Origin of the sequence: Amycolatopsis sp. NPDC048633 (assembly GCF_040650695.1) — a bacterium.
GTDB lineage: Bacteria > Actinomycetota > Actinomycetes > Mycobacteriales > Pseudonocardiaceae > Amycolatopsis.
In genome coordinates this window covers 111,865-168,251 of sequence record NZ_JBEZHS010000012.1, presented here as the reverse complement: position 1 = coordinate 168,251, position 56,387 = coordinate 111,865, and the positions used below count along the sequence as shown (strand labels likewise).

General features: G+C 70.1%; 51 protein-coding genes (2 of these 51 only partly in view). 20 read left to right on the top strand and 31 right to left on the bottom strand.

The features are described from left to right. Window positions 1-1,888 carry the 5' portion of an acetolactate synthase large subunit gene (locus AB0C38_RS22900; RefSeq protein ID WP_360676655.1) on the bottom strand. Its footprint begins 5 nt before the window's first position, so 1,888 of the gene's 1,893 nt are visible here — the first part of the coding sequence; it begins with the start codon at window positions 1,886-1,888; its stop codon lies beyond the left edge, outside the window. A gap of 335 nt (window positions 1,889-2,223) precedes the next feature. On the opposite strand from AB0C38_RS22900, the gene AB0C38_RS22895 reads away from it, so the two are divergent. Together AB0C38_RS22895 and ilvD are read left to right on the top strand one after the other, a co-directional pair. Next, entirely contained in the window at window positions 2,224-2,673 is a 450-nt protein-coding gene (locus AB0C38_RS22895; RefSeq protein ID WP_360676652.1) for a PH domain-containing protein, read from the top strand. 148 nt (window positions 2,674-2,821) lie between these two features. Beyond that, window positions 2,822-4,666 (top strand): dihydroxy-acid dehydratase, encoded by a 1,845-nt coding sequence (ilvD, locus tag AB0C38_RS22890; RefSeq protein WP_360676649.1) that lies wholly within the window; start codon window positions 2,822-2,824, stop codon window positions 4,664-4,666. 92 nt (window positions 4,667-4,758) lie between these two features. Here ilvD and AB0C38_RS22885 read toward each other — a convergent pair whose 3' ends face one another. Both AB0C38_RS22885 and AB0C38_RS22880 read right to left on the bottom strand, forming a co-directional pair. Beyond that, window positions 4,759-5,331, bottom strand: a complete 573-nt coding sequence (locus tag AB0C38_RS22885; RefSeq protein ID WP_360676646.1) for a DoxX family membrane protein — start codon at window positions 5,329-5,331, stop codon at window positions 4,759-4,761. Between the two features lie 44 nt (window positions 5,332-5,375). Beyond that, a complete protein-coding gene (locus AB0C38_RS22880; protein ID WP_360676643.1) occupies window positions 5,376-6,284 on the bottom strand; it encodes a 2-hydroxyacid dehydrogenase in 909 nt (302 codons plus the stop codon). 65 nt (window positions 6,285-6,349) lie between these two features. Here AB0C38_RS22880 and AB0C38_RS22875 point away from each other — a divergent pair, with 65 nt between their 5' ends. The 3 genes from AB0C38_RS22875 (at window position 6,350) to AB0C38_RS22865 (ending at window position 12,314) form a co-directional block, all read left to right on the top strand. After that, complete coding sequence (locus AB0C38_RS22875; protein ID WP_360676641.1) at window positions 6,350-7,558, top strand: PQQ-dependent sugar dehydrogenase; 1,209 nt, start codon at window positions 6,350-6,352, stop codon at window positions 7,556-7,558. Window positions 7,559-7,844: 286 nt separating this feature from the next. After that, window positions 7,845-11,786 carry a nucleic acid/nucleotide deaminase domain-containing protein gene (locus tag AB0C38_RS22870; RefSeq protein WP_360676638.1) on the top strand — a complete coding sequence of 1,314 codons (3,942 nt, stop codon included), beginning with the start codon at window positions 7,845-7,847 and terminating at the stop codon, window positions 11,784-11,786. Window positions 11,787-11,861: 75 nt separating this feature from the next. After that, the gene (locus AB0C38_RS22865) at window positions 11,862-12,314 is read left to right on the top strand and encodes a hypothetical protein (protein WP_360676635.1); all 453 of its coding nucleotides are present in this window, start codon (window positions 11,862-11,864) and stop codon (window positions 12,312-12,314) included. A 1-nt stretch (window position 12,315) separates the two neighbouring features. Here AB0C38_RS22865 and AB0C38_RS22860 read toward each other — a convergent pair whose 3' ends face one another. From AB0C38_RS22860 to gatC, 8 genes are all read right to left on the bottom strand, one after another. Next, window positions 12,316-13,458, bottom strand: coding sequence for a Gfo/Idh/MocA family oxidoreductase (locus AB0C38_RS22860; protein ID WP_360676632.1), 1,143 nt, complete (start codon window positions 13,456-13,458; stop codon window positions 12,316-12,318). Beyond that, a complete protein-coding gene (locus AB0C38_RS22855) occupies window positions 13,455-14,207 on the bottom strand; it encodes a cupin domain-containing protein (RefSeq protein ID WP_360676629.1) in 753 nt (250 codons plus the stop codon). Before AB0C38_RS22855 ends, AB0C38_RS22860 begins: the two co-directional genes overlap by 4 nt. Further along, on the bottom strand, window positions 14,204-15,124 hold the full coding sequence (locus tag AB0C38_RS22850; protein WP_360676626.1) for a PmoA family protein: 921 nt from the start codon (window positions 15,122-15,124) through the stop codon (window positions 14,204-14,206). The genes AB0C38_RS22855 and AB0C38_RS22850 overlap by 4 nt, the downstream gene beginning before the upstream one ends. After that, window positions 15,121-16,257, bottom strand: coding sequence for a Gfo/Idh/MocA family oxidoreductase (locus AB0C38_RS22845; protein ID WP_360676623.1), 1,137 nt, complete (start codon window positions 16,255-16,257; stop codon window positions 15,121-15,123). The genes AB0C38_RS22850 and AB0C38_RS22845 overlap by 4 nt, the downstream gene beginning before the upstream one ends. 373 nt (window positions 16,258-16,630) lie before the next feature. Then, complete coding sequence (locus AB0C38_RS22840; protein WP_360676620.1) at window positions 16,631-17,161, bottom strand: hypothetical protein; 531 nt, start codon at window positions 17,159-17,161, stop codon at window positions 16,631-16,633. Window positions 17,162-17,164: 3 nt separating this feature from the next. Continuing rightward, the gene (gene gatB / locus AB0C38_RS22835; protein ID WP_360676617.1) at window positions 17,165-18,670 is read right to left on the bottom strand and encodes an Asp-tRNA(Asn)/Glu-tRNA(Gln) amidotransferase subunit GatB; all 1,506 of its coding nucleotides are present in this window, start codon (window positions 18,668-18,670) and stop codon (window positions 17,165-17,167) included. Then, a complete protein-coding gene (gene gatA, locus AB0C38_RS22830) occupies window positions 18,667-20,184 on the bottom strand; it encodes an Asp-tRNA(Asn)/Glu-tRNA(Gln) amidotransferase subunit GatA (RefSeq protein WP_360676614.1) in 1,518 nt (505 codons plus the stop codon). The genes gatB and gatA overlap by 4 nt, the downstream gene beginning before the upstream one ends. Then, window positions 20,181-20,480 (bottom strand): Asp-tRNA(Asn)/Glu-tRNA(Gln) amidotransferase subunit GatC, encoded by a 300-nt coding sequence (gatC, locus tag AB0C38_RS22825; protein ID WP_360676611.1) that lies wholly within the window; start codon window positions 20,478-20,480, stop codon window positions 20,181-20,183. Before gatC ends, gatA begins: the two co-directional genes overlap by 4 nt. 236 nt (window positions 20,481-20,716) lie before the next feature. Between gatC and AB0C38_RS22820 the strand changes: the two genes are divergently transcribed. Next, window positions 20,717-21,370 carry an amino acid-binding protein gene (locus AB0C38_RS22820; RefSeq protein WP_360676608.1) on the top strand — a complete coding sequence of 218 codons (654 nt, stop codon included), beginning with the start codon at window positions 20,717-20,719 and terminating at the stop codon, window positions 21,368-21,370. Window positions 21,371-21,435: 65 nt separating this feature from the next. On the opposite strand, the gene AB0C38_RS22815 is transcribed toward AB0C38_RS22820, so the two are convergent. The 4 genes from AB0C38_RS22815 to AB0C38_RS22800 all read right to left on the bottom strand — a co-directional run bounded on the left by AB0C38_RS22815 (window position 21,436) and on the right by AB0C38_RS22800 (window position 25,941). Next, complete coding sequence (locus AB0C38_RS22815; protein WP_360676605.1) at window positions 21,436-21,930, bottom strand: GNAT family N-acetyltransferase; 495 nt, start codon at window positions 21,928-21,930, stop codon at window positions 21,436-21,438. After that, window positions 21,923-24,103: an NAD-dependent DNA ligase LigA gene (gene ligA / locus AB0C38_RS22810; RefSeq protein ID WP_360676602.1), complete on the bottom strand. Its 2,181-nt coding sequence runs from the start codon at window positions 24,101-24,103 to the stop codon at window positions 21,923-21,925. Before ligA ends, AB0C38_RS22815 begins: the two co-directional genes overlap by 8 nt. Before the next feature lie 11 nt (window positions 24,104-24,114). Beyond that, window positions 24,115-24,819, bottom strand: coding sequence for a hypothetical protein (locus AB0C38_RS22805; protein ID WP_360676599.1), 705 nt, complete (start codon window positions 24,817-24,819; stop codon window positions 24,115-24,117). An 84-nt stretch (window positions 24,820-24,903) separates the two neighbouring features. Beyond that, window positions 24,904-25,941, bottom strand: coding sequence for a methionine synthase (locus tag AB0C38_RS22800; protein WP_360676596.1), 1,038 nt, complete (start codon window positions 25,939-25,941; stop codon window positions 24,904-24,906). 134 nt (window positions 25,942-26,075) lie between these two features. On the opposite strand from AB0C38_RS22800, the gene AB0C38_RS22795 reads away from it, so the two are divergent. From AB0C38_RS22795 to AB0C38_RS22775, 5 genes are all read left to right on the top strand, one after another. Then, window positions 26,076-26,900, top strand: coding sequence for a phospholipid scramblase-related protein (locus AB0C38_RS22795; protein WP_360676593.1), 825 nt, complete (start codon window positions 26,076-26,078; stop codon window positions 26,898-26,900). Between the two features lie 104 nt (window positions 26,901-27,004). Further along, window positions 27,005-28,048, top strand: a complete 1,044-nt coding sequence (locus tag AB0C38_RS22790) for an MBL fold metallo-hydrolase (RefSeq protein ID WP_360676590.1) — start codon at window positions 27,005-27,007, stop codon at window positions 28,046-28,048. Between the two features lie 79 nt (window positions 28,049-28,127). Beyond that, window positions 28,128-28,529: a GNAT family N-acetyltransferase gene (locus AB0C38_RS22785; protein ID WP_360676587.1), complete on the top strand. Its 402-nt coding sequence runs from the start codon at window positions 28,128-28,130 to the stop codon at window positions 28,527-28,529. A gap of 10 nt (window positions 28,530-28,539) precedes the next feature. After that, entirely contained in the window at window positions 28,540-28,992 is a 453-nt protein-coding gene (locus AB0C38_RS22780) for a GNAT family N-acetyltransferase (RefSeq protein WP_360676584.1), read from the top strand. A gap of 299 nt (window positions 28,993-29,291) precedes the next feature. Beyond that, the gene (locus AB0C38_RS22775) at window positions 29,292-30,497 is read left to right on the top strand and encodes a DUF222 domain-containing protein (RefSeq protein ID WP_360676582.1); all 1,206 of its coding nucleotides are present in this window, start codon (window positions 29,292-29,294) and stop codon (window positions 30,495-30,497) included. Between the two features lie 7 nt (window positions 30,498-30,504). On the opposite strand, the gene mnmA is transcribed toward AB0C38_RS22775, so the two are convergent. The 4 genes from mnmA to AB0C38_RS22755 all read right to left on the bottom strand — a co-directional run bounded on the left by mnmA (window position 30,505) and on the right by AB0C38_RS22755 (window position 35,557). After that, complete coding sequence (gene mnmA / locus AB0C38_RS22770; RefSeq protein ID WP_360676579.1) at window positions 30,505-31,596, bottom strand: tRNA 2-thiouridine(34) synthase MnmA; 1,092 nt, start codon at window positions 31,594-31,596, stop codon at window positions 30,505-30,507. Window positions 31,597-31,600: 4 nt separating this feature from the next. Next, the gene (locus tag AB0C38_RS22765; protein ID WP_360676576.1) at window positions 31,601-32,797 is read right to left on the bottom strand and encodes a cysteine desulfurase family protein; all 1,197 of its coding nucleotides are present in this window, start codon (window positions 32,795-32,797) and stop codon (window positions 31,601-31,603) included. 64 nt (window positions 32,798-32,861) lie between these two features. Continuing rightward, window positions 32,862-34,229 carry an MFS transporter gene (locus tag AB0C38_RS22760; protein ID WP_360676573.1) on the bottom strand — a complete coding sequence of 456 codons (1,368 nt, stop codon included), beginning with the start codon at window positions 34,227-34,229 and terminating at the stop codon, window positions 32,862-32,864. 44 nt (window positions 34,230-34,273) lie between these two features. Then, on the bottom strand, window positions 34,274-35,557 hold the full coding sequence (locus AB0C38_RS22755; protein ID WP_360676570.1) for a LuxR C-terminal-related transcriptional regulator: 1,284 nt from the start codon (window positions 35,555-35,557) through the stop codon (window positions 34,274-34,276). 148 nt (window positions 35,558-35,705) lie between these two features. On the opposite strand from AB0C38_RS22755, the gene AB0C38_RS22750 reads away from it, so the two are divergent. Further along, a complete protein-coding gene (locus AB0C38_RS22750; RefSeq protein WP_360676567.1) occupies window positions 35,706-36,608 on the top strand; it encodes an NADP-dependent oxidoreductase in 903 nt (300 codons plus the stop codon). A 162-nt stretch (window positions 36,609-36,770) separates the two neighbouring features. On the opposite strand, the gene AB0C38_RS22745 is transcribed toward AB0C38_RS22750, so the two are convergent. From AB0C38_RS22745 to AB0C38_RS22730, 4 genes are all read right to left on the bottom strand, one after another. Further along, the gene (locus tag AB0C38_RS22745; protein ID WP_360676564.1) at window positions 36,771-37,655 is read right to left on the bottom strand and encodes a lysophospholipid acyltransferase family protein; all 885 of its coding nucleotides are present in this window, start codon (window positions 37,653-37,655) and stop codon (window positions 36,771-36,773) included. Further along, complete coding sequence (locus AB0C38_RS22740) at window positions 37,652-38,434, bottom strand: GNAT family N-acyltransferase (protein WP_360676561.1); 783 nt, start codon at window positions 38,432-38,434, stop codon at window positions 37,652-37,654. The genes AB0C38_RS22745 and AB0C38_RS22740 overlap by 4 nt, the downstream gene beginning before the upstream one ends. Before the next feature lie 158 nt (window positions 38,435-38,592). After that, window positions 38,593-39,552 carry an electron transfer flavoprotein subunit alpha/FixB family protein gene (locus AB0C38_RS22735; protein WP_360676558.1) on the bottom strand — a complete coding sequence of 320 codons (960 nt, stop codon included), beginning with the start codon at window positions 39,550-39,552 and terminating at the stop codon, window positions 38,593-38,595. 29 nt (window positions 39,553-39,581) lie between these two features. Next, entirely contained in the window at window positions 39,582-40,367 is a 786-nt protein-coding gene (locus AB0C38_RS22730; RefSeq protein WP_360676556.1) for an electron transfer flavoprotein subunit beta/FixA family protein, read from the bottom strand. Window positions 40,368-40,610: 243 nt separating this feature from the next. Here AB0C38_RS22730 and AB0C38_RS22725 point away from each other — a divergent pair, with 243 nt between their 5' ends. After that, window positions 40,611-41,456, top strand: coding sequence for a DegV family protein (locus AB0C38_RS22725; protein WP_360676553.1), 846 nt, complete (start codon window positions 40,611-40,613; stop codon window positions 41,454-41,456). On the opposite strand, the gene AB0C38_RS22720 is transcribed toward AB0C38_RS22725, so the two are convergent. Beyond that, window positions 41,434-41,859, bottom strand: coding sequence for a hypothetical protein (locus AB0C38_RS22720; protein ID WP_360676550.1), 426 nt, complete (start codon window positions 41,857-41,859; stop codon window positions 41,434-41,436). The genes AB0C38_RS22725 and AB0C38_RS22720 overlap by 23 nt on opposite strands. Window positions 41,860-41,911: 52 nt before the next feature. Between AB0C38_RS22720 and AB0C38_RS22715 the strand changes: the two genes are divergently transcribed. From AB0C38_RS22715 to AB0C38_RS22705, 3 genes are read left to right on the top strand one after another with little or no spacing between them, the layout of a single operon-like run. Beyond that, entirely contained in the window at window positions 41,912-42,685 is a 774-nt protein-coding gene (locus tag AB0C38_RS22715; RefSeq protein ID WP_360676547.1) for a methyltransferase domain-containing protein, read from the top strand. Next, entirely contained in the window at window positions 42,682-44,187 is a 1,506-nt protein-coding gene (locus tag AB0C38_RS22710) for a glycoside hydrolase family 57 protein (RefSeq protein WP_360676544.1), read from the top strand. Before AB0C38_RS22715 ends, AB0C38_RS22710 begins: the two co-directional genes overlap by 4 nt. Before the next feature lie 9 nt (window positions 44,188-44,196). Further along, the gene (locus AB0C38_RS22705) at window positions 44,197-44,685 is read left to right on the top strand and encodes a glutathione peroxidase (RefSeq protein WP_360676541.1); all 489 of its coding nucleotides are present in this window, start codon (window positions 44,197-44,199) and stop codon (window positions 44,683-44,685) included. A 43-nt stretch (window positions 44,686-44,728) separates the two neighbouring features. On the opposite strand, the gene AB0C38_RS22700 is transcribed toward AB0C38_RS22705, so the two are convergent. Next, window positions 44,729-45,958 (bottom strand): YbiU family protein, encoded by a 1,230-nt coding sequence (locus AB0C38_RS22700; RefSeq protein WP_360676538.1) that lies wholly within the window; start codon window positions 45,956-45,958, stop codon window positions 44,729-44,731. Between the two features lie 89 nt (window positions 45,959-46,047). On the opposite strand from AB0C38_RS22700, the gene AB0C38_RS22695 reads away from it, so the two are divergent. Next, window positions 46,048-47,163 carry an ROK family transcriptional regulator gene (locus AB0C38_RS22695; RefSeq protein ID WP_360676535.1) on the top strand — a complete coding sequence of 372 codons (1,116 nt, stop codon included), beginning with the start codon at window positions 46,048-46,050 and terminating at the stop codon, window positions 47,161-47,163. 61 nt (window positions 47,164-47,224) lie between these two features. Here AB0C38_RS22695 and AB0C38_RS22690 read toward each other — a convergent pair whose 3' ends face one another. Next, window positions 47,225-48,988, bottom strand: coding sequence for a sugar-binding domain-containing protein (locus AB0C38_RS22690; protein WP_360676532.1), 1,764 nt, complete (start codon window positions 48,986-48,988; stop codon window positions 47,225-47,227). Window positions 48,989-49,113: 125 nt separating this feature from the next. Here AB0C38_RS22690 and AB0C38_RS22685 point away from each other — a divergent pair, with 125 nt between their 5' ends. Continuing rightward, the gene (locus AB0C38_RS22685) at window positions 49,114-50,391 is read left to right on the top strand and encodes a glycosyltransferase family 4 protein (protein WP_360676528.1); all 1,278 of its coding nucleotides are present in this window, start codon (window positions 49,114-49,116) and stop codon (window positions 50,389-50,391) included. Window positions 50,392-50,507: 116 nt separating this feature from the next. Here the strand turns inward: AB0C38_RS22685 and AB0C38_RS22680 are convergent, their stop codons facing one another. From AB0C38_RS22680 to AB0C38_RS22670, 3 genes are all read right to left on the bottom strand, one after another. Then, window positions 50,508-50,636 carry a hypothetical protein gene (locus AB0C38_RS22680; protein WP_360676525.1) on the bottom strand — a complete coding sequence of 43 codons (129 nt, stop codon included), beginning with the start codon at window positions 50,634-50,636 and terminating at the stop codon, window positions 50,508-50,510. A 119-nt stretch (window positions 50,637-50,755) separates the two neighbouring features. Continuing rightward, window positions 50,756-51,535 carry a methyltransferase domain-containing protein gene (locus tag AB0C38_RS22675; RefSeq protein ID WP_360676522.1) on the bottom strand — a complete coding sequence of 260 codons (780 nt, stop codon included), beginning with the start codon at window positions 51,533-51,535 and terminating at the stop codon, window positions 50,756-50,758. Window positions 51,536-51,591: 56 nt separating this feature from the next. Then, the gene (locus AB0C38_RS22670; protein WP_360676519.1) at window positions 51,592-52,050 is read right to left on the bottom strand and encodes a nuclear transport factor 2 family protein; all 459 of its coding nucleotides are present in this window, start codon (window positions 52,048-52,050) and stop codon (window positions 51,592-51,594) included. Between the two features lie 90 nt (window positions 52,051-52,140). Between AB0C38_RS22670 and AB0C38_RS22665 the strand changes: the two genes are divergently transcribed. Next, a complete protein-coding gene (locus AB0C38_RS22665) occupies window positions 52,141-52,674 on the top strand; it encodes a TetR/AcrR family transcriptional regulator (protein ID WP_360676516.1) in 534 nt (177 codons plus the stop codon). A gap of 259 nt (window positions 52,675-52,933) precedes the next feature. Here the strand turns inward: AB0C38_RS22665 and aceB are convergent, their stop codons facing one another. Next, window positions 52,934-54,541, bottom strand: coding sequence for a malate synthase A (aceB, locus tag AB0C38_RS22660; protein WP_360676513.1), 1,608 nt, complete (start codon window positions 54,539-54,541; stop codon window positions 52,934-52,936). Between the two features lie 96 nt (window positions 54,542-54,637). Beyond that, a complete protein-coding gene (gene aceA, locus AB0C38_RS22655) occupies window positions 54,638-55,918 on the bottom strand; it encodes an isocitrate lyase (protein ID WP_360676510.1) in 1,281 nt (426 codons plus the stop codon). A gap of 228 nt (window positions 55,919-56,146) precedes the next feature. Between aceA and AB0C38_RS22650 the strand changes: the two genes are divergently transcribed. Further along, window positions 56,147-56,387: the 5' end (the start) of a short-chain fatty acyl-CoA regulator family protein gene (locus tag AB0C38_RS22650; RefSeq protein ID WP_360676507.1), read on the top strand. 1,184 nt of this gene lie beyond the right edge of the window; only the first 241 of its 1,425 coding nucleotides appear in the window; its start codon is at window positions 56,147-56,149; its stop codon lies beyond the right edge, outside the window.

The window sequence follows — 56,387 nt, the reverse complement described above, 5'->3', positions numbered from 1 at the left end:
GCTCACCTTCCCCAGCGGCTTCCGCAGCTGCTTCGGTCGTCTCCACCGAAACCTCGTCGTCGTCGAACAGCGGCCGGATGCCCCGGACCGCCATGATCTCGTCGTTGCCGGTGCCGGCCGCGACCATCGGCCACACCTGGGCATCCTTCCCCACGACGAAGTCGATCACGACGGGACGGTCGTTGATCTCCATCGCGCGGCGGATGGTGGCGTCGACGTCCTCGCGGGCCTCGCAGCGCAGCCCGGCGCAGCCCAGCGCCTCGGCCAGCAGCACGAAGTCCGGGATGCGGTGCTTGTGCGTGCCGAGGTCGGTGTTGGAGTACCGCTCCGAGTAGAAGAGGTTCTGCCACTGCCGGACCATGCCCAGGTTGCCGTTGTTGATGACGGCGACCTTGATCGGCGCGCCCTCGATGGCGCAGGTGGCCAGCTCCTGGTTGGTCATCTGGAAGCAGCCGTCGCCGTCGATCGCCCACACCTGCGTGCCGGGGACGCCGAACTGCGCGCCCATCGCCGCGGGCACCGCGTAGCCCATGGTGCCGAGGCCGCCGGAGTTGATCCAGGTGCGCGGGTTCTCGTACTTGACGAACTGCGCGGCCCACATCTGGTGCTGCCCGACTCCGGCGGCGTACACCGCGTCCGGGCCGACGAGCTGCCCGATCCGCTCGATGACGTACTGCGGCGACAGCGAACCGTCGTCCGGCCACTCGTAACCGGCCGGGTAGTTGGTGCGCCAGTCGTCGGCCTGCGTCCACCAGTCGGTGAGGTCGGGCTTGTCGCCGTGGTCGAATTCCGACTGCACGGCCGTGATCAGCTCGCCGATGATCTCCTTGCAGTCGCCCACGATCGGGACGTCCGCCTTGCGGTTCTTGGAGATCTCGGCCGGGTCGATGTCGGCGTGCACGATCGCGGCGTCCGGCGCGAACGACGACAGCTGGCCGGTGACGCGGTCGTCGAACCGGGCGCCGAGCGCGATCAGCAGGTCGGCGCGCTGCATCGCGGCGACCGCGGCGACCGTGCCGTGCATGCCCGGCATGCCGAGGTGTTGCGGGTGCGAGTCGGGGAACGCGCCGCGCGCCATCAGCGTGGTGACGACGGGGATGCCGGTCAGCTCGGCGAGCTGCTTCAGCTGCTCGTGCGCCTCCGCCTTGATCACGCCGCCGCCGACGTACAGCACCGGGCGGCGCGACTTCGCGATGAGCTTCGCGGCTTCGCGGACCTGCTTGCCGTGCGGGCGCAGCGTGGGGCGGTAGCCCGGCAGCCGCAGCTCGGTCGGCCAGGAGAACGAGGTCATCTCCTGCAGCACGTCCTTGGGGATGTCCACCAGCACCGGGCCGGGTCGGCCCGTCGACGCCAGGTGGAACGCCTCGGCGATGGTCCGCGGGATGTCCGCCGGATCCGTGACGAGGAAGTTGTGCTTGGTGATCGGCATGGTGATGCCGCAGATGTCGGCTTCCTGGAACGCGTCGGTGCCGATCAGCGCCCGGCTCTGCTGGCCGGTGATGGCCACGACCGGGACGGAGTCCATGTTCGCGTCGGCGAGCGGGGTGACCAGGTTGGTCGCGCCCGGGCCCGAGGTCGCCATGCAGACGCCGACCTTGCCGGTGGCCTGCGCGTAGCCGGTGGCGGCGTGACCCGCGCCCTGCTCGTGGCGGACCAGGATGTGGCGGACCTTCGTCGAGTCCAGCAGCGGGTCGTAGGCCGGCAGGATGGTGCCGCCCGGAATGCCGAAGACCACCTCGGCGCCGACCGCCTCGAGCGAGCGCACGAGCGACTGGGCGCCGGTGACGCGCACCGGGGTTCCCGCCGGTGGCGCCGGCTTCGGACGTGCTCCGGGCGTTCCGGGCGTCGGCCCGGGTTTCGCGTCGCTGCGCGACGTGGCACTGGTCATCGGTTCTGCCTCGAGGGTCTCGGTGTCACTCGTTCGGGTCGGTTTTGTGCGGTGGGGCGGGGAATCGCTTCCCGTGGGCAACAAAAAACCCTCGCCGACCGTAAGGTCGCACGAGGGTTCGCGCGTCGACGCAGCGGAAAGTATTCCCTAAGCGTCGACGCGCTTGGGAAGTACGAGGCCGGTCAGCGGTGTCACGACGCTGACGCTAGTCCGAAGGTCTCTCAGGTGTCAACTCTGCGGGATGGCGAGTCCAGATCGTGGACACCCGAGCGGCGCACGTCACCCGCGTCCGACCCGGGTCCCGGCCGGTCCGCGCGGCGGTGCACCATTTCCGGGTGGCCGAAAAAGAGCAGGACGAAGGCCGGAAGGCCGTCTTCCGGATCCCCCGCACGTCGTTCATGGCGATCGCCCTCCTGACGCTCTGCGTGACGCCGATCGCGCTCGGGGAGATCCCGTACCTGCAGTGGCTCTACATCTTCCCGCTCGCGCTCGCGGTGTTCGTGATCCGGACCCGCACGATCGCGACGCGCGAAGGGCTCGCGACGCGCACGATGTTCGGCCACCGCGACGTCCCGTGGTCGGCGCTGAAGGGCCTGGCGATCACCAAGAAGGCGCGCGTGCAGGCGGTGCTCCAGGACGACACGAAGGTGCCGCTGCCGACTGTCCGGACCCGGCACTTGCCGGTGCTTTCGCTGGTCAGCGAGGGTTTGGTCGCCGACCCGAGCGGGCTGCTGGACGCCGACGACGTCAAGGCCGCCAAGCCGGAGACCTCGCCCAGCGAGTAACCCTTGGCACCCGTGGTCTACCCGGTCCCCGCCCCGCCACCACCCTCAGCGGACGGGCTGCGCCCGACAGCGTAAATTGGTAGGACCAGTTTCGCCGGAGCGTCTCCGACCTCCGCCTGGCCCCACCATTCCGACCTGGGAGTTCGCCGTGCCGCCTCTCCGTTCCCGGACCACCACCCACGGCCGCAACGCGGCGGGCGCGCGCTCGCTCTGGCGCGCCACCGGCATGACCGACAGCGACTTCGGCAAGCCGATCGTGGCGATCGCCAACTCCTACACGCAGTTCGTGCCCGGCCACGTGCACCTCAAGGACCTCGGCGAGATCGTCGCCGGCGCGGTCAAGGAAGCCGGCGGCGTCGCCCGCGAGTTCCACACCATCGCCGTCGACGACGGCATCGCCATGGGCCACTCCGGCATGCTCTACTCGCTGCCCTCGCGCGAGATCATCGCCGACTCGGTCGAGTACATGGTCAACGCGCACCAGGCCGACGCCCTCGTCTGCATCTCCAACTGCGACAAGATCACCCCGGGCATGCTCAACGCCGCGATGCGGCTCAACATCCCGGTCGTGTTCGTCTCCGGCGGCCCGATGGAGGCCGGCAAGGCCGTCGTCGTGGGCGGCGTCGCGCAGGCGCCCACCGACCTGATCACCGCGATCGCCGCGTCGGCGAGCACCGAGGTCGACGAGGACGGGCTCGACATCGTCGAGCGCTCCGCCTGCCCGACCTGCGGCTCCTGCTCCGGCATGTTCACCGCGAACTCGATGAACTGCCTCACCGAGGCGCTGGGCCTTTCGCTGCCGGGCAACGGTTCCACGCTGGCGACGCACGCCGCGCGTCGCGCGCTGTTCGAGAACGCCGGCCGGACGGTCGTCGAGCTGTGCAAGAAGTGGTACGAGCAGGACGACGCCTCGGCCCTGCCGCGCTCGATCGCGACCAAGGCGGCGTTCGAGAACGCGATGGCGCTCGACATGGCCATGGGTGGCTCGACCAACACCGTGCTGCACATCCTCGCCGCCGCCCAGGAGGGCGAGGTCGACTTCACGATCGCCGACATCGACGCGATCGGCCGCCGGGTGCCCTGCCTGTCCAAGGTGGCGCCGAACTCCGACTACCACATGGAAGACGTCCACCGCGCCGGCGGCATCCCCGCGATCCTGGGTGAGCTGTACCGCGGCGGGCTGCTCAACACCGACGTCCACTCGGTGCACTCCCCCGACCTCGAGTCCTGGCTGGGTGCGTGGGACATCCGGGCTTCCGCCCCTTCCGACACCGCGGTGGAGCTCTTCCACGCCGCGCCGGGCGGGGTCCGCACGACCGAGGCGTTCTCGACGGAGAACCGCTGGTCGTCCCTGGACACCGACGCCGCGGACGGCTGCATCCACGACGTCGAGCACGCGTACACGAAGGACGGCGGCCTGGCGATCCTGCGCGGCAACCTCGCCGAGAACGGCGCGGTGATCAAGGCGGCGGGCATCGACGAGGACCTGTGGCACTTCGAGGGCCCGGCACGCGTGCTGGAGAGTCAGGAAGAGGCCGTGTCGGCGATCCTCAAGAAGGAGATCCAGCCGGGCGAGGTGCTGGTGATCCGCTACGAGGGTCCGGCGGGCGGGCCGGGCATGCAGGAGATGCTGCACCCGACGGCGTTCCTCAAGGGATCCGGCCTCGGCAAGAAGTGCGCCCTGATCACCGACGGCCGCTTCTCGGGCGGCTCGTCCGGCATCTCGGTGGGCCACATCTCGCCGGAAGCGGCGGCCGGCGGCCTGATCGCCCTGGTGGAGAACGGCGACCGGATCCTGCTGGACATCCACGAGCGACGCCTCGAGCTGCTGGTCGACCCGGAGGTGCTGGCCGAGCGGCGGTCGAAGATGGAGGCGTCCGAGCGGCCGTGGCAGCCGAAGGAGCGCCAGCGCCCGGTGACGGCGGCGCTGCGGGCCTACGCCCGGATGGCGACCTCGGCCGACACCGGCGCGGTCCGCGACGTGAACAAGTAGGTCCGGCTCGAGCCGCGAGGGGGACCCCCGGTTTCAACGTTACCGGCAGGCACCGACAGTTTCGGGCCGGGAAACCGGGGTTGTCCTCAGCCCTACCGCGTCAGAACGATGACCACCACCGCGGCCGCCACGGCGAGCAGCAGCGACACCAGACCCAGCGGCAACGGCCGCCTCCGCCACGGCGTGTTCCGCTCCAGCGAAATCGGCCCGGATCCGGTGAACAGCAGGCTCAGCGCCGTCGCGCCCAGCAGCAGCTCGAACTCGAAGCCCTGCCCCTGCCCCTCGAAGAACCCGCCGTGGAACTTCGCGTAGACGGCGTTGGCCATGACGCCGAGCAGGCCCGCCGCGGCCAGCGGCGTGAACAGCCCGACGACCACCAGCACGCCGCCGCCGAGCTCGGTGATGCCGGTGATCCACGACAGCAGCGTCGTCTGCTTGTGGTAACCGAACGTCTCCAGCACGCGCGCGAACCCGCCGATGCCCGGCCCGCCGAACAGGCCGAACAGGTGCTGCAGGCCGTGCGCGCCCATGGTCACGCCGAGCGCCAGCCGCAGGATCAGCAGGCCGAGCCCGAGCCCGCCCTGACGCGGCTCGTCGGCGCGGTCGTCCTCGACGTCCGACAGGAGGCTGGTGGGCTGCTGCGAAAAATCGTCTCCACTGCTCACGCGCGAAGGGTAGGGGATCCGCACGGGCCTGGCGAGCCGCCGCGCTAGTACTCCCCGTGCACGAGGTTGTCCGGTAGCTCGCCGCCGGCGTACCGCGCGATCTCGGCCGCGGCGACGGCGTACGACCGGCCCCGCACCCCGCGCACGGCCCCGCCGACGTGCGGGGTCAGCAGCAGGCCCGGCGCCGTCCACAGCGGGTGCCCGGGTGGCAGCGGCTCGGGATCGGTGACGTCGAGCGCGGCGCGCAGCCGGCCCGTGGTCAGTTCGGCGACCAGGGCGTCGGTGACCACGACGGCGCCGCGGGCGACGTTGACCAGGACCGCGCCGTCCCGCATCTCGGCGAGGAACTCCTCGTCGACCATCCCGCGGGTGCGCGAGGTCAGCGGCACCATCAGCACGACGGCGTCGTGCAGGCCGAGCAGCGACGGCAGCTCCCGCACGCCGTGGACGCCGTCCCGCGCGGTCATCCCGACCATCGTGCACCGCGCGTCGAACGGCTCGAGCCGCCGCCGCAGGTGCTGCCCCAGGTCGCCGGCCCCGATGATCAGCACGCGCTTGCCCTGCAGCGTGTCGGTGCTCTGCCGCTCCCAGCGGCCTTCGCGCTGAGCCGCGCCGAAGACGTCCAGCTTCCGGTACAGCGACAGCAGCACCGAGACGACCCACTCGGCGGTGCTCCCGCCGTGCGCGCCCCGGCAGGTGGAGAGCAGGACGCCGTCGGGCACCTTGCCGACCCAGTCCTCGGCGCCGGCGGCCAGCAGCTGGATCAGCCTCAGGTTCGGCAGCGTGCGCCACAGCTCCTCGCCCGGCGGGTGCTTGCCGGGGATGAGCACCTCGGCTTTCGCGGCCTCGGGCGGCACCGGCTCGCCCCACTGGTGGCGCACGGGCAGGACCCGCGGCACCTCGGCGAGCACGGTCATGCCCTCGTCGTCGGGCACCAGCACGGTCAGCGTCATGATCCTCACCGTAATCGAGGAGTACTCACCCATGGTTCACGCACCGGCCCCTAGGCTGGGGGATCATGCGAACCCGGTACCGCTCGGCCCTGCTGGCGATCCTGGCCTGCGGCGTCCTGCTGCCGGCCGGGTGCGCGCGGTTCGACGACACCGCGGCGGGCCAGACCTTCAGCCCCGCGCCCGTGCCCAGCCCCGAATCGCCGCCCGAGGTCCAGGGCCCCGGCGCGGACTCCGGCGGCGACGGCCGCCAGGCGCGGCCCGGCCAGTCGGCCACGCCCGTGCCACCGCCGCAGGGCTGCAAGGACTTCGACCCGTCGGTGATCGCGACCTGCCTGGACACCGTCGCCGCGGTGGCCGGCCTGCCGGGTGACGGCTCGACGCCGAGCGCGCTGGCCGGTGAGCGCAAGAGCGGCCGCGTGTTGCTCGCGACGGCGGGCAAGGACGCCACGGACTTCGCGAAGCTCGACGTCCAAGCGGCCGGGGACGGCGGCCTGACCGGCCTCGCGCTTTCGCCGTCGTACGTCGAGGACCAGCTGGTGTTCGCCTACGTGACGACCGCGACGGACAACCGCGTCGTGCGCTTCGCCAAGGGGCAGGCGGCGAAGCCGGTGCTCACCGGGATCCCGAAGGGCGCGACCGGCAACCGCGGCACCATCAGCGCCGACAACCGCGGCGCGCTGCTGGTCGCCACCGGCGACGCCGGCGACCCGAACGCCGCCGCCGACCCGAACTCCCTCGCCGGGAAGGTGCTGCGGATCGACACGTCCGGCAAGGCCGCGGCGGGCAACCCGAACGGCGCCCTGGCCGTGGCGGCCGGGCTGCACGCGCCGGGCGGGCTGTGCGCGTCCGCCGACGGCGGCCGCGTCTGGGTCACCGACCGGCTCGCCGACAAGGACGCCCTCTACCGGGTGCAGGCCGGGCAGCCGCTGACGACGCCGGCGTGGACGTGGTCGGACAAGCCGGGGGTCGCGGGCTGCGCCGACTTCGTCGACGCGAACGGCTCGGTCTCGGTCGGGATGTCGCTGGCCGGCAACCTGCAGAACCTGCCGGTGACCGCGGAAGGCGCGATCAGCGGCAAGCCGACGGTGAGCCTCGACGGGAAGACCGGCAAGCCGCCGGAGACGTTCGGGCGGCTTGCCGGGATGAGCATGATCAACCCACAGCTCGCGGTGGCCGGCACGGTCAACAAGGACGGCGGCACCCCGGTATCGAGCGACGACCGCGTCGTGCTGATCACGCCGGCGACGTCCGGCGGCGGCAACGGCAAGGACTGACCCGGCCGGACCAGACCACTGCTCCGACAGCGCTTTCCCATGCCTGAGATGTGATGCCGATCACCCCCTTTTGCTCCATGGTTAGGCGATCTTCGCGCTGTTAAGGTCCCTGTTGGGCGGAATCTCACAGTGTTCCGCTGAGGGGGATTTCCGGATGTTCACGTCTCTTTGTGCTGCCCGAACGACGGCCGGCGTTTCCTCGCCGCCGGGCTGACACTTTCCGGCCCTTTCGACACCCCGAGCACCGGACGGTGTGGCGCCGGTGCGCGTCCGCGAAAAGAGAGCCATGAGACCGGTCAAAAGACTCCAGCGGCTCCGGCGCGGCGGCCTGATCGTCGCGCTGGTCGCCGCACTGACCGCACAAACCGTGCAGCAGGCCACCGCGGCACCGGCCGCGGTCCCCCGCGCCGCCGCGACTTCGGCGGCTGCCGAGCTTTCCCCGCGCGCCAAGGTGCTCACCATCTGGCGCAGCGCCGGCTCGCAGGTCAAGACCGAAGCCGAAAAGGCGCTGATCGGCTCCGACGCCGACGTCACGGCGTTCCTGAACGACAAGCTGGGCCGCCTCGCCGCGCTGGACGACCGCCTCTCGGTCAACCAGATCCTCAACGCCGGCGGCACCACCGTGAAATCCGTGGCGCAGCAGGCCCTCGACGCCGCGGACACCGATCCGAACGCGCTGCGGGCCTTCCTCAGCGGCGGCTGGATCTCCGCGTCGGACACCGATCTCCGGGTCCGCGTCAACCAGATCATGGCCGCGGGCGGGGCGGAGGTGAAGAAGGCCGGCCAGGTCGCGCTGGACAACGGGACTTCCGAGGCTTTGCACGAGTTCCTGAACACGACGGCGGCCCGCGCCGAGGCGGTCGACCTCCGCCTGCGCGTCAACCAGATCCTCACCATCAGCGGCCCCGAGGCGAAGGCCGCGGCGCAGGACGCGCTGGACGACGGCACCCCGAACCGGCTGCGGCTGTTCATCGACCGCGACTGGGAGGTCGCGGCCGCTCGCGACCAGGAGACCGCGACCATCCAGCAGCTGGTCGACGCGGCGAAGATCGCCGGCGCCCAGGCCGCGCAGGAGACGCAGGAGGCGAAGGACGCCGCCGACCGCGCGAAGAAGGAAGCCGACCTGGCGCGGCAGGCGAGCGAGCTCGCCGCCAAGGCCGCGGAGGCGGCCAAGGACAACGCCGCGGGCGCGGCCGAGGCGGCCTCCCGGGCCGCGACGGCGGCCGACCGCGCGGCGAGCGCCGCGATCACGGCGATCGGCGCGGCCAACGCGGCGACGTCCGCGGCACGGGTCGCCGCCAACGCCGCGGCACGGGCCGCGGCCGCCGCTTCGAAGGCCGGACGCGCCTCGAGCGCCGCGTGGAACGCGGCAGCCGCCGCCCGGGTCGACCGGGGCAAGGCCGGTGACGCTTCCAAGGCGGCCATCGACGCGGCCGCCGCCTCGACCAGCGCCCAGCAGGCCGTCGACGCGATCGACCAGGCGAAGGTCGCCCTGGACCACGCCCGGGAAGCCATCGACGCGGCGAACTCGGCCGGCACCAACGCTTCCAACTCGGCCGCGGCCGCGCGCGACGCCGTCAAGTGGGCGAAGGCCGCCGGCGCGGACGCCCGGCAAGCCGAAGCCGCGGCGGCGACCGCACAGCGGCAGGCCAACCGCGCGAACCAGGCAGCGGCCTCGGCCCGCGCGTACGCGAACGAAGCGGCGGATGCGGCGGTACAGGCACGTGCGCTGGCCGTCAAGGCCGCAGTGGACGCCGCCCTCGCCGCCTTGGCGGCCCAGGACGCGGCCGACCACGCGGTCAACGCCGACCAGGCGGCCCAGCTCGCCACCGAGCACGCGAACAAGGCGAGCGAAGCCGCGCAGACCGCGGTCGACTCGGCCAACCAGGCGGCCCGGATCTACACCGCCGCCCGCAAGGCCGACGAAGACCGGATCGCGCAGCAGACCGACCAGGCCACCGAAGTCGCGCAGCAGGCGCTCACCGTCCAGGACCAGCTCGGCCTGACCCGCAAGTGGAACGCGGCGCAGGAGCTCCAGCGCGACGCCGAAACCACGCGGCTGCTGGCGGAGGCGAACGCTGCGGGCACCGACCCGAACCTGGTCACGCTCGACGGCCGGAAGATCGCCCTGCGGCTGCTCGCCACCGGCGGCCCGTGGACGAAGTCGGCCGCCGAAGGCGCGCTGTCCGGCGCCGACCGCGAGGTCCAGGAGTTCGTCCACAGCGGCGTCGCCCGCGCGGCGGCCCAGGACGACCGGGAAACCCTGCAGGAGATCGTCGACGACGCGAACCCGGCCAAGAAAGCGGCCGGGCAGCAGGCGCTCGCGGGCAGCGACGCCGACGTCAAGCGGTTCCTCGCTTCGCCCGACTACCCGACCGAAGGCAACGTCCTGCGGCTGCAGGTCAACCAGGTCCAGGCCACCGCGCGTGCCGAGAGCAACGCCATCGTCGTCTCCGAGGCGCAGAAGGCCCTCGACGCCGGCACCGTGGCCGCGTACCGGCAGTTCCTCGACACCGGGCAGAACGTCGCCCGGGAGAAGGACGACCGGCTGGCGCTGAACCAGCTGATCGCCAACACCGCCACCGGGCCCGAAGCCCGGATGCTGGCCCAGGCGGCACTGTCCGGCCCGCCGGACATGGTGCGGATGTACCGGCTCAACGGCCAGTACGTCGCGGCCCGCCACGACCGGGAGTCGGCGGCGCACAACTCGGTCGTCGCCGGGCTGGTCGCCGAGGCCACGTCGGTCGCGGCGACGGCGTCCCAGAACGCCGCGCTGGCGCAGTCGGTCGCGGCCGACGCCCGGCACGACGCCACGAAGGCGCACCAGTACGCCGAGGAGGCCGGCGCCCATGCCACCGACGCCTTCAACTCCGCGAAGGACGCGGCGAAGTCGGCGCAGGACGCCCGGGAGTCGGCGGAGAAGGCCTACCAGTCGGCCGTCACCGCGCAGGACGCGGCGACGCGCGCCTCGCAGGCCGCGGTCCGGGCTTCGCAGTCGGCCATGGCGGCCCGGCACTCGGCCAACCTGGCGGCCCAGTACGCGGAGAGCGCCGTCACGGCGGCGCACCAGGCGTACCAGGACGCGATCGACGCCGGCAAGGACGCCGACGCCGCCGTCACGGCCGCGAACGACGCCCGGGACAAGGCGATCGCCAAGGCGAACGCCGAGATCGACGCCGCCAAGAAGAAGTTCGCCGACGACGTCAACGGGGCCTGCAACTCGGTCCCGGCGGGCCCGGCGCACGACGACTGCGTCGCCCGCGCGACCCGGTTGATCAACGACCCCAAGGGCGAGTCCGAACGCAACGTCGCGGTCTGCAACCAGCTCAAGCAGTACAGCGAGCAGACGTTCAACGACTGCCTCAAGGGCGCGTACAACCCGGCGCTGACGTACCTCATCAACAAGGCGATCTCCGACGCCAAGGAGAAGGCCGAGGACGAAGCCGACACTGAGCGCTGGTGGTCGATCGCGGGCACGATCGTCGCGGGTGCGGTGATCATCGGCGCGGGCGTGTTCTGCGCGGAGATCTGCACGGCCCCGCTGGTCGGCGCGCTGGCCGGCGCCGAAGCGGGCTTCCTCGCGGAAGCGGCGGGCGCGGGTCTCGAACTGACGATCGGGGCGGAGTTCCTCACCGGCATAGCCAGTGACTCGTTCCTCGCGTCCCGGCTGAGCGCGCTCAGCACCGAAGAGTTCCTTTCCGGCATCGCGGTGCGCAACGGGCTAGCCGACATCGCGAAGAACATCGCGAAACAGATAGCCGGGATCTGCACCCCCGGTTTCGCCGCGGCGGCCCCCGAGCCGTGCTTCAGGGCTGTCGGAATCGATTACGGCCGGTGGTCCAACGAGCTCGCCAACGTCTCCTACCAGTTCCGGAGGGCCCGGGATCTGCTCGGCAAGACGGGAATCAACATCGGTGTCGGCAAAATGCCGGGCTGGCCCGACGAAGGTTTCGGCCCTGGTTTCATCGTGGCTCGCAGCAACAAGGACGCCGCCCTGCATTCCGAAGAAGCCATCATCCAGAGGATCCGGGACGCCGGGCTCGATCCGAAGAAACTGGAAGCGATGTTCACCGAACGATCGCCGTGCAAAGACAAGTGCATCGCCCTCCTCAACGAGGCGTTGGAACCGGGCACTCCGGTGTACTACGGGGTCACCCACCTCGGCAACTGGGAGATGGAAAGCGAAATGATCGACGCGCTGCTGCGGGACCGCTTGACGGGCCGGTGAAGCCCGGCTGACCGCCGTCGAACGCGGGGTGGTGACGACCCTCGGCCGTCACCACCCCGTGCTAGTCTCACCGGCGTGACCGATCCGTTCCAGTTCCACGAGAAATCGCGCGCGGAAAACGACCCGGACTACCGTGCACCTGCCGAGGCGGTCGATTCCTGGTTCGAACTCGCCCACGCGGTCGAAGCCGAGCTGACTCGAATGGGATTTGCCGCTTCGGTTCTGCGCGAAGCCGACTTCCACCCCTATCCCACCGGAGCGCAGATCAGGGTGCACGAGTCGCATCCGTTCGGCGTGGAGATAAGCTGGCGGGCCCCGATCATGGAAACGGAAAGCTACCGAGGGAAACTGCGAGCCCAGGACGCGGGAAGCCCGCTGCTCGGATACGTTCTCGACACGCGGAAGGTCATCGTCGAGGCGCTGCTCGACGTTTTGGCGAAAGCCGGGTTCCGGACGCGGATCGACCACGACGGAAGCACTTCCTACGTCTACCGCGTCCTCGAAGCCCCTCTTTCTCCGCTGGACTGACCTACGCCAGCGGCTTCAGTTCCACGCACCGTCCCTCCGCCGACGACGTCAACCCGGCCTCCGCGAGCTGCAGCCCGCGGGCGGCCGAGAAGAAGTCGTAGCGGTGCTGCCGCCCGGCGACGACGTCCCGGACGAACTCCTCCCACTGCGCCTTGAAGCCGTTGTCGAACTCGGTGTTGTCCGGCACCTCCTGCCACTGCTCGCGGAAGGGCTCGGTGGCCGGCAGGTCCGGGTTCCACACGGGCTTCGGCGTCGCGGAGCGGTGCTGGACGCGGCAGCGCCGCAGACCGGCGACGGCGCTGCCCTCGGTGCCGTCCACCTGGAACTCGACCAGCTCGTCGCGGAACACCCGCGTGGACCACGACGAGTTGATCTGCGCGATCGCCCCCGACTCGAGCTCGAAGATGCCGTACGCGGCGTCGTCGGCCGTCGCCGCGTACGCCTCGCCCTGCTCGTCCCAGCGGCGCGGGATGTGTGTGACCGCCTTCGCCGTCACCGCGCGCACCGAGCCGAAGAGGTTCTCGAGCACGTAGTTCCAGTGGCAGAACATGTCGAGCACGATCCCGCCGCCGTCCTCGGCGCGGTAGTTCCAGCTCGGCCGCTGCGCTTCCTGCCAGTCACCCTCGAAGACCCAATAGCCGAACTCGCCGCGGACCGACAGGATGCGCCCGAAGAACCCGCCGTCGATCAGCCGCCGCAGCTTCCGCAGCCCGGGCAGGAACAGCTTGTCGTGGACGACGCCGTGACAGATCCCGGCGTCCCGCGCGAGCCCGGCCAGCTCCAGCGCCGAAGACAGCGTCTCGGCCAGCGGCTTCTCCGCGTAGACGTGCTTGCCCGCGGCGATCGCCGCCCGCACCGACGGCTCGCGCGCCGACGTCAGCTGCGCGTCGAAGTAGATCCGCACGTCGTCCAGCGCCGAGCCGACGTCGGTCGTCCACGCGGTCAGGCCGTGCCGGTCGGCGAGCTCCTTGAGCTTCGTCGCGTTGCGCCCGGCGAGGATCGGCTCGAGCTGCACGCGCGTGCCGTCGGGCAGCTCGACCCCGCCCTGCTCGCGGATGGCCAGCACCGACCGGAGCAGGTGCTGCCGGTAGCCCATCCGGCCGGTGACCCCGTTGAGCAGCACTCCGATGGCGGTCTGGTTCATCGTTGACGGCCTTCCTGATCGAGGGCGTCCTCGCCGTGCGGCGAGGTGACACCCGGGATGTCGTATTCGGCGCGACGACCGCACATGCCGTAGCCGTCGGGGTTCGACGGCGTCGCGACCCGGACGCCCGACTGGTCGAGGTGGCTCCCGTCGCCGTCGGCGAGGGCCTTGAGGTGCGCCCCGGTCAGTTCGGCGGCCTTCAGCGCCCCGGCCTGCCAGCGCGGGACCCAGTCTCCGATTTTCGGCGACACCAGCGCGACGGCCGCCCGGTGGAAAGTCCGCAGCGGCTCCGGATCGCCGTCGAGCAGCGCTTCCCGCAGCGGCAGGTAGCCACGAACCGCCAGGTCACGACGTCTTTTGGCGGCCTCGTCAGTTTTCGGCAACGCCGCGGCCCCGGCGTACGCCTCCGCGTCCGCGAGCACCTCGGGCGGAAAGGTGAACACGGCGTCGCCCGCCTCGGGCAGGCCGCTGTTCTGCATGAGGACGGTGACGCGCAGGCCGCCGCCCTGCACCATCCGGTGGACGGTCCCCGGCGCGAACCACGCGATCACGCCGGCTTCGAGCGACGTCTCCGCGTACCCACCGACGCTCAGCGTCTGGACGGCGCCTCGTCCGGCGGTCACGACGTAAGCCTCGGTGCAGGCGAGGTGCAGGTGCGGGCTGCCACCACACACCCCATCCTCGGCTTCCCAATCGTAGGCGCGTAAGTGCGAAACGCCGATGCCACCCGGTAGCGGGAATTCGTTCATGACCATCCGTGCCCATCGAGGTATTCGGTCACCTGATCGCGGTCCCAGGCACCGTCGGCGACGACGACCCGGTAGCGGTACGTGAAGCTCTCTCCCGGCGGGAGGACGAATTCTTCGAAAAACGCCCACGAGAAGGCCACCATGGGCGTCTCCTTGCTTCGGACGAACCAGTGCGACTCGTGGATGGCGTGGTCGTTTTCCGGCGAGTGCGCGAAGACGAGTGTCGAGTGCGCGTCGACGTCGTCGTGTTCGCCGACAAAAGCCAGCCACGGCGCCTGCGCGCCCATCAGGTCGTCACCGCGGAGACCACCGGGCCCGAAGACGCGGCCGCCGCCGAAGTCACGCGGGCCCCGCCAGTGCAGACCGGTGTACCCGGCCTGCTCACGACCGGCGGTGGTCGGGCTGCCGAACACGAGCGGCGCGTCGCGGACGTTGGTCAGCTCGATACCCCAGTCGATGGCCCAAGCGCCCGCGTCGGGCTCGACGGAGTGGACGACGATGTCCCGCCGCTCGCGCGCCCATTCGTCGCCGCGGTGGGTCACCCAGGTGAGCCGTTCGGCGAAGGTCAGCCGGTCACCGTCGACGGTGAAGCCGGCGAACCCGTCGTGGCGCATCGAACCGATGCGGTCGGGCAGGTCCTGGTACCACCGGCCGGGGACGTAGGTGTGGCCGCCCCAGAAGTTCTGGCCGGACAGGTGGCTCGACGTCATCTGCAGCCCCTTGTGCCACCGGTGGTCGGCGGGCCGGTACCCGCTGACGCGCCGGCCGCGAAGGGTGCGCAGCGGGTGGGTGTAGGGCTTGCGCGACTCGTAGGCGACGGGGTCGGGCTTGTACACATAGGACATGAGCTGCACCCCGGCGGCCTCGACCGTCACCCGGTCACCGTGCCGGTGGGTGACGGTGATCGCCGCACTCACCGGGCCTTCACCTCAGCGCCGGCCATGTCACGGTAGAACGGGTCACCGGGCCCGATCTCCCCGCGCCGGACACTCTGCCCGGTGAAGGCGGCCTTGTAGAGAGCGGCGACGAACTCGAGCACCCGCCGCCCGTCCGGCCCACCACACGGCGGCCGCCGTCCAGCCCGGTAGGCGTCCAGAACGGGCTTCAACGCGGCGGCGTGCGAACTGCCGACGTCCTCAGCCGGTTCGGTCTCGATCCCGGTCGCATGAGGCGCGGGGGTGTATCGCCAGTTTTCGGCAACGTGACCGTAGAGGTGGGTGAGCTCGACGGTGGCACGTTCGCAGTCGATCCGGATCCGGCTCACTTCGTCGGGCGAAAGGACACTGTTGACGACGGTGGCCAGCGCCCCGGACCCGAACCGGACGAGGGCGGTGGAGACATCCTCGGTCTCGACATCGTGCACGAGCCGCGCGGTCATCGCCTGGACTTCGGCCCATTCCCCGTCGCTGCCTTCGGCGTCGCCGGCGAGCAGGTGGAGCAGCAGATCCATCTGGTGAATGCCGTGGCCCATGGCGGGCCCACCGCCTTCGGTCGCCCAACGCCCACGCCACGGGACCGCGTAGTAGGCAGCATCGCGGTACCAGGTGGTCTGACAATGCGCGACAAGCGGACGGCCGAGCGCACCCTGCGCGAGCAGGTCCCGGAAGTGAGCGACGGCGGAACCGGACCGCTGCTGGTAGACGAAGGAGACGTACGGGCCCCCGTCACGTTCGGCGGAGATCATCTCGTCGTACTCGGCAAGCGAACGGCACGGAGGCTTCTCACACCAGGCCCAGGCGCCGCTCTCGAGGACCCTCTTGGTCTGTTCGACGTGCAGACCCGGCGGAGTGCAGATCGAGACGAGGTCCGGTTCCTGCTCGACGAGCAGCGAGTCGAGGTCGCGGTAGGGCTTGGCATGAGCAGTGGTCGCACAGAAGGCAAGGGCCCGAGCCTCATCGACATCCGCGGCAGCCACGAGATCGACCTCGTCGCGGTGGGCCAGATAGGCAGCACGGTGGCTGTCAGCGATAGCCCCAGTCCCGACAACGGCGACCCGCAAGCGCCTTCCGTGAGCCAACCCGGACTCCCTCCTCACCAACTCCGACGACATCCCCCGCGGACGCGCGCCACGGTTCCCTCCAGGCGTCGCTGTCCCCCGCCCGGATCCTTCGCCGGCGCACTTCCGTTCCGCCGCGCAGGTTTGTCGGCAAGGTCACCGCACGAGATCCGGCCACTCTTGCGCCCGGTCAGCGACTCCGCTGTCACCACTGGATGTCGTCCGGTCGCTACGCCTCCCACCGGTCGCCACTGCCTCCCGCCACACTCCTCGACCGTCTCAGAAAGCGCTTTCTCGCGCAACGGCCGCCGTCGATGTCAACGTTGTCAGCACGGGCCCTCAACCGGAACGGACGACTCGATCACAGATCGCCGATCACCTGGCGGCGCCCGCCGTCAACTCAAGTGACGAAGCTGCCGAGAACCGGTCAGCGGCTCTTACCGCGGGGCTCACGTTTCCGCGGCTGCCGGCTCTCGGCCCGCGCGGCTCGCATGTCCAGGAAAGCGGCCACGCCCGACACGATCGCGGCCAGCAACCCGAGGAACCGGCCGAAGCCGGGGCCGATGGCGATGCCGGCGGCGTCGAAGATGCCGCGCTGGTCGGCGTCGAACTCCCAGTCCAGCGTGAACCAGCCGACCACCATGAGCAGCAGCGCCGCCACGGCGACCACCAGCCACAGGTGCGGCAGGCCGCTGACCCGCGCCTTCCGGATTCGCCCGAAGAAGACCACGACCAGCCCGGCCAGCAGCAACGGTATCGGCGGGCACCACGCGAAGAAGCTCGAGTGCCACGCATCCCGGACGACGTCGCTGTGGTCCAGCTGCGAAAGGATGACCTCGATGTCCGGTTTGTTGGTGCTCAGCGTAGTCCACGGCAGGAACATCGAGCCCAGCGCGAGCAGCCCGGCCGCCAGGCCGAGCCACTCGCGCCAGGTGACGCTTTTGACGGAGAAGGACAACGGTCAGGAACCGACGCGCTCGATGATCAGCTCACGGACCCGCTTGGCGTCGGCCTGTCCCTTGGTCGCTTTCATGACCGCGCCGACGATCGCGCCCGCCGCGGCCACCTTGCCGCCGCGGATCTTGTCCGCGACGTCCGGCTGCGCGGCCAGTGCGTCGTCGATCGCCGCGAGCAGCGCCGAGTCGTCCGAGACGACCTTCAGCCCCCGCTTCTCGACGACGTCCCGAGGCTCACCCTCACCGGCGAGCACGCCCTGGACGACCTCCTTGGCCAGCTTGTTCGTCAGCTCGCCCGACGACACCAGACCGATGACCTCGGCCACCTGCTTCGGCGTGATCGTCAGGTCGGCCAGCTCGACCTCGCGGGTGTTCGCCTCCTGAGCCAGGGTGTTGACCCACCAGCCACGCGCCTCGTCCGGCGACGCGCCTGCCTCGACCGTGGCCGCGACGAGGTCGACAGCGCCGACGTTCAGCAGGTCACGCAGGGCTTCGTCGGAAAGTGACCACTCCGTCTGGATCCGCTTGCGACGCTCGGAGGGCATCTCCGGCAGCGTGCCGCGCAGCTGTTCGACCCACTCGCGCGACGGCGCGATCGGGACCAAGTCCGGCTCCGGGAAGTACCGGTAGTCCTCGGCGGTCTCCTTCGTCCGGCCGGACGCCGTGGAGCCGTCGACCTCCTGGAAGTGCCTCGTCTCCTGCTTGATCGACCCGCCGTCGGCGAGGATCGCCGCCTGCCGCGTCATCTCGTAGCGAACGGCCCGTTCGACGCTCCGCAGCGAGTTGACGTTCTTCGTCTCGGTGCGCGTACCGAACTCGGTCGCATCCTTCGCCATGAGCGAAACGTTCGCATCGCACCGCAGCGAGCCCTGGTCCATGCGGACGTCGGACACGTCGAGCGCACGCAGCAGATCACGCAGCGCGCTCACGTACGCCCGCGCGACCTCGGGAGCCCGCTCGCCGGTGCCCTCGATCGTCTTGGTGACGATTTCGATCAGCGGAACGCCGGCCCGGTTGTAGTCGAGCAGCGAGTGCTCGGCACCGTGGATCCGGCCGGTGGCGCCGCCGACGTGCAGCGACTTGCCGGTGTCCTCTTCCATGTGCGCGCGCTCGATCTCGACGCGCACGACCTCGCCGTCGTCGAGCGTGACGTCGAGGTAGCCGTTGAAGGCGATCGGCTCGTCGTACTGCGACGTCTGGAAGTTCTTCGGCATGTCCGGGTAGAAGTAGTTCTTCCGGGCGAACCGGCACCACTCGGCGATCTCGCAGTTCAGCGCGAGACCGATCCGGATCGCCCCCTCGACGGCCTTGCCGTTGAGGGCCGGCAGCGCGCCAGGCATGCCGAGGCAGGTCGGGCAGACCTTCGTGTTCGGCTCGCCGCCGAACTCGTTGGCGCAGCCGCAGAACATCTTGGTGTTGGTGTTCAGCTCGACGTGCACCTCGAGCCCCAGCACGGGGTCGAAGCGTTCGATGACGTCGGCGTAGTCCATCAACTCGGCCACGGCAGTCACTTCGTTCCTCCCAGCTCCGGGACCTTGTGGATGAGCGCTCCCCCGGCGGCGGCGTCGCGGGCGGCCTCGTAGGCGGCGCCGACCCGGTAGAGCCGGTCGTCGGCGAGCGCCGGGGCCATGATCTGCAGGCCGACCGGCAGCCCGTCTTCGTCGGACAGCCCGCTCGGCACGCTCATCGCGGCGTTGCCGGCCAGGTTCGACGGGATCGTGCACAGGTCGGCGAGGTACATCGCCATCGGGTCGTCCACGCGCTCGCCGATCTTGAACGCCGTGGTCGGCGTCGTGGGCGAAACAAGGACATCGACCTTTTCGAAGGCGGCCGCGAAGTCACGCGTGATCAGCGTGCGCACCTTCTGCGCCGAGCCGTAGTAGGCGTCGTAGTAGCCGGACGACAACGCGTAGGTGCCCAGCATGATGCGCCGCTTGACCTCGGCGCCGAAGCCCTTTTCCCGAGTGAGCGACATGACCTCTTCGGCGCTGTGCGTGCCGTCGTCGGCGACACGCAGGCCGTAGCGCATGGCGTCGAACCGCGCGAGGTTCGACGAGCACTCGCTCGGCGCGATCAGGTAGTACGCGGGCAGCGCGTAGACGAAATGCGGACAAGACACCTCGACGACCTCGGCACCGAGCGCACGCAGCTGCTCGACCGCGGCCTGGAACGACCGCTCCACGCCCGGCTGGTAGCCGTCGCCGCCGAACTCCTTCACGACGCCGACCTTGACGCCCTTGAGGTCACCCGTCATGCCCTGCCGGGCAGCGGCGACCACCGGCGGCACCGGCGCGTCGATGGAGGTCGAGTCCAGCGGGTCGTGCCCGGCGATGACCTCGTGCAGCAGGGCGGCGTCGAGCACCGTCCGCGCGCAGGGCCCGGCCTGGTCGAGCGACGACGAAAAAGCTACGAGGCCGTAGCGCGACACCCCGCCGTAGGTCGGCTTGACCCCGACGGTGCCGGTGACGGACCCCGGCTGGCGGATCGAACCGCCGGTGTCGGTCCCGATGGCGATGGCGGCTTCGAACGCCGCGATCGACGCCGACGAGCCACCGCCCGACCCGCCCGGGATGCGGGCGTGGTCCCACGGGTTGTGCGTCGGGCCGTAGGCCGAGTTCTCGGTCGACGACCCCATGGCGAACTCGTCCATGTTCGTCTTGCCGAGAATCACGACACCGGCCTCGCGCAGCTTGCGCGTCACGGTCGCGTCGTACGGCGGGATCCAGCCTTCGAGCGTTTTCGAACCACAGGTCGTCGGCACGCCCTCGGTGGTCAGCACGTCCTTGAGCGCGAGCGGCACGCCGGCCAGCGCCGACGCGGGAGCGTTGCCACCGGCGATGCCCTCGTCGACGGCCTTGGCCGCGGCCAGCGCGCCCTCGGTGTCGACGTGCAGGAACGCGTGGATATGGTCGTCGACCTCGGCGATCCGGTCCAGGTGGGCCTGCGTGACCTCGACCGCCGACACCTCGCGCGCGTGGATCTTCTCCGCCAGCTCCGCGGCGGTCAGCTTGATGAGCTCGGTCACTGCTCTTCCCCCAGAATGCGCGGCACCCGGAAGCGACCGTCCTCGGCGGCCGGCGCACCGGCCAGCGCCTGCTGCTGCGTGAGCCCGGGACGGACGACGTCCTGCCGGAAGACGTTCGTCAGCGGCACGGCGTGCGACGTCGGCGGCACGTCGGCGGCGACGACCTCGCTCACCTTGGCCACCGAGTCCAGGATCTGGTCGAGCTGGCCGGCGAAGACGTCGAGCTCGTCGTCGGTCACGGCCAGCCTGGCCAGCTTCGCGAGGTGCGCGACCTCGTCTCGGGAAATGTTGGGCACGCGGGTGACTCCCGGGTTGTGCTGTGCGGGTTGTCTCGGAAGCTGCAAGTCTATGGTGACGACGTCGGACGACTCGACTGGGTTACGCCCGGCGCAGGCCGGGTGCCGTCCGGCGACGCTCGCATCCCGCCGGGCGGACAGCGGGTCCCGCGCGCCGGGTGGGTCTGTCACAATCGGCGACCGGCATCGAGCGTCCCACGGCAAGGCTGGGACGCCAGAGGTGAGAGGGGCGCGTGGTGTCGTTCCTGATCCGGGTCCTCCTTCCGGACAGCCCGGGAACCCTCGGCGCGGTCGCCACGGCGCTCGGCACGGTAGGCGCCGACATCCTCAGCGTGGACGTCGTCGAGCGCGGCACCGGAGTGGCGGTGGACGACCTCGTGGTCGAACTTCCGTCAGGCCGTCTGCCCGACGCGCTCATCACGGCGGCGGAAAGTGTCGAAGGCGTCGAAGTGGACGCAGTCCGCCCGTACGCGGGCGTGCTCGACACGCACCGCGAACTCGAACTCGTCGAAGAGATCGCCGCGCAGCCGAAGTCCGGCCTCGACATCCTGGCCGAGGGCGTGCCCCGCATCGTGCGCGCCGGCTGGGCGATGGTCGTCGAACACTCCGAGACCGGCGCCCTCCGGCTGGCGTCGTCGAGCGCCGCCCCGGAGACCCCGATCACCGACCTGCCCTGGCTGCCGCTCGAACGCGCGACGGTGCTCGACGGCGAGGAAGCCTGGATCCCGGAGACGTGGAAGGAACTGGGCACCGAACTGGCGGCCACCCCGCTCGGCAAGCCGGGTAAGGCGCTGCTTGTCGCTCGTCCGGGCGGCCCGGCCTTCCGCGCGGCGGAAGTCGCCCGGCTCGCCCACCTCGCCGGGATCGTCGCGGTCGTCCTCGACGGCTAGCCGCTCACGTTGCCGAAAAGGGGACGAGTCCGCGAGGGCTCGTCCCCTTTTCGACGAATGGCAGGTCAGACGTCGAGCTGGTAGGCGATCAGGCTGATGTGCGGGAACGGCCGCCAGTCACGCTCGGCCAGGCGCGCGAACCCGAGACGCTCGTAGAGCCGGTGCGCGGCGTGCATCCGGTCGAGGCTGCTCAGCACCACCCTGCGGATGCCCAGCGCCCGCGCACGGTCGAGCACCGCCCGCGTCAGCGCCTCGCCGACACCACGACCACGCGCCGACGGCGCCACCGCGAGCATCCGGAACTCCAGCTCCCCCGGACGCGAAATCTCGGCGTACGGCGACCCTGGCCGCACAACGGTCACGGTGCCGAGCACCTCCCCCGCCGCGTCGACGGCGACGAGCACCTCAGCCAGCTCGGCCCGGCTCGCGACGTCACGCAGCTTCGCGTCGTACCCGACGTCGTCAGCCAAATGACCATCGACGTCGTACGCCTGGACCGTGACCTCGCCCGCCGCGGCGTACTCCTCGGGCCGCGGTGGCCGAATCTCGACATCACCCATCCGTCTCCCCAGTCTCGTCTTTGGCAGACTCGTCGCCGGCCGGCAGTGCCACCTCCTGCGCCGCCTCGGCCCCCCGCTCCAACAGGACGCGGAAGCCCGCTTCGTCGAGCACCGGCACCTTGAGTTGCACAGCCTTGTCGTATTTCGAACCAGGCGAGTCCCCGACGACGACGAAGGAGGTCTTCTTCGAGACCGACCCGACAGCCTTGCCGCCGCGGGCCATGATGACCTCCTTGGCCTCGTCGCGGGAGAAGCCGTCGAGCGAGCCTGTCACCACGATCGACAGGCCTTCGAGGTTGCGCGGGACGGACTCGTCGCGCTCCTCCTCCATCCGCACACCGGCGCGTCGCCACTTTTCGACGATCTCGCGGTGCCAGCCGACGTCGAACCACTCCTGCGTCGCGTGCGCGATGGTCGGGCCGACGCCGTCGACGTCCGCCAGCTCCTCCTCGGTCGCCTGCTCGATGCCCTCGATCGAGCCGAACTCGCGGGCCAGCGCCTGCGCCGCCGTCGGTCCGACGTGCCGGATCGACAAAGCGACCAGCACCTTCCACAGCGGCCGGTCCTTCGCCACGTCGAGGTTGGCGAGCAGCTTTCGCGCGTTCGCCGACAACTCGCCGGCCTTGGTGCGGAACAGCTCGACCTCGGCGAGGCTGTCCTCGTTCAGGTCGAAGACGTCGCCCTCGTCGGCGACCACCCGCGCGTCGAGCAGCGCGACCGCGGCCTCGTACCCGAGGACCTCGATGTCGAAGGCGCCGCGCCCGGCCAGGTGGAAGAGCCGCTCCCGCAGCTGCGCGGGACAGAACCGCGTGTTCGGACAGCGGATGTCCTTGTCGCCTTCCTTCTGGTAGGCGAGCTCGGTGCCGCATTCCGGGCAGTGGGTGGGCATGACGAACTCGCGTTCGTCGCCGGTGCGCGCGTCCACCACCGGCCCGAGGACCTCGGGGATGACGTCGCCGGCCTTGCGGATGACGATCCGGTCGCCGATCAGCACGCCCTTGCGCTTGACCTCCTCCTGGTTGTGGAGGGTGGCGCGCGCGACGGTCGACCCCGCGACCTTGACCGGCTCGGTGACCGCGAACGGTGTCACCCGCCCGGTGCGTCCGACGCCGACCTGGATGTCCAGCAGCGTGGTGATCGCCTCTTCCGGCGGGTACTTGTAGGCGATCGCCCACCGCGGCGCGCGCGACGTCGTCCCCAGCCGGCGCTGCAGCGTCACCTGGTCGACTTTGATGACAACGCCGTCGATCTCGTGCTCGGCGTCGTGCCGGTGTTCACCCCAGTAGGTGATGTGGTCGGCGAGCTCCTCCGCCGTGGTCAAAACCTTGCTGTGCGGCGACACCGGCAGGCCCCACGCGGCCAGCGCGTCGTACGCCTCCGACTGACGCGCCGGTTCGAAGCCGTCGCGCTTGCCGAGTCCGTGGCAGATCAGCCGCAGCTTGCGCTCCCGGGTGATCTTGGGATCCTTCTGCCGCAGCGAGCCGGCCGCGGTGTTGCGCGGGTTCGCGAACGGCGGCTTGCCGGCCTCGACGATCATCGCGTTCAGCTGGAGGAAGTCCTCGACCCGGAAGAAGACCTCGCCGCGCACCTCGACCAGGGCGGGCACCGGGAACTCGTCGGTGCCGGTCAGCGTCTCCGGTACCTGGTCGAGCGTGCGGACGTTCAACGTGACGTCCTCGCCGGTCCGGCCGTCACCCCGGGTGAGCGCCCGGGTGAGGTGGCCGTTTTCGTACAAGAGGTTGATCGCCAGGCCGTCGATCTTCAGCTCGGCGAGGAACTCGGTGCGCCCGACCTCCTTCTCGACGCGCTCCACCCAGGCCACGAACTCCTCCTGGTCGAACACGTTGTCCAGGCTGAGCATGCGTTCGAGGTGGTCGTACGCGGTGAACTCGGTCGAGAACGTGCCGCCGACGCGCTGGGTCGGCGAATCCGGCGTGACCAGCGCCGGGTGCTCGTCCTCGATCTGCTGCAGTTCGCCGAGCAACTCGTCGAACTGCCCGTCGGAGATGATCGGCGAGTCCAGGACGTAGTAGCGGAACTGGTGGTTGCGCAGGTCCTCCGCGAGGGCGGCGTGCCGCTCGCGGACGTCGGCCGGGACGTCGGTGACGTCCTCGGCGACCACCCGGGCGTCGACCGCCGCGACCTGGTCCTGGGGAAGCTCTGTGCTGCTCACGGGTGGTAACCCTAGCCGGGGGCACCGACATTTTCGTCGGGACCGTTGCCCAGTCCGCGGACCAGTTCACGGAACTCCAGAAGGGTGATCGCACCGGCTGGCTCGGCCGCCGCGGTCTCCACGCGCCGTAGTCGTTCGGCGGCGAGCCGTTCACCCAATGTCGCGTCGAGCGGCAGGAAGGTCATGGTCTGACGGGCGGCGTCGTCGAGGTCGGCGAAGCCGGGGTGGAAGACGGCGACGTCGACCACGTGCTCATCCTCGTCGACCTGCGCGACGACCCGGACGTCGGCCAGCGCGATCCGGTGCTCGCCGAGGTTGACGGTGACCTCGGTCGGATCGGGCACGGGCGGGACCGAGTCGTGGTACTCCCAGATCGCGTCCTCCGGCGGCGCGGCGGCCCGCCACGCGTCGGTGAACGGACGCAGCTCCGGGTCCTCCTGGCCGGTCACAACCAGGGCGTAGATCGCCCGATGACCACGTTCGAGCGAAAAGTGCAGCCGCGGGTGCAGCGCCTCGACCAGCTGGCAGAGCTCGTGCTCGACCCGGTGCGGCTCACCTTCGCCCAGCGCCGCGCTGACCATCGGGAGCAGGTCGTACCAGCTTTGCCAGAACGCCTCCGCAGCGGCCGCGGGGTCCTCCGGCACGTGTTGCTCGGGCCACGCGATACGCGGGTCGGGCGGATCGGCGGCGGTGCTCTTGCGGCGGAACAGGCGCATGGTTACGGGTGGTCCTCGTTCGGTCGGCTACTCCGCCACGCTACTGGCCGGGCGGAGCGGACGTCGGCGAGTTGCCGGATTCGGTTACCAGCCTTCCGGGGGCTCCAGGAAGGCCTTGCCGAGATCACGCGTCAGCGCGAGAGTGCGGCGCATCCAGTCGGGTGTGGTGCCCGCGAGGCCGCAGGCGGGGGTCGGCACCGCGCGTTCGGCGAGGACGCTGCGGTTGAAGCCGAGCCGATCGGCCAGCCGGAACGCCGGCTCGCCGACGTCCTTCAATGTCAGCGGGGCCGCGGGCGCCGTCGTCGGGACCGCGCCCAGGAACAGCGTCGCCCCGCCGTCCCAGACTTCGCCGATCTCGTCGAGGAACGCGGCGAACGCACCGTCGAGGGCGGCGAGGTCGAAAGCCAGAGCGTCGGCACCGGCTTCGCGCAGCAGGCCGAGCGGCGGCTTCGCGGCGCAGCAGTGCAGGATCACCGGCTGGCCGGTGATCGCCTTCGCGCCGTCGATCACGGTTGCGAGCAGGTCACGTGCCTCTGGCTCCGGCACGGCGGAGACGTTCCCGTAGCCGGACGGCGTCGACAGCCCGCCGGCCAGCACCGTGGGCAACGACGGCTCGTCGAACTGGACGACCACGGGCGCCCCGGTCCTGGCCTGGACCTCCGCGACATGCTCGGTGAGGCCGTCCAACAGGGAGGACGTGAAGTCCCGCAAAGCGCCGTGGTCGGTGAGCACCCGATGCCCTCGAGGCAGCTCGATCCCGGCACCGAGCGTCCACGGTCCGGCCAGCTGGACCTTGAAGACCGGCGGGGTTGCGCCGGCTTTCTCCCGCGCCTCCTGCAGGGCGTCGAGATCCCAGCGAAGCAGGTCGACGGCCCGGCGGTGCTCGTGTCCCGGCCGCGCCGCCACGCGGTAGCCGCTCGGCACGACTTCGACGGCCAGGTCGACCAGCAGCGCGGCGGTCCGGCCGAGCATGTCCGCACCGACGCCGCGGGCGGGCAGTTCCGGCAGGTGCGGGAAGTCCGGCAGCTCGCCGAACACGACCGCCGCCGCTTCCGCGGGATCCGTGCCCGGCATCGAACCGATCGCCGTCGCGGCACCGCTGGGCCAAGCTCGCTCGTTCACGACCCCTGATTCTGGTCGACCACCCGCCGGCGACGCCGACCGGGCTGCCGCAGCGAACCGCCCGGAGACAGACATATGCCGCATTTGCCGTTACCGGCACCGCGGCGGGGCCCGCGCGGATAGGCTCACCCGCCATGACGAGTTCGCCACCGCAACCGGGCTGGTTTCCCGACGCGCGGGACCCCCGTCTGCACCGTTGGTGGGACGGCCGGGCCTGGACCGCCAACACCCGACCGGCCCAGCAAGCACCACCACCGAGCGACTCCGAGCTGATCGAGCTGGACATCGAGCGGGGCCACAACCCGGCACGCGTCCAAGATCAGGTCAATCGCGCGACGAGCGGCCGAGGCGCCGGGCGCGCCGGTGGCGGGACGCTGTTCACCGAACCGGTTCTGGTGGTCAACCAGCGCGCGAAGCTGATCGAGATGGCCAACGAGTTCGGCGTCTTCGACCAGCACGGCAATCAGCTCGGCGGAGTCGTCCAGGTCGGCCAGAGCGCGCTGAAGAAGGCGATCCGGCTGCTGACCAACTACGACCAGTTCCTGACCCACAAGTTCGAGGTCCGGGACGCCAACCACAGCACCGTGCTCAAGGTGACCCGGCCCGCCAAGGTCTTCAAATCGCGGTTCCTCGTCACGAGGGCCGACGAGACCCCGATCGGCGAGATCGTCCAGGAGAACGTCTTCGGGAAGATCCGCTTCGGTTTCGTCGTCGACGGCCACACGGTCGGCGGGATCTTCGCCGAGAACTGGCGTGCCTGGAACTTCTCGATCCGCGACCACGCCGGCACCGAGGTCGCCCGGGTGACCAAGACGTGGGGCGGGTTCCTCAAGGCCGCCTTCACCACCGCGGACAACTACGTCGTGGAAATCCCCCACCCGCTGCCCGATCCCCTCGCCAGCATGGTGGTCGCCGCGGCCCTCACGATCGACACCGCCCTGAAGCAGGACACCAACTGAGCGAGTGACCGGCGTCTCAGCTTCTCCAGGTGGACAGCGGGCTAGGCACGGCTCAAGGTGAATGAAGGCCGGGACGCCGCAGTCTCGCCGGGACGGAGGTCACCGTGGAACCGTTGCCGGAAAGCAGCGACAGGAACTGGACCGAGCCCGGAATCTACGAGGTCTCGGCCGGCGTCTACCGGATCCCGTTGCCTTTGCCCAACGACGCTCTGCGCGCGGTCAACGTCTACGCGGTCACCGATGGCGAGAAGCTGGTCATGGTCGACTCGGGGTGGGCGTTGACCGTGGCGCGGGAACAGCTCGCGAACGCGCTCGGCGGGATCGGCGCCGAGCTCGCCGATGTCAGCGAGTTCCTCGTGACTCACGTGCACCGTGACCACTATTCGCAGGCTGTCGTCCTTCGTCGCGAATTCGGCTCGAAGATCGCCCTGGGCCAGGACGAAGAGCCATCGCTGAAGGCTTCCGGCAACCCTGATCGACTGCCGATGGAAGCTCAGATCGATCTGCTGTTCCAGGCCGGGGCCGGCGAAGTCGTCGAAGCGCTGGCCCGCGACTTCGGCACAGAGCGGCGGCACACCGAGGCCGACCTCTGGGAAGCGCCCGACGAGTGGCTGACTCCGGGACGACGCCCGATCCTGCCCGGCCGCGAGTTCGACGTCGTCGCCACTCCCGGTCACACAGCCGGCCATGTCGTGTTCGTCGACGACACCGCAGATCTGCTGTTCTCCGGCGATCACGTGCTGCCGCACATCACGCCTTCGATCGGGTTCCAGCCCGTGCCGGCCGAGTTGCCGCTCAACGACTTCATCGACTCGCTGCGCCTGGTGCGCGCGATGCCGGACCGCCGCATGCTTCCCGCACACGGTCCCGTGTCCGAAAGCGTGCACACGCGGGTCGACGAACTGCTGGAACACCATCGACAACGACTGGAGACGATCGGCTCTCAGATCACGGCCGGCGCGAGCACCGCGTTCGAAGCCGCGCACCGGATCGGCTGGACCCGCCGCAACCGCAAGCTGTCCGAAATGGACTCTTTCAACCAGACGCTCGCTGTCCTGGAGACGGCGGCGCATCTCGACCTGCTGGTGTCCCAGGGCAAACTGACCACCCAGACCGCCGACGGCATCCGCCACTACACGACGACCTGAGCGACATCGCGTCCGGCACCGCCAGTAGCGACGTCGTCGCAGTTACGACGCCCGACCGGCGTCCTGCATACTGGGTGAAATGGAAGTCATCAGACGTGCCAGAGCGACGGACATCGAGGCGCTCGTCCGCCTGTTCAGCGCACCTGGCGAGCCGCTGGCAGCCGCACTTCGGGAGCTCATGAACACCCCGAACGTCACACTGGTCGTCGCCGAGGACGACAACGGCGTCGCCGGTACCGCGCAACTGACGGTGCTGCGAGGGCTCGCCTGGGAAGGCGCGACCCGCGGCTTGCTCGAAGGCATCCGTGCCGCGCGGCGAGGCGTGACCAGCGCACTTCTCACTTGGGGCATCGATGAAGCCCGTCGGCGAGGCTGCAGCCGCCTTCATCTGGATTCCGGCCTCGCACGCGCCGACCTGAGCGACTTCTACGCACGCTTCGGCTTCGAGCAAAGCTATCAAGGATTCTCGCGAGCCCTGTGATACTGGCGCCGTGAGCGACTACACCATCCGCAGGGCACGACGTGACGACGTCGCCGCGATAGTGCGCATGCTGGCGGACGACCAACTCGGCGCGACTCGTGACGATCCCCATGACCTCGATCCCTACCTGCGCGCTTTCGAGCAGATGGCCGCAGACCCGAACCAGCTTCTGGTCGTCGTGACCTCCGACGACGAGCCAGTCGGGACGTTGCAGCTGACGATCATCCCCGGCCTCGCCCGGCGCGGCGCCCTTCGCGGCCAGGTCGAGGCCGTCCGGATCCACGCTGACCACCGCGGTTCCGGACTCGGCGCCGACCTCATGCACTGGGCGATCGACGAGTCGCGACGACGCGGATGCGCGCTCGTCCAGCTCACGTCGGACGTCTCGAGGACCGACGCACACCGGTTCTACGAGCGGCTCGGTTTCGTAGCGAGCCACACCGGCTTCAAGCTCAAGCTCTGAGTGCCAAAAACGTTACCCTATAACAGGTTCCCCTCCATCCACATAGGACATAAGCTCGATCAGTTCCTCCATCGGACTCGGCGAAGCCCACGTCCGCGCACGCGAACCATTCCGAATCTATTCGAGTTCGTCAAGCCACGAAGGGCGCGAACGGACCGTTCGCTCCCTTTTACCACCCATTCTTCTGAATCTCGGTGACATTTCCCGCGAAGCCTCGTACGGTCGCACTCATGGCAACTTCACAACCACTCCGCAAGCTGACTCCTCCGACCGGGAGCTCCTACGACAAGCTCCCACTGGTGCTGAGAGCGATCCGCACCGACCCGGATACGTTGCAGCGCATGCAGGACGAGCAAGTCGTGGATCTGATCCGCGTCACCGAGGGCGAGATTTCCAAGCTGCAAGCCCTGCAGCTGCGGGCGATCGCAGACCTCAGCGTGCGCCGGAGACGGGCGCCAGGCACGGCTTCGGAAGTGGCGTTGGCCCTGTCCATAACGGAACACCGGGCCGGCGCGGTGGTCTCGGCGGCGAACGCGCTGATCGCCCGACTTCCCCGCATGCTCAACCTCATGGACGACGGCCGCCTGGACCTCTACCGCGCCATGAAGGTCACGGACGCGACCGCATGGCTGTCCAGAGACCACGTACGCCTCGTCGATGCGATGCTCGAGGACCGCGTTGCTGGACGCAACGCCACTCAGGTCCGCCGGGCCGCGGCCTATGCGGCTGCGAAAGCAGATCCGGAGGGCGCGGCGCAGCGCACCGAGCGGAGCCTCGTCGAACGGCGGTTGGCTCTGCACCACCAGGACACCGGCGTGACCAGTCTTTCGATCAACAACGCGCCTACCGAGAAGGCGACCGCGGCTTACGCACGTATCGACCGGGCCGCCCGGGCGTTGAAGACCCCCGACGAGTCCCGGACGCTGGACCAGCTCCGAGCGGACATCGCCATGGATCTGCTGCTCAGCGGAACCGGCGGCCCGAGCGAGCGCACCGAAGTGTTCCTGCACGTCGACCTGGCGACCTACCTTGGCATGAGCGACTTCCCAGCGGTTCTGGCCGGACGCGGGCCCGTCGCGGCGTCAGTGGCCCGTCGCATCATCAGCGGCTCCGACACAACGCTCCGACGAGTCCTCACCGATCCGCGTTCCGGCAAAGTGATCGAGCTGTCGCCGACGCGGTACCCGCTGGACCCGGCGCACGACGAGTTCATCCGGGTCCGGGACCGCGAGTGCCGGCAGCCCGGATGCACACGTCCCGCGCAGAACTGCGGGATCGAAGCGACCCGGGCGCAGGGCGAGACCAACGAGGCTGCGGATCAGCCGGTCACGTACTGCTCGCGGCACCGCAGGCTGAAGAACCAGCCCGGTTGGGACTACGAAGTCACACCCGATGGCACAGTGAACGTCGCGACACCAGCCGGCCGGATGCACTCGACGACACCGCCGTCGATGCATTCCGGCCGACGACGATCGAACCGAAGCCGCAAGAAGCCACGGCAATAGCCGACGATCAGCGCGTGCCCGAGATCTTCGCGCTGCCCAGGACGATGTCCCCGCCCTCGGCATCCGGCCGGTAGAGCACGACGACCTGGCCCGGAGCCACCCCGCGCAGCGGTTCGCGCAGATGCACCGTCATGGTGTCGGAGTCCACGTCGGCGACCGCGTCGACGATGCCTCCGTGCGCCCTGACCTGCACCACGCATTCGGTGGGTTCGGTCAGCGGCTCACCACTGGGCCAGATCGCGCGGTCGGCCTCGATCACCTTGATCCCGAGCCCCTCTGCGGAACCGACCTTGACGGAGCCGGAAACCGGTTCGAGCGACAGGACATACCGAGGACGGCCGTCGGGCGCCGGAGCCTCGATCCCGAGCCCCTTGCGCTGTCCGATGGTGAATCCGTGCACGCCGGTGTGCTGGCCGAGCACTGCGCCGGTCTCCGCGTCCACGAGTTCGCCGGGACGCTGGCCCAGCCGGTTCTCCAAGAACTTCTTGGTGTCACCGTCCGGGATGAAGCAGATGTCGTGGCTGTCCGGCTTGTTGGCGACGGACAGACCACGTCGCTCGGCCTCGGCGCGCACGTCAGTCTTCCAAGAGTCGCCCAGAGGGAACATGGCGTGACTGAGCTGCTCCGTGGTGAGGGAGGCGAGCACGTAGGACTGGTCCTTGCCACTGTCGGCACTGCGGCGAAGCTCGGGCACGCCATCCTCCACGGAGAGGCGCGCATAGTGGCCCGTCGCGACGGCGTCGAAGCCGAGAGCCATTGCCTTCTCGAGGAGAGCTTCGAACTTGATCTTCTCGTTGCAGGTGACACACGGGTTCGGCGTACGTCCGGCGGCATACTCACCGACGAAGGTCTCAACGACCTCTTCGGTGAAGCGCTCCGCGAAATCCCAGATGTAGAAAGGAATTCCAAGAATATCGGCTGCCCGTCGGGCGTCGTGCGAGTCCTCGATCGTGCAGCATCCACGCGACCCGGTCCGCAAGGTGCCCGGTTTGGCAGACAGCGCCAAGTGCACACCGACGACGTCATGCCCGGCGTCGACCGCACGCGCCGCGGCCACCGCCGAGTCCACTCCTCCGCTCATCGCGGCCAAAACCCGCATTGCCTTACACCTCTTGCTTCTGGTTCTGCTTGCGCATTCCGGCCAAGCCGGCTTGCCGGGCGCGCGTGACGACGCCGCCGATCTCGGCGGCGACCGCCTCGACATCCGCGGCAGTGGACGTGTGGCCGAGGGAGAAACGGAGAGACCCTCGGGCCGCTGCGGGGTCGGCGCCCATGGCGAGCAGCACGTGGCTCGGCTGGGCGACGCCTGCCGTGCAGGCGGACCCTGTCGAGCATTCGATGCCTTTGGCGTCGAGCAGCATCAGCAAGCTGTCGCCGGCGCAACCCGGGAATGTGAAGTGAACATGGCTGGGCAGCCGCTCACCATCTCCGCCGTTGAGGATGGCGTCGGGTACTTCGCGCCGAATGGCTTCGATGAGCCCGTCGCGGAGCTCTTCGACGCGCTTTGCATAGTCGGCCCGGGTCGCAGCGGCGGCTCGGACCGCCGCCGCAAAACCGACGATCGCCGGGACGTCGAGGGTGCCGGAACGAACGCTGCGTTCTTGGCCTCCGCCGTGCAGAAGGGGCACGCACGTCACGTCGCGGCCGAGCAGGAGGGCGCCCACGCCGAAGGGGCCACCGAGCTTGTGTCCGGTCAGGGTGAGTGCGGCGGCTCCGCTGGCCGCGAAGTCGACCGGGACAGCGCCGACGGCCTGGACCGCGTCGGTGTGGAGCGGGATGTCGAACTCGGCGCAGATCGCGGCCAGCTCGGCGATCGGATTGATCGTCCCGACCTCGTTGTTGGCCCACATCACCGTCACCAGCGCCACGGTTTCGGGATCCGCGGCGATGGCGGTACGGAGCACGTCAGGCGAGACGCGGCCCTGACTGTCGACTTCCAGCAGGGTGATCTCGGCGCCGCAGTGGGCTTCGAGCCATTCGACCGTGTCGAGCACGGCGTGGTGCTCGGCAGCGCCGACTAGGATGCGGCGACGCTGCGCCTGCTCATCGTGGCGAGCCCAGAAGATGCCCTTGAGCGCGAGGTTGTCGCTCTCGGTGCCGCCGCCGGTGAAGATCACCTCGGAGGGACGGGCGCCCAGGGCGTCGGCGATCGTTTCGCGGGCTTCCTCGACCATCCGCCGGGCGCGACGGCCCGAAGAGTGCAGCGCGGAGGCGTTGCCCACGTTGGACAGCGCCTCGGTCATCACCGCTACGGCTTCGGGCAACATCGGAGTGGTCGCCGCGTGGTCGAGATAGGTCATCGCTCCTTCAGGGTAGTCCGCTCCACCGCGTGACGAAGCCCACCCTGGCCCTCGAAGTGGGCTGTCACACCTTCGACGGCCAACGTCCGGTCAGCCGGACCCCCAGCAGCGCGAGGGCCACCAGGGCCACTGTGAGCAGGGCCATCGCCGGCGACGGGTCGACAACCGAGCCCACCACACCGAGCAGGACACCGCCCAGGCCGATGAGCAGCGCGGAACCCACCCAGTCGGCCAGCTGCATCGCCGAGGTGTTGAAGCCGCGCTCACCCTCGGGTGAATAGCGGAGCAGGAGGACGGAGATCGCGGGCATCGCGATCCCCATGCCGGCGCCGCCGACCGCGCAAGCCACGAAAGCCGTCCAGGCGGGGAACCAGGGCTGGGAGACCAGGCCGAAGCAGACCAAACCGGCCGCGACCAGCCAGAACCCAGTGCGGAGCGATGCCTCCCTGGACCAGTTGAGGAACCGGCCTTGCGCCGCCGAGGCCGCTGACCAGCCCAGCGCCGTGATGGTCAGCGGCAGGCCGGCAAGGGCCGGGCTGTAGCCGTGGACCGCGCTCATCGTCAGGGGCAGGTACGCCTCCATCCCGGCGTACGCGCCCGCGAGCAGGGCGCGGGACACGACGACCGTCGGCAGGCCTGGGCGTGATGACAGCGTTCCGGTCGGGAGCAAGGTCCAGAGGGCGTAGCCCAGGGCGACGAGCCCGGCCGTGCCATAGACGAGAGCCAGGAGCGATTGGTGCTGGGCCGCCCACGTCAGCGCCGCGACGCCGAGCGCCGCGATGATCGCCTGGACCACACCCGCACGGCGTCCGTCGACGGACGGCGAGTGCGAAGGGAGACGGCGGACGACCACCACCAGCATCGTCACGCCGACGACCACCAGCGGAACCAGGCCGAGGAAAACCCAGCGCCAGCCGATGCTGACCGTCACCACGCCGGCCACGGACGGCCCGATCACCGCAGGCAGGACCCAGGCGGCCGCGTTGGCCGCGTAGATCACCGGGCGTTCCTGATCGGTGAACGTCAACGCGATCAGGAGCGACACCGAGACCAGCAGCAGCCCCGAGCCGAAGCCCTGCAGCGCGCGGCCGAAGAGGAACATCGGCATCCCGGTCGCCGTCCCCGCGACGACCAGGCCCACCGCGAACAGCGCCGGCCCCGCCAGCAGCGCCGGCGCGGGGCCTCGGCGGTCGCCGATCCGGCCCGACAGCACCGTCGCGACCACGCTCGAAATGAGGAAGATCGTGAACGGCCACGAGTACAGCGACAACCCGTGAAGGTCGGCCACCAAGGTCGGCATCGCCGTCGCGACGCCCATGTTCTCGAACGCGACCAACGTGACCACGAGCAGCAGCGCGATCGTGGTCAGGCGGTGTTCCGCGGTCCAGAGCACGCTGCGGCGACGGGGTGCGGAGTCGAGCGTCGAGGCCATGATCAGCAGCGTGCAACCTCCAGCCCGCTGGAGGTCAAGCCGATTCAGGCTGTGCGGCGCGCCACCGGTTCCAGGCGCAGGTCGCGAGCCAGCGCGGCGGCCTCGCCGCGGGAGCTCACGTCCAGCTTGTCCAGGATGTTGCGGACGTGGAACTTCACCGTGTGCTCGCTGAGCTGCAGCTGTTCGGCGATCTGCCGGTTGCGCAGGCCCTGCGAGATCCCGGTCAGGACCTCGACCTCGCGCGGGTTGAGCCGGTCGAGCGGACGCAGCTCCGGCGGTTCGGCGACGCCGAGCGGGAGGACCGCGGTGACCGTCGTGCCCCAGCCGGGCACCGCATCGACCTCCCAGTGGCCTCCGAGAGTGGTGAGCCGCTCGGTCAGCCCGCGCGCCGGGATCGCGTCGGCGACTTCGGGGCTGTCGTCGCGGACCGTGATCCGCAGCACCGGGCCGTCGAGCCGCCACGACGCCCGCAGGCGCGTGGTCGCCGGACGGTCCAGAGCCGCGAGCACCAGGCCGCGGGTCATCGTGCGCGCCGTGTGGGCGATGTCCTGCGGGAGCGATGCGTCGCCGGCCGGATCGACCAGGTCGACGTCGACGTCGGTGTGGCGGACCAGGTCGGCGAGCTGGGTCCGGAGCAAGGCGAAGGCCACACCCGCCCGTTCTTCGGACAGGGCCTGATCGCGGTCGACGACACCCTTCAGTTCGAGCAGCGCGTCGGTGGCCAGGTCGACCGCTGTGCGGCGGGCGACGACGTCGGAGAGCCGTCCCGAGCGCAGCACCGCCAGGAGCGTGGCCAGCGTCGCCGCGTGGGTCTGGCCGAGGTCCGTGATCGCCTGCGCCCGCGCGGTCGCCGCCGCGAGGTTGCTGGCCAGGACGTCCGGGCCCGGGTCCACCGCGCGTTGGCCCGCGTCCGTACTGAGGATGTGCCACAGCTGTGCGGCCAGCTCCAGCTCGGCAGTCGGCAACTCCGTGTCCGCCGGCACGACGGCGAGCACAGCGCCCTTACCGATCGCGGGCATCGACGAAAGGAGGACGAGACGGCGCTCGACGCCGGCGAGCACGCCGTCGACCACCAGGGCCTTCCCCGGCTCGCTTCGGTCGACCAGCCGTTGCAGCTCGACACTCGTCACGGCGTCGGCGATCGCCTGGTCACCAACAACCTTGAGCGGGCTGCGGGGACAGTCCCCGGTCTGCATGGCCGCCGCGTGGTGCGGGACCAGCTTCCCCAGCTCGGTGGAGAACTGGAGCAACAGGTGGGACCGCGGTGCCGACAGCAGCCGTTCGACGACGTCCAGCACGTGTCGCGGATCCGACCAGGAAGCGTCCATGCGTCCAAGGTAGGCGCGTCCACGTTCTGCCGGCCTGCTCGTCCGGCTAGTGAACACTGCTCGTCCGAGTGGTTCGGCGGAATAGTGGTGCGAGTTGACTCCTTGGAGAGGACATTCGAAGTCACAACCGAGGAGCGCAGAGAACATCATGCGAGCGATCACCTTCTCCGCCTATGGCGGGCCGGACGTCCTGCAGCTGTCCGAGGTTCCGGTACCGGAACCCGGCCCGGGACAGGTGCGGCTGGCCGTCCGGGCCGTCGGGATCAACCCGATCGACTGGAAGATCCGCAACGGCTTCATGCAGCAGAACTTCCAGGTCTCCTTCCCGCACACCCCCGGTCTCGAGGTGGCCGGTGTCGTCGACGCCGTCGGCGAGGGCGCGGACTTCGCCGTCGGTGACGAGGTGTTCGGCTGGTCCGAGACCGGCGCGTACGCCGAGTACGCGCTGGCGAAGACGCTCGCGCCGAAGCCCGCAGGCATTTCGTGGGCGGACGCGGCGGCGCTGCCGGTCGCCGGGGAAACGGCGCTTCGCGTCCTCGGACTGCTGGAGGTCCGTGAAGGCGAGACGCTGCTGGTCCACGGCGCCAGCGGCACGGTCGGGCGGTTCGCCGCGCAGGTGGCCGTCGCCAAGGGACTGACCGTCATCGGCACCGCCGGCAGCCGGAACCTCGACGACCTGAAGTCGCTGGGCGTCGTGCCGGTGCTCTACGGCGACGGCTGGCTGGAGCGGGTCCGCGAGGCCGCCCCGGGGCCGGTGGACGCCGTGTTCGACGCCGTCGGGCACGGGGTGCTGCCCGGGTCGGTCGAGCTGCGAGGCTCGAAGGATCGGATCATCACCATCGCCGACGGTGCCGCTTTCGAGCTGGAGATCCCGTTCTCGAGCGGGGGCGAGCAGTCGCGTGAGGTCCTGACCGGGATCGCCGGCTGGGTCACCGACCGCGGGATTCGCATCGCTCAGGGCAAGAGCTATCCGCTCGCCGAGGCCGCCGCTGCCCAGATCGAGAGCGAAGACGGACACCCCGGCGGGAAGCTCACACTCGCTGTCAGCTGAACGAGCAGGTGCGGCCGGCTGCGTCTCACGCGAACCGCGACCTCGGCGCCGGAGTCCGGCGAACGGGCCTGTCATCGGATCACGATGACAGGCCCGCGCTCACAAGACCGCTAACGCCTCCCAATCCGGGCCTGCCGCCGGATCGCGGCGACAGGGCCCGGATCACTTCGCGGGAGGCGAAGCCAGTGGGACCGGCTGGGGACGCGGGGTCCGGCGCCGCTGCTGGGCCGGGATCTTCACCGTCCCCAGCGCCGAATGCACCGACGCCTCGGCGAGAGCCGCCAACTCACGACGGTTCTCCGCGCGCCCCGGGGCGATCTCCGGGCAGATGTGGATCTCGAGCACCAGCCCGCGCAGCGCCGCGACCCGGCGCAGGGACGCGATCAGCGACTCCGGACCGATGAACGCGGGGCGGCTCGTCTCACGGCCGTCCGCGAGGCGGTACCTCAGCGCGATCGGGCGCACCGGCACGCCGCCGTCGATGGCGGCCTGGAACGTCGCCGTCGTGAAGCGGCCGGAGGCCAGGCCGCACCACGTCGTCGCTTCCGGGGTCACGCTCACCAGAGAGCCCGTCCTCAACGCGTCGGCCAGCAACGCCATCGTGGCCGGCAGTGTCTTCAGCCGTTCGCGGTCGAGGAAGATGCTGCCGCCGCGGCGGACCAGGCCGCCCAGCACCGGCCAGCCCGCGATCTCCTTCTTGGCGAGTGCGCGCATCGGCCGCAGCGCGTTGATCGCGACGATGTCCAGCCACGAGATGTGGTTGTTGGCCACCAGCGCGCCACGGCCGGCGGGGGCGGTCAGGAAGTCCTCCCCGCCCCGAACGTCCAGCCGGACGCCGAACGCCCGCAGCACGCCGCGGAAGATCAACCGGACCCGGCGCTCGCGGCCCCACGACACCAGCAGCAAAGGCGCCGTCAGCAAAGCCGAAAAAACGACGAAGATCGCCGCGGTGACGCGCAGCACGCGCCGCGGAAAGCCGACCACCGGGTCGCCGTCGGTCAGGCAGCCGTCGCCGCACGGCGAGGCCGGCATCCAGGCGTGCCTCATACCTGGGCCCCGAGGAAGAACTTCAGGTACCGCTCGTCGACGTTGTGCAGGTCCAGCACGATGAAGAAGTCGGCGACGCCGAAGTCGGCGTCGAGCGCGGGCGGTCCGTAAGCCTTGGCCCCGAGCCGGACGTAGCCCTTGATCAGCGGCGGCAGGATCGAGCGATCCGGACGCTCGATCCGCGACGCGTCCCACGGGATCAGCGGCGAGACGCGCGTGGCCTCGTCCGAGTAGTGCTTGGTGCGCAAGACGTCCCAGACGCCGGCAGCGAACGAGCCGCCGTCCACCAGCGGGACCGACGCGCAGCCGGCGAGGTAGCGGTGGCCGGAAAGCAGCATGTACCGGGCGATCCCGGCCCAGACCAGGCTGACGACGGCGCCGCTGCGGTGGTCCGGGTGCACGCACGACCGCCCGGTTTCGACCAGGGACGGCCGCAACGCGTCGAGCGCGCTCAGGTCGAACTCACTGTCGGCGTAGAGCTTTCCGGCCTGCGAAGCGCGGTCCGGCGGCAGCATCCGGTAGCAGCCGACGATTTCGCCCGTGTTGTCGTCGCGGACCACGAGGTGGTCGCAGAACTCGTCGAACTCGTCGACGTCGAGACCGGCGATCGGCGAGTGCAGCCGTGCGCCCATCTCCTCGGCGAAAACCCGGTGACGGAGCTTCTGCGCGGCGACCACTTCTTCGTTCGCGTGGGCGACGAGGAGGGAGTACCGGGCAGCGTCCGCGGGGAGGTCGGCACCCGCCTGATCAGTGCTGACGAGGAGCTGTGACGTCGTCATGGTCAAAGGTTTACCCGTGCGGAGGAAACCGCGGAGAGTGCCATCCGATGACCGATCAGTGCACGTTCAGTTAATTGCGGGTTCTCAGGCTTCTCTCAGGTCCCGGAAACGCGCGAAGGGCCTTCCGGGATCACCCGGAAGGCCCTTCGGAGCAACGGTCAGCCCTTGCGCTTCTCGACCGCTTCGGTCAGCTGCGGCGCGACGTTGAACAGGTCGCCCACGATGCCGAAGTCGGCGATCTCGAAGATCGGCGCCTCCGGGTCCTTGTTGACGGCGATGATCGTCTTCGACGTCTGCATGCCGGCGCGGTGCTGGATCGCGCCGGAGATGCCGAGCGCGATGTACAGCTGCGGCGACACGGTCTTGCCGGTCTGGCCCACCTGGAACTGCGCCGGGTAGTAGCCGGAGTCGACAGCGGCACGCGACGCGCCGACAGCCGCGCCGAGCGAGTCGGCCAGCTTCTCGACGACGTCGAACTTCTCCGCCGAGCCGACACCACGACCACCGGAGACCACGATCGAGGCCTCGGTCAGCTCCGGACGGTCACCGCCGGTCACCGGCTCGACGCCCGTGATCTTGGTCGACTTCGCCGCATCGGTGGCGGGGAGCTCGACGGTCTCCTCGGCCGCCGCGCCCTCGGCCGGCTCCGCCTCGACCGCACCCGGGCGGATGGAGACGACCGGCGCGCCCTTGGTCGACTTCGACTTCACCGAGAACGCGCCACCGAAGATCGACTGGTCGATGACGCCGTCGCCGTTGACGCCCACGGCGTCGTAGATCAGGCCGGAGCCCAGGCGCACGGCCAGGCGGGCGGCGACCTCCTTGCCCTCACCGCTGGCGGTGACGAGCACGGCGGCCGGGGACGCCTGCTGCGCCAGCGCGGCGAGCACGTCCACCTTCGGCGTGACCAGGTAGTTCGCGGCGTCGTCGCCTTCGGCGACATAAACCTTGGCGGCGCCGTGCGAAGCCAGCGCCTGCTTCGCCTTGGCGGCGGTCCCGGTCGGGCCGACGACGACGGCCGACGGCTCCCCGAGCGCGCGGGCCGCGGTCAGCAGCTCGAGCGTGACCTTCTTGACCTCACCGTCGACGTGGTCGACGAGGACGAGTACTTCAGCCATGTTCTTGATTCCTCCTCGAAGAGCCGTTGTCAGATGAGCTTCTGGCCGACCAGGTACTCGGCGACCTTGGTGCCGCCGTCGCCCTCGTCCTCGGTCTTCTCACCGGCGGTGCGCGGCGGCTTCGGCGAGGATTCGGTCACGGCGGACCACGCGTTGCCGAGGCCGACCTCGCCCGCGTCGATGCCCAGGTCGGCGATGGTGAACGTCTCGACCGGCTTCTTCTTCGCGGCCATGATGCCCTTGAACGACGGGTAGCGCGGCTCGTTGATCTTCTCGCCGACGCTGACCACCGCGGGCAGGTTCGCCTCGAGGCGGGTCAGACCGTCCTCGGTCTCGCGGACGGCCTTGATGGTCGTGCCGTCGACCGTCACCTCACGTGCGTAGGTGACCTGCGGCAGGCCGAGCAGCTCGGCGAGGATCGCCGGGATGGCGCCGCCGCGGCCATCGGAGGACTCGTTGCCGGCGATGATCAGGTCGTAGCCTTCGACCTTCGAGATCGCGGCGGCGAGCACCTTGGCGGTGGCGATCGCGTCGGAGCCGTGCAGCGCCTCGTCGGAGACGTGGATGGCCTTGTCGGCGCCCATGGACAGCGCCTTGCGGATGGCGTCGGTCGCGCGGTCCGGGCCCACCGAGATCACGGTGACCTCGCCCTCGCCGGCTTCCTTGATCTTCAGCGCCTCTTCGACGGCCTTCTCGTTGATCTCATCGAGGACGGCGTCGGCGGATTCGCGGTCAAGGGTGTGGTCGGACCCGTTGAGCTTTCGCTCCGAGTAGGTGTCCGGTACCTGCTTGACCAGGACGACGATGTTGGTCATGGGTCTGCTTCGACCTCCCGGTTGTGGCCCCGCGGACGACCACGGGTCAGCGCTCTACTGGCCGGTAGATTAGGGCCAATCGACGCGCAGGACCCGCCGAGGTGACGCCATTCACCTGGATGCGCAATCTAACGGGACTATCGTCCCGGTAGTCGACCGGTTACCCCACCCGAACCGCCGTTCGTCCGATCGGACCAACCACGGCCTACTCGCAGTGGGTATCAGCAGTTAACCTCCCCCACCATGCCCGCGCGCATCGCCGTCATCACCGACTCGAGCTCTTGCCTGCCCGACCTCGTCGCCTCCCGTTGGGCCATCGGAGTCGTCCAGATCCAGCTGAACCTGGGTGGTCACTTCGACGACGAAAACCGCTTCGACCGCGGCGAGGTGATCGGCGCCATGAGAGAGGGGCACGTCATCACCACTTCGCCCCCGGATCCGGGGGCGTTCTTCTGGACCTACCAGGAAGCAGCGGCCTCCGGTGCGACCGCCATCGTCAGCATCCACATCTCCGGCCGCATGTCCGACACCGTCCGCGCGGCCCGGGAGGCCGCTCAGCAGGTCCGCATCCCGGTGCACGTCCTGGACAGCCGTACCACCGGGATGAGCCTCGGCTTCGCCGCGGTGTCGGCGGCCCGGGCGGCCGCAACGGGCGCGGACGCCGGCCGCGTCATCCAAGCCGCCGAACGCCGGTGCTTCACCAGCACCGAGTTCATCTACGTCGACACGCTGGAGTACCTCCGCCGGGGCGGGCGGATCGGCGCCGCGCAGGCGATGCTCGGGACCGCGTTCTCGATCAAGCCGCTGCTCACGGTCAAGGACGGCGAAGTCGCGCCGCTGGCCCGCGTCCCCGGCACCCGGCGGGCACTGGCCAAGATGGTCGACCTCGCGGTCAAGAAGTCCGGCGGATTCCGCGCCGACATCGCCGTGACCCGGTTCGGCGCCAGCGACCACGAACTCGAGATCGGCCGGCAGATCGAACGCCGGGTACCGGCGATGGCCGAGAGCATGGTCGTCGAAGCGAGCACGGTCATCGGCGCGCACCTCGGCCCCGGCGCGCTCGGCATCACAGTGTCGCCGGTGTACTGACCCGGCGGCCGGGGATCGCCAGCAGCACGAGCGGCACCAGCACGGTGAGCCCCGTCAACCCGATGATGAGCACCTGGTCGATCAGCTCGAAGTGCGCGACGTGCCCGAGGTGGTACACGAAGTGCGGAACGCTGTAGAGCAGCGCCGCCACCGAAGCCAGCCGGGCCGCGGCTGTGGTGCCGATCACGGCAGCGCCGATCAGCGTCGCCGCGAGCGCCAGGTTGAGCCCGCCGAAGTCGCGGAGAAGGTGCTCGTTGAAGGGGCCGTCCATCGAGACCCAGCCCGTTCGGACGCCGGGAAAATCCTGGTAGAAGCCGGTTGGTGTGATCAGTGGCCACAGTCCGATCGGGACCTCGACGAGGCCGAAGAGAACGAGGAGTACGCGGGTGATGGTCCGTTGCATGACGACGGAACGAGACGGCCGTGCCGGACGTGACACCACTAGGGTCGCGGAGGTGACCACCCCAGCCACCCGGGCCGAGGCGCTGCACCTGACCGGCGAACGGACCGTCCCCGGCATCGCCGAGGAGAACTACTGGTTCCGCCGCCACGAGGCCGCCTACCTCGCCCTGCTCCCCCACTGCGCGGACGCGACGGTGCTCGAAGCCGGCTGCGGCGAGGGCTACGGCGCGAGCCTCCTCGCGACCACGGCTCGCCGGGTGCTCGCGCTGGACTACGACGTGCCGACGACCGAGCACGTCGCCCGCCGCTACCCCCACGTCGGCGTCGCGCGGGCGAACCTGGCGTTCCTGCCGATACGCGACGGCGCCGCCGACGTCGTGGCCAATTTTCAGGTCATCGAGCACCTGTGGGACCAGGCCGGGTTCCTCGCCGAGTGCCGGCGGGTGTTGTCGCCGGGCGGCAAACTGCTGGTCACGACGCCGAACCGGCTGACCTTCACCCCGGACAACGACACGCCGCTGAACCCGTACCACACCCGTGAGCTGGCGCCGGCCGAGCTGTCCGGGCTGCTCACCGATGCCGGTTTCGACGTCGAATCGCTGCACGGCCTGCACCACGGCGAGGCCGTCCGCGCACTCGACAAGCGGTACGGCGGTTCGATCGTCGACGCCCAGCTCGACGTGGTCATGGGCGAACTACCCGGGCAGGCGGTCTGGCCGGCGGCGCTGCTCGCCGACGTCGCCGCGATCGAGGCCACGGGGTTCGAGATCCACGGCGACGACCTCGACGCCAGTCTCGACCTCGTCGCCGTGGCGGTGCGCCGATGAGCGAAGGCACTTTCTGCCTGGTCGTGCACAGCCACCTGCCGTGGCTACCGCACCACGGGAACTGGCCGGTCGGCGAGGAATGGCTCTACCAGGCGTGGGCGCACTCGTACCTGCCGATGGTCGACCTGCTCGAGCGGCTCGCCGCCGAAGGCCGCCGGGAGGTGCTGACGCTGGGCGTCACACCGGTGCTCGCCGCGCAGCTCGACGACCCCTACAGCATCCGCGCGTTCCACGACTGGCTCGGCCACTGGCAGTTGCGCGCCCAGCACGCGTCGACGTTGTGGCGGGGCGACCCGGTCCTGCGCGAACTCGCGGCGGCCGAACACCGGACCGCGGTCCGCGCGGCCGAGGAGCTGGGCACCCGCTGGCGCCACGGCTTCTCCCCCATCCTTCGTTCGCTGGTCGACAACTCGACGATCGAGCTGCTCGGCGGGCCGCTGGCCCACCCGTTCCAGCCGCTGCTGGACCCGCGGGTGCGCGCGTTCGCGCTGAACGCCGGCCTCGACGACACGGCGTTGCGGCTCGGGTCGCGACCCGAGGGGATTTGGGCGCCGGAGTGCGGCTACGAGCCTGGTATGGAAAAGGACTACGCGGCCGCCGGCGTGCGGCGGTTCATGGTCGACGGGCCGTCGCTGCGCGGCGACACCTGGGCCGCGCGGCCGGTCGGCGACAGCGATGTGATCGCTTTCGGACGAGACCTCGAGGTCACCTACCGCGTGTGGTCGCCGAAGGCCGGCTACCCCGGTCACGCCGCTTATCGCGACTTCCACACCTGGGCCCACGAGGTCGGCCTCAAGGCGTCGCGCGTCACCGGGAAGACGGTCGAGCCGCCGGACAAGGCGCCCTACGACCCGTCGCTGGCCGCGGACGTGCTGGGGCTGCACGTCAAGGACTTCGTCGAAACCGTGGTGACGCGGATGCGTTCGCTGAAGAAGCAACACGGGCGTGAGGCGCTCGTGGTCGCCGCTTACGACACGGAGCTGTTCGGGCACTGGTGGCATGAAGGGCCGGCCTGGCTGGAGGGCGTGCTGCGTGCGCTGCCCGAGGCGGGGGTCCGGGTGACGACGCTGAAGGGCGCGCTCGACGCCGGGCTCGTCGGCGAACCGATCGCGCTGCCCGCGTCGTCGTGGGGGTCGGGCAAGGACTGGCGCGTCTGGGACGGCGAGCAGGTCAAGGACATGGTCGACGCCAACGCGGCGCTGCAGGAGCGGCTCCTGTCGCTGGTTGCCGGATTACCGACCACGGCCCGGGACACCGTCGCCGACCAGGCCGTCGCCGAAGCGATGCTGGCGCTGGAGAGCGACTGGGCGTTCATGGTCACCAAGGACTCCGCCGCGGACTACGCGCGACGTCGCGCGGCGGTGCACACCGAGCGCTTCGACGCCTTGGCCGGATTGCTGCGACGCGGCGACCGCGCCCGGGCCGAAGAGCTGGCGGCCGCCTATCGCGCCGACGACGGACCGTTCGGGCACCTCGACGCCCGGGCGTTGAAGCACGACTGAAAGGGACTCATGGGGATCCACGAAATTCCGGTCAAGACCCTCGACGGGCAGGACGGCTCGCTGGGCTCGCTCGCGGGCAAGGCTTTGCTCGTGGTCAACGTCGCATCGAAGTGCGGCCTGACCCCGCAGTACTCCGGCCTCGAGCGGCTGCAGGAGCGCTTCGGCGGCCAGGGCTTCTCCGTTGTCGGTTTTCCGTGCAACCAGTTCGCGGGGCAGGAGCCGGGCAGCGCGGAGGAGATCCAGACGTTCTGCTCGACGACCTACGGCGTCACCTTCCCGCTGTTCGAGAAGATCGACGTCAACGGCGAGGACCGGCACCCGTTGTACGCGGAGCTGACCAAGACGGCCGACGCCGACGGTGACTCAGGCGACGTCCAGTGGAACTTCGAGAAATTCCTGATCGGTGCCGACGGTGAGGTCCTGGCCCGGTTCCGGCCGCGGACCGAGCCCGAGGACGACCAGGTCGTCAAGGCCATCGAGGCCGCCCTGCCGGCATGAGAACGGCCGGTGTCGCGCCGGGCCTCCGCCCGGCGCGGCGCCGTCACAGGCCGAGCTGCCCGCGCCCGACCGCATTGAGGTCGTCGACCGTGGCCCGGCCGGTCCAGTTCACTTCGTAGTCTTCGGGCGCGAAGTCGCCCGGGCTCACGCCGGCCAGGAAGGCGCGGCCGCACTTCTCGACGTAGGCCGCGTTCTTCGGGCAATGCGGGCTCGCCGGGATGTACATGACGTTGCCCCAGCGGTCCGGGTTGGTGCCGTCGGCGACCGCGTGGACGACGTCGCCGTGCCACCAGACCGTGTCGCCCGGCTCGATCGCGGGGATCGAGGTCAGCGCGGGCAGCAGGTCGTCGTGGTATTTGTCGCTCACCGGCAGGGCCTGGCCGTTGGCCGCGCCGCAGAGGTCGTCGTCGGGAATGTCGTCCTGCAGCGCGCGAAGCAGCACGTACGTGATCGCCGACGGGATCGGCACCACGTGCAGCACGCCGTCGCCCTGGTGCATTTCCGACAACGCCGTCCAACCTTGGAAGGTGCGGAAGGCCGAGCACATGACCGTCGACGGGTATTCGTCGACTTCGGTGCGGTAGGCGCCGTCCCACGGGTCGTACTCTTGCCAGTTTCCGGCGAAGACGTGGCGGAAGACCTGCTGGTAGGCGGGCAGCAGCCAGCGTTCGACGGAGCCGGAGTCGGTGTGCGCGGACAGGCCGAGCGAGGACGAGCCGGGCGGGCGGCGGCGGATGCGATCGGGGTAGGCCGTGTCGCGATCGGGGTCGAACCAGACGCGCCCCTCGGACTCGTGCCGCCAGAAGGAGTTGAGGAACCGCCGGACGGCGACCATGTGCTCGTGCTGCCGGGCCTGGATCTGCGGCTTCGACCAGTAGACCGGGTAGATCTGCGGCTGGCTCGACGCGAGGCCGGCGAAGACGTCGTCGGCCGGACCCTGGTACGTCCCGGCGAAGTCGTTGTCGGAGAGGTACGCGGCCAGCTCGGCATCCCAGGCTTCGGCCGTTTCGCGCGCGAAGGTGCCCTTGACGACGGCGCAGCCGCGGCGCCGGACGGCGTCGAGCGTGCGCTGCGGCACCGTTCCGTCGGCGATGTCGCGGTAACGGACCACGGGGAAGGCATCCGGGTCGGCGGCGACGGCGTCGACCTCCTGGCGCATCGCGTCGCGGACCTCGGTGAACGCGCCGGCGACGTCGCCGATCCGGGCGCGCAGCTCGCGCTTGGTCCGCGAGATGGCCTCGGACATGTTCGCGGGCAGCTCTGTGGTCGTCATCGGTGTCCTCACGATCTTTTGGTTAGGACTCCTTACTAGAATGCCCCGGCTACGGTGACCCTTGCCCGTCTCCCGCCACAAGAGGTGCGATGTCCGACCCCGACCGGCCGCTTCCGCGCCTGGCGATGCTGCGGGCCATGACCGACCGCGCGGTGCTCGACCACGTCTTCGTCCACGGCCGGACCACGCGCGCGGAGCTCGCCGCGACCACCGGGATCTCGAAGCCGACGATCTCCGAGTCGGTCCGCCGGCTGGAGACGGCGGGCGCGCTGCGGGCCACCGGCACCGACCAGACCGGCCGCCGCGGCCGGATCGCGACCTTCTACGAACTGGCCGCCAACGCCGGCCGCGTGGTCGCCGCGGAGGTCAACCAGCAGGGCATCCGCACGGTCACGACCGACCTCACCGGGACGGTCCTGGCCACCGAGCGGCACTCTCCCGGCGACCGGCCGATGCCGACCGCGGTCCGGGACGCCGTCGCCGCGGCGAGCGGGGCAGGACCGGGTCCGGTACGGGCGACCGCGATCTCGGTCGCCAACCCGGTCGACCCGGTCACGCACGAGGTCGTCGCGCTGCCGGGGTCGCCGTTTCCCGAGGGCCGACTCCGGGCCGGAGAGCTCGGGCGTGACGTCCTGCTCGACAACGACGTCAACTTCTCCGCGCTCGCCGAACGACGAGAGGGCGGTGCGCGGGAGGCGAAGAGCTTCGCTTACGTCTACGTCGGCGCCGGGCTCGGCGTCAGTCTTTATGTCGGCGACCAGCTCGTACGCGGGGCGCACGGACTGGCGGGCGAGATCGGGTACCTGGACAGCTCGGGGTCGACGCTCGCCTCGGCTCTCGCCGACCAGGGTTTCGGCAGGTCCGACGCGCCTTCGCTGGACGTCGACGCGATCTTGACCACGCTCGACCAGGCCGACGGCGACGCCGTGGCCGCTGGACGACTACAGCTGCTCGGCGCGACGCTCGGGCGGGCCGTCGCCGCGATCTGCACGATCGTCGATCCGGACCTGGTGCTGTTGGGCGGCCCGGCGGGGAGCCAGCCGAGCCTCGTGGCCGAAATCCGGCGAACGGTGCGTGCGGCGGCGCCGGGGCCGGTTCAGGTGGAGGCCGGCGCGGTGACGGACTCGGCCGCCTTGCGCGGGGCCTTGTTGTCGGCGCTCGACCACGGGCGGGATGGCCTGGTCAAGGCCGTCGCCGAAAGCTGACCAGGCCGAGAATCTGTCTGATACGAGGCCCTCGCTCGGTGCGAATAGTCGTCCAGGCAGCTCAGGCCGAGCCGGCGTCGATCACCGCTCGTGCACATTTCGCGACCACCGACGGGTCGACCTTGACCACGCGACGGTCGTACGTCAGCAGGCCGTTGACCTCGTTCTCGACATCGGTCGTCTGGGTATAGACCGCGCCGGACAGGCCTCGCTCGACCACCACTCGCTCCAGAGCAGCGCTCACCTCCGCGTAGCGCTCGGTCAGCCGCTCCCGGGTCGGCGTCATCTCGTACGCGTTCGGCGGGCCGGGCCAGCGGTGGTCGTCCAGAACCAGACCGAGGCCGCCGTACTCGCCGTCGACGATCGCTCGGCCGTCGGTGACCGCCGGCGTACCCGGGCCCACGTACGTGTGGTCGTCGTAGACGTCGCCCGCGCCCGTGTCCGGACGGGAGAAGCAGCAGTTGACGCCGCTGTTCGCGATCACCAGCCGGGTTGGGTCGAGGGCTTTGACCAGTTCCGCGACACGGGCCGTGTCGAACTCGCCCCAGCCCTCGTTGAACGGCACCCAGCCGACGATCGACGGGACCGCCCGCAGCTGAGTGATCATTTCGATCAGTTCCGCCTCGAACCGCTCGCGCGCCTGCGGGACCGGGTCCGGCGCGATGCCGGGCGGGCCGTCGAACGACACCGTCAGCGACGGCATGTCCTGCCAGACGACCAGGCCCAGTGTGTCGGCCCAGAAATACCAGCGCGCCGGCTCGACCTTGACGTGTTTGCGGACGAAGTTGAACCCCAGCTCTTTCGTCTTCTCGAGGTCGAAGCGGAGGGCGTCGTCGGTGGGCGCGGTCGAGATTCCGTCCGGCCAGTAGCCCTGGTCGAGCGGGCCGTGCAGGAACGTGGGCCGGCCGTTGAGGGCGATCCGCGGGCGGCCTTCGGAGTCCGGGAGCAGACCGATCGTCCGGAGACCGGCGTAGCTGCCGACTTCGTCCAAAACCGCGCCATGCCGGTCGAGCAGCTGGACGCGCAGTTTGTAGAGGTGCGGGTCGTCGGGCGTCCAGAGGTGTGGTTCAGGAACGTCCACGCGCACCGACGTCCCCGCCGCGCCCGAGCCGCGTACGACTTCGCCGTCTGTGGTCGAAACGACGACCACGACCTCGCCGCCGCCGGTGACCTGCGGCAACACCGTCACGCCGGTGAGGTCCGGGGTCAGGTCCAGGCGTTCGACGCGGGTCTCGGGCACCGGCTCGAGCCACACCGTCTGCCAGATCCCGGACGACGCCGTATAGCAGATTCCGCCGGGCGCGTTGCGCTGCTTGCCGACCGGGAAGGGCTCGATGTCGGTGCGGTCTTCGGCCCGCACGGTCAGCTCCTGCGGCCCCGATGCCCGCAGGATGTCGGTGATGTCGGCGCTGAACGCCGTGTAGCCGCCTTCGTGCGTCGCGACGAGCTGGTTGTTGACCCAGACCTTCGCCGTCTGGTCGACCGCGCCGAAGTGCAGCAGGACGCGCTGGCCGCGCCAGTCGGACGGGATCTCGACCAGGCGCCGGTACCAGAGGACCTCGTCGCGTCGGCCGATTCCGGACAACGCCGACTCCGGTGGGAACGGGACCAGGATCCGCTCGGCGTAGCCGGACGGCCGTGGTTCGTCCGGCGACGACGGCCAGCCCGCGTACTCCCAGACGCCGTTGAGGCTCAGCCATCGCGGCCTGGTCAGCTGGGGCCGCGGGTACTCGGGCAGGGCGTTGTCCGGGCCGACCTCAGCGGACCACGGGGTGGACAGGGTCGGGTCAAGCCGGCGCCAGCCGGTGTCCTCTGGTGCAGTCATCCCGGCCGATGGTGGCAGAGATCGCCGGGCTCGCCAGTGAGTCGGGCCACATTCCGCGACGGATCTGGCCGGTCGGCTGGCACGGGCGCCGTTAGGTCGTCCCGACTCGCGAGTAACCTCTGCGCATGCGTGTGCTGATGCTGTCCTGGGAGTACCCGCCAGTGGCCATCGGTGGCCTGGCCCGGCACGTGCACGCGCTCGCCTGCCACCTGGCCCGCCAGGGTCACGAGGTCGTCGTCCTCTGCCGGCACGCCGCGGGCACCGACGCCGGGACGCACCCGCGTACCGACCGCGTCGTCGAGGGCGTGCGGATCATCCGGGTCGCCGAGGACCCGATGCACGTGACGTTCGAACGCGACCTCGTCGCCTGGACGCTGGCCATGGGGCACGCCATGATCCGCGCGGCGCAGGACCTCCTGCGGGGCTGGCAGCCGGACGTCGTGCACGCGCACGACTGGCTGGTCTCGCACCCGGCCATCGCGATCGCCGAGGCCGCGCGGGTGCCGCTGGTCGGCACGATTCACGCGACCGAGGCCGGGCGGCACTCCGGCTGGCTGTCGCACCCGCTGAACCAGCAGGTTCACTCGGTCGAGTGGTGGCTGGCGAACCGCGCCGACGCGCTGATCACCTGTTCGCAGGCCATGCGCCGCGAAGTCGCGCACCTCTTCGAGGTCGAGGCCGGCGACGTCACGGTAATCCACAACGGCATCGAGGAACGCGGCTGGCAGGTGCCGGCGAAGGAGATCGCCCGCGCCCGCGAGGTCTACAGCCCGGCCGGCGCGCCGCTGTTGCTCTATTTCGGACGACTCGAGTGGGAGAAGGGCGTGCAGGACCTGCTGGCCGCGCTCCCCCGGATCCGGCGCCGCCACCCCGGCACGCGAGTGGTCGTCGCCGGAAAAGGACGACACTTCGATGAGCTGGTCGAGCAGTCGCGGAAGCTGCGGGTGCGGCGCGCGGTCGACTTCGTCGGGCACCTGTCCGACCGCGACCTGCGCGCGGCGCTCGCCGCGGCCGACGCCGTGGTGCTGCCCAGCCGGTACGAGCCGTTCGGGATCGTCGCGCTGGAGGCCGCGGCGGCGAAGGCACCGCTGGTCGCGTCGACGGCCGGCGGGCTCGGCGAGGTCGTGGTGCACGGCGAGACCGGGCTGGCGTTCAGCCCCGGCGATGTCGCGGAACTGGCCAACGCGGTGACGGCCGTGCTCGACGACGCACCGGCCGCGGCGAAGCGGGCGAAGGCCGCGCAGTCGCGATTGGCCGCGGACTTCGACTGGGGGCGCATCGCCGAGGCGACCGCCGAGGTCTACAAACGGACCAAGCCGGGCGAGCCGGTCGAGCTGCCGCGGCCGAAGATCGCCACCGGCAACGCCTTCGAGCCGGTCGCGGCCGGGATCCCGGAACTGTAGGTAGCGGTCGCCGGTGTGGTGACGACGAGGGCTCGACGACGCGACGCCGTGGTCTGCCGCCCGTGTCGAAGCGACGAAGCGCGCAACGTAAAACCGAACTATAGGTATCGGCCCGCTCAGAAGCGGCAGGGCCGGACGCAGTCGGTGTGCGCCGAGGTGGGCGCGGGCACCGTCGCCGTGGCGCCGAACGAGAACGAAAAAACGACGAAAGCGGCTGCGACGACAGCTCTCAACCTGCTGGTCATGGGGACTCCTCGGGAAGACCGGCGCAAGGACGCGCCTCGCAGCGAGCATCCGCGTCGGTTCCCGGGGAAACAATAAGCGGAACACTAAGGGCCGGTACCCATTCGCCTTCCGTGACCGGTCAGCGGGTGCCGATCAGGATGCGGACGCGCACTTGCTCCCGCAGTGGTCCGTGCGGCGACAACGCCTCCCGGACGCGCTCGGTGAACGCCGGCCGCGCCTCGGCCGCCGGTAGCTGCGACGGGCTCATGGCCGAAAAAACGCCACCGACGATCTCCTCGATGCTCAACGAACCGTCATACGTGATGACCTGGGAATCGACGACGTACCCCGCGTCCGAGAGGGCGGTCGCGTAGCGCGATTGGCTCGTCTCGTCCGTGCCGCACGTCCGGTGCACCGGTGTCCCCAAATGTGACGAGACGACCTCGCGCAGCGCCGCCGACCACGCCGTGTCCTGCAGCCACAGCGGCTCGCCGTTGGTCACCACCGCGACACCGCCGCCCGGGCGCAGCAGCGGGTGCGTCGCCGCGAACAGCCGCGCGTGGTCCATCCAGTGCAACGCCTGCGCCACCGTCACCGCACCGAGCCGGCCCGGACCGAGAGCCGGCGCCAGCGCGCCGACGTCGGAGTCCGCGCCCAAGAGCCAGCTCACGTTCGGCGGCGAACCCGCCTTGCGGGCCTGGTCGAGCATCGCCGGTTCCGGGTCCATGCCCAGCACCGCGCCCGCCCGGGGCGCCAGGACCCGGGTGAGCTGGCCGGTGCCGCAGCCGAGGTCGAGCACGACGTCGTCGCGTGTCAGCTCGAACGCCGTCGCCAGCGCGTCCCCCACCGCGGGTGGGTAGCCGCGGCGGAACCGCTGGTAGTACTCGCTCACTTCGCCGCCGAACGCCGGTGCCGTCATGGCACGAGCATGCCCACGGCCGGCCGCGAAAGGGTGCGGTTACGCCCGAAGCGGACTCAGAAGACCGGCAGCAGGACGCCGTGCTCGGACTCCGGACGCGGGCCGAAGATGCGGCGGTCGGACTCCGCGATCGGGGCGTCGTTGATGCTCGCCTCCCGCCGGCGCATCAGGCCTTCGTCGCTGAACTCCCACAGCTCGTTGCCGTAGCTGCGGAACCACTGGCCGTCGGCGTTGCGGGACTCGTACTGGAACCGGACGGCGATGCGGTTGACGCGGAAGCCCCACAGCTCCTTGCGCAACGCGTAGTCCAGCTCGCGCTCCCACTTCGCCGTCAGGAACCTGACGATGTCCGCGCGGCCCACGACGTGCTGGTCGCGATTGCGCCACACCGAATCCTCCGTGTAGGCCAGCGAGACCCGCTCCGGGTCGCGGGTGTTCCACGCCTCCTCGGCGGCCTGGACCTTCTGGCGGGCGGTGTCCTCATCGAACGGCGGGAACGGCGGACGCGGGGTCATGAGGGCTCCTTACCAACGAGGAGAACGTCCGTTCTCCTGCCATCCCGCTAGACTAGAGAACGCGCATTCTCCACGCCAGAGGCAGGTGACATGACTCCCACGGAGGCGACCGACCGGCTCCTGGAAGCCGCCGAGGAGCTCTTCTACGCCCACGGCGTCCAGGCGGTCGGGATGGACGCTGTCCGGGCGCACTCGGGCGTCTCGCTCAAGCGGCTCTACCAGACCTTCCCGGCGAAGAACGACCTGGTCGAGGCCTATCTCCGGCGTCGCGACGAGCGCTGGCGGAGGTCGTTGCGCGAATTTGTCCACACCCGCGGCGGCGACCCGCTCGCCGTGTTCGACTGGCTCGGGAACTGGTTCTCCGAACCCGGCTTCCGCGGCTGCGCGTTCGTCAACTCCTTCGGCGAGTTCGGCGAGCCGGCCCCGGGCATCGCGGCCGCGATCCGCGAGCACAAGGATCGCGTCCGCGCTTTCCTGCGTGGTCTCGTTCCTGACAAGACCACCGCCGACCAGCTGTTCTCGCTGGTGGAAGGCGCGACAGTGCTCGCCGCGATCACCGGCGACCCGGCCGAAGCGAGCACGGCCCGCGAAGCCGCGAAGGTCCTTCTGGCCACTCAGGGGTAGAGCGTCAACCTCGGGTCCAGCGCGACCGCCGTTAGCTCGGCGAGGCTCAGCGGCGGCGGCATGTGCGGCAGACGGTGATCTGGGCCGACGCAGTGGGCTGACCCCCGAAATGAACTGGTCCGGCGACGGGGAGCCACCGTCACCGGACCAGTCCGGCCCACACCATCCCAACCAGTGTGGAACCGGCCGCCCCTCGTCAGGTAGGGGCGGCCGGAGCTCGAAGCACTCCTTACCGCTGAGAGCGCATCGAACAGCCCTGCTACCGGGCGTCCGTGAGGTACCGCGCGTAGGCACCCGTCGTGAGGAAGCTCGGCAGCTTCTCACCCAGCGCGGTCTCGGTGAAGATCTCGTACGCGTCGGCGAGGCGGTTGCCGGTACCCAGCTCCGCCCGCACCGTCGCGAGTTCCTCGTCCAGGTACTCGACCGCCAGCTCGCGGGTCAGCGCCGTGCCGTCCTCGAGCTTCGTGCCGTTGCGGATCCACTGCCAGACCTGGCACCGCGCGATCTCCGCCGTGGCCGCGTCCTCCATCAGGTTGTGGATCGCCGCCGCGCCGGTGCCGCGCAGCCACGCGTCGACGTAGCGCAGCGCGACGTTGATGTTCGCGCGGACACCCGCTTCGGTGACCTCGCCGCCTGCGCTGGCCACGTCGAGCAGGTCTTCGGCGGTGACATTGACGTCGTCGCGCAGCTTGCCGAGCTGGTTGGGCCAGCCGCCGAGCACGCCGTCGAAGACCTCGCGGCAGATCGGGACCAGGCCCGGGTGCGCGACCCACGAGCCGTCGAAACCGTCGCCGGCCTCGCGCTCCTTGTCGGCGCGGACCTTTTCGGCCGCGGTCGCGTTGATCTCCGGGTCCTTACTCGGGATGAACGCGGCCATGCCGCCGATCGCGTGCGCGCCGCGCTTGTGGCAGGTGCTCACCAGCAGCTCGGTGTAGGCGCGCATGAACGGCACGGTCATCGTGACCTGCGCGCGGTCCGGCAGCACGAAGTCGGCGCCGTGCGCGGCGAAGTTCTTGATCAGGCTGAAGATGTAGTCCCAGCGCCCGGCGTTGAGACCCGCCGCGTGCTCGCGCAGGTCGTAGAGGATCTCGTCCATCTCGAACGCGGCGGTGATCGTCTCGATCAGCACCGTGGCGCGGATCGTGCCGCGCGGGATGCCGAGCTCGCGCTGCGCCAGCAGGAAGACGTCGTTCCACAGCCGCGCTTCGAGGTGGTTCTCGAGCTTCGGCAGGTAGAAGTACGGGCCGACGCCGCGCGCGAGCAGCTGGCGCGCGTTGTGGAAGAAGAACAGCCCGAAGTCGACCAGGCTCGCCGAGACGGGGCGGCCGTCGATGCGGATGTGCTTCTCCACCAGGTGCCAGCCGCGGGGACGCGCGACGATCGTCGCGGGCTCGTCGCCGATCGTGTACTGCTTGCCGGCCTCGGTGGTGAAGTCGATGTTGCGGCGGATCGCGTCGAACAGGTTGAGCTGGCCGTCGATGACGTTGTGCCACGTCGGCGACGTCGCGTCCTCGAAGTCCGCCAGCCACACCTTCGCGCCGGAGTTCAGCGCGTTGACCGTCATCTTGCGGTCGGTCGGGCCGGTGATCTCGACGCGGCGGTCCTCCAGGCCCGGCGCGGTCGGCGCGACGTTCCAGGACTCGTCGTCGCGGATCCGGCGGGTCTCGGGCAGGAAGCCGAGCGGCTTCTCCCCGGACTGCAGTTCCTCGCGCCGCACGCGGCGGGCGTCGAGCAGCTCACGCCGGCGGCCGGCGAACGTGTTGTCCAGCTTGGCCAGGAAGTCGAGTGCCGCCGGGGTCAGGATTTCGGCGAACCGGCCTTCGACCTCGCCGGTGACCTCGATGCGGTAGTTCAGCCGATCAACCATGGGGTGCCTCCGCGAGCAGAGCTGTGCAGGGAAGGAAAGAAGGGAGGGGACGCGGCCTGACGACGGAAGGGGGTCGCCGTCAGGCCGCGACCGGGATCAGTGGAACTGGGCTTCTTCGGTGGAGCCCTTGAGCGCCGTGGTGGAGCTCTCCGGGTTCAGCGCCGTCGCGACGTTGTCGAAGTAGCCCGTACCGACCTCGCGCTGGTGCTTGGTCGCGGTGTAGCCGCGGCTCTCCGAAGCGAACTCGCGCTCCTGCAGGTCGACGTAGGCGGTCATGCCCTCGCGGGCGTAACCGTGCGCCAGATCGAACATCGAGTAGTTCAGCGCGTGGAAACCGGCCAGCGTGATGAACTGGAACTTGTAGCCCATGTGGCCGAGCTCGCGCTGGAACTTCGCGATCGTCGCGTCGTCCAGGTGCTTCTTCCAGTTGAACGACGGCGAGCAGTTGTAGGCCAGCATCTGGTCCGGGAACTTCGCCTTGATGGCCTCGGCGTACTTGCGCGCCACCTCGAGGTCCGGCTCCGAGGTCTCCATCCAGAGCAGGTCGGCGTACTGGGCGTAGGCCAGGCCGCGCTCGATGCACGGCTGGATCCCGTTGGTCACCTCGTAGAAGCCCTCGGCGGTGCGGCCGCCGGTCAGGAACTGCTGGTCACGCTCGTCGACGTCGCTGGTCAGCAGCGTCGCGGCCTGCGCGTCGGTGCGGGCGACGATCAGCGACGGCACGTTCAGCACGTCCGCGGCGAGGCGGGCGGCGTTCAGCGTGCGCTCGTGCTGCTTGGTCGGGATGAGGACCTTGCCGCCGAGGTGGCCGCACTTCTTCTCCGACGCGAGCTGGTCTTCCCAGTGCACGCCCGCGGCGCCGGCCGCGATCATGCCCTTCATCAGCTCGAACGCGTTGAGCGGGCCACCGAAGCCGGCCTCGGCGTCGGCGACGATCGGCGCGAACCAGTCGATGTCGGTGTTGCCCTCGGCCCAGTTGATCTGGTCGGCGCGGCCCAGCGCATTGTTGATCCGGCGGACCACCGCCGGCACCGAGTTGGCCGGGTAGAGGCTCTGGTCCGGGTAGGTCTGGCCGGACAGGTTGGCGTCCGCCGCGACCTGCCAGCCGGACAGGTAGATGGCCTGCAGGCCCGCGCGGACCTGCTGGACGGCCTGGTTGCCGGTGAGGGCGCCGAGCGCGTGGATGTAGTCCTCGGTGTGCAGGAGGTCCCACAGCTTCTCCGCGCCGCGGCGGGCCAGGGTGTGCTCCTCGACCACGCTGCCGCGCAGCTTGACGACGTCCTCAGCCGAGTAGGAGCGCTGCACGCCCGCCCAGCGGGAGTCGTTCGCCCACTGCGCCGCCAGCTCCGCGGCCGCCTGCTTGGCCTGTTCCGTCATCGGATCTCCCGGTGTTGCGAAGTTTGCGATTGCTCGCCTTGCTTGGCCTGACCCTTGCATGGCAGGGGAAATCCGATCCAGCTGTCCAAGTTGCCAATTTGTGCGAAGGGTACGTACGCTCTTTGCAAAGGTTGCGAATCGCCGTTTCGCAACGGCACCGAAAATCCGCGTTCTTGACCGTTCACGTAACCGTTCAGGACCGGAAACCTTCCGGAGAGGTGGGCTCGAATGGAGAAGACTTTCGCCGGAGCGAGGTTGCGTCATCTGCGCGAAAGCCGGGCGATGAGCCAGGCCGACCTCGCTCGTGTGCTGGAGATCTCACCCAGCTACCTCAACCAGATCGAGCACAACTCGCGTCCGCTGACGGTCCCGGTGCTGCTGCGGATCACGCAGGCGTTCGGGGTGGACACCGAGTTCTTCGCGAACAACGACACGTCGCGGCTGGTCGCCGACGTCAAGGAAGCCCTGC

Bases quoted from the DNA above. Each gene is read 5' to 3' on its own strand.
- AB0C38_RS22880 (WP_360676643.1), bottom strand. From the start codon at position 6,284: ATGACGCTGACCGTGCTGGTGCCCGACGACGAGGGCATGACCGTGCTC.
- AB0C38_RS22875 (WP_360676641.1), top strand. From the start codon at position 6,350: ATGCGAACCCGGTACCGCTCGGCCCTGCTGGCGATCCTGGCCTGCGGC.
- AB0C38_RS22870 (WP_360676638.1), top strand. From the start codon at position 7,845: ATGAGACCGGTCAAAAGACTCCAGCGGCTCCGGCGCGGCGGCCTGATC.
- AB0C38_RS22860 (WP_360676632.1), bottom strand. From the start codon at position 13,458: ATGAACCAGACCGCCATCGGAGTGCTGCTCAACGGGGTCACCGGCCGG.
- AB0C38_RS22855 (WP_360676629.1), bottom strand. From the start codon at position 14,207: ATGAACGAATTCCCGCTACCGGGTGGCATCGGCGTTTCGCACTTACGC.
- AB0C38_RS22845 (WP_360676623.1), bottom strand. From the start codon at position 16,257: ATGTCGTCGGAGTTGGTGAGGAGGGAGTCCGGGTTGGCTCACGGAAGG.
- AB0C38_RS22815 (WP_360676605.1), bottom strand. From the start codon at position 21,930: ATGGGTGATGTCGAGATTCGGCCACCGCGGCCCGAGGAGTACGCCGCG.
- AB0C38_RS22805 (WP_360676599.1), bottom strand. From the start codon at position 24,819: ATGCGCCTGTTCCGCCGCAAGAGCACCGCCGCCGATCCGCCCGACCCG.
- AB0C38_RS22795 (WP_360676593.1), top strand. From the start codon at position 26,076: ATGACGAGTTCGCCACCGCAACCGGGCTGGTTTCCCGACGCGCGGGAC.
- AB0C38_RS22785 (WP_360676587.1), top strand. From the start codon at position 28,128: ATGGAAGTCATCAGACGTGCCAGAGCGACGGACATCGAGGCGCTCGTC.
- mnmA (WP_360676579.1), bottom strand. From the start codon at position 31,596: ATGCGGGTTTTGGCCGCGATGAGCGGAGGAGTGGACTCGGCGGTGGCC.
- AB0C38_RS22765 (WP_360676576.1), bottom strand. From the start codon at position 32,797: ATGACCTATCTCGACCACGCGGCGACCACTCCGATGTTGCCCGAAGCC.
- AB0C38_RS22760 (WP_360676573.1), bottom strand. From the start codon at position 34,229: ATGGCCTCGACGCTCGACTCCGCACCCCGTCGCCGCAGCGTGCTCTGG.
- AB0C38_RS22755 (WP_360676570.1), bottom strand. From the start codon at position 35,557: ATGGACGCTTCCTGGTCGGATCCGCGACACGTGCTGGACGTCGTCGAA.
- AB0C38_RS22750 (WP_360676567.1), top strand. From the start codon at position 35,706: ATGCGAGCGATCACCTTCTCCGCCTATGGCGGGCCGGACGTCCTGCAG.
- AB0C38_RS22745 (WP_360676564.1), bottom strand. From the start codon at position 37,655: ATGAGGCACGCCTGGATGCCGGCCTCGCCGTGCGGCGACGGCTGCCTG.
- AB0C38_RS22740 (WP_360676561.1), bottom strand. From the start codon at position 38,434: ATGACGACGTCACAGCTCCTCGTCAGCACTGATCAGGCGGGTGCCGAC.
- AB0C38_RS22735 (WP_360676558.1), bottom strand. From the start codon at position 39,552: ATGGCTGAAGTACTCGTCCTCGTCGACCACGTCGACGGTGAGGTCAAG.
- AB0C38_RS22730 (WP_360676556.1), bottom strand. From the start codon at position 40,367: ATGACCAACATCGTCGTCCTGGTCAAGCAGGTACCGGACACCTACTCG.
- AB0C38_RS22725 (WP_360676553.1), top strand. From the start codon at position 40,611: ATGCCCGCGCGCATCGCCGTCATCACCGACTCGAGCTCTTGCCTGCCC.
- AB0C38_RS22720 (WP_360676550.1), bottom strand. From the start codon at position 41,859: ATGCAACGGACCATCACCCGCGTACTCCTCGTTCTCTTCGGCCTCGTC.
- AB0C38_RS22710 (WP_360676544.1), top strand. From the start codon at position 42,682: ATGAGCGAAGGCACTTTCTGCCTGGTCGTGCACAGCCACCTGCCGTGG.
- AB0C38_RS22705 (WP_360676541.1), top strand. From the start codon at position 44,197: ATGGGGATCCACGAAATTCCGGTCAAGACCCTCGACGGGCAGGACGGC.
- AB0C38_RS22700 (WP_360676538.1), bottom strand. From the start codon at position 45,958: ATGACGACCACAGAGCTGCCCGCGAACATGTCCGAGGCCATCTCGCGG.
- AB0C38_RS22695 (WP_360676535.1), top strand. From the start codon at position 46,048: ATGTCCGACCCCGACCGGCCGCTTCCGCGCCTGGCGATGCTGCGGGCC.
- AB0C38_RS22690 (WP_360676532.1), bottom strand. From the start codon at position 48,988: ATGACTGCACCAGAGGACACCGGCTGGCGCCGGCTTGACCCGACCCTG.
- AB0C38_RS22685 (WP_360676528.1), top strand. From the start codon at position 49,114: ATGCGTGTGCTGATGCTGTCCTGGGAGTACCCGCCAGTGGCCATCGGT.
- AB0C38_RS22680 (WP_360676525.1), bottom strand. From the start codon at position 50,636: ATGACCAGCAGGTTGAGAGCTGTCGTCGCAGCCGCTTTCGTCGTTTTT.
- AB0C38_RS22675 (WP_360676522.1), bottom strand. From the start codon at position 51,535: ATGACGGCACCGGCGTTCGGCGGCGAAGTGAGCGAGTACTACCAGCGG.
- AB0C38_RS22670 (WP_360676519.1), bottom strand. From the start codon at position 52,050: ATGACCCCGCGTCCGCCGTTCCCGCCGTTCGATGAGGACACCGCCCGC.
- AB0C38_RS22665 (WP_360676516.1), top strand. From the start codon at position 52,141: ATGACTCCCACGGAGGCGACCGACCGGCTCCTGGAAGCCGCCGAGGAG.
- aceB (WP_360676513.1), bottom strand. From the start codon at position 54,541: ATGGTTGATCGGCTGAACTACCGCATCGAGGTCACCGGCGAGGTCGAA.
- aceA (WP_360676510.1), bottom strand. From the start codon at position 55,918: ATGACGGAACAGGCCAAGCAGGCGGCCGCGGAGCTGGCGGCGCAGTGG.